Annotated in this window: 44 protein-coding genes, 1 tRNA gene and 1 pseudogene; 27 read left to right on the top strand and 19 right to left on the bottom strand. The window is 74.3% G+C overall.

The window, feature by feature from the left end; translation table 11 throughout:
* The 6 genes and pseudogenes from ACZ5D2_RS37060 to ACZ5D2_RS37035 form a co-directional block, all read left to right on the top strand.
* Positions 1 to 312: pseudogene (locus ACZ5D2_RS37060) on the top strand (sulfate adenylyltransferase subunit CysD); the annotation flags it as partial.
* Between the two features lies 1 nt (position 313).
* Positions 314 to 1,654 carry a sulfate adenylyltransferase subunit 1 gene (locus ACZ5D2_RS37055; protein ID WP_371676084.1) on the top strand — a complete coding sequence of 447 codons (1,341 nt, stop codon included), beginning with the start codon at positions 314 to 316 and terminating at the stop codon, positions 1,652 to 1,654.
* 215 nt (positions 1,655 to 1,869) lie between these two features.
* On the top strand, positions 1,870 to 3,003 hold the full coding sequence (locus ACZ5D2_RS37050) for an aliphatic sulfonate ABC transporter substrate-binding protein (protein WP_468935682.1): 1,134 nt from the start codon (positions 1,870 to 1,872) through the stop codon (positions 3,001 to 3,003).
* A 33-nt stretch (positions 3,004 to 3,036) separates the two neighbouring features.
* Positions 3,037 to 3,855, top strand: coding sequence for an ABC transporter ATP-binding protein (locus ACZ5D2_RS37045; protein ID WP_371676086.1), 819 nt, complete (start codon positions 3,037 to 3,039; stop codon positions 3,853 to 3,855).
* A complete protein-coding gene (locus ACZ5D2_RS37040) occupies positions 3,842 to 4,738 on the top strand; it encodes an ABC transporter permease (RefSeq protein ID WP_468935677.1) in 897 nt (298 codons plus the stop codon). The genes ACZ5D2_RS37045 and ACZ5D2_RS37040 overlap by 14 nt, the downstream gene beginning before the upstream one ends.
* Before the next feature lie 5 nt (positions 4,739 to 4,743).
* Positions 4,744 to 5,505 carry a sirohydrochlorin chelatase gene (locus tag ACZ5D2_RS37035; protein ID WP_371676088.1) on the top strand — a complete coding sequence of 254 codons (762 nt, stop codon included), beginning with the start codon at positions 4,744 to 4,746 and terminating at the stop codon, positions 5,503 to 5,505.
* Between the two features lie 13 nt (positions 5,506 to 5,518).
* Here ACZ5D2_RS37035 and ACZ5D2_RS37030 read toward each other — a convergent pair whose 3' ends face one another.
* Entirely contained in the window at positions 5,519 to 6,520 is a 1,002-nt protein-coding gene (locus tag ACZ5D2_RS37030) for a ketopantoate reductase family protein (RefSeq protein WP_371676089.1), read from the bottom strand.
* 44 nt (positions 6,521 to 6,564) lie between these two features.
* On the opposite strand from ACZ5D2_RS37030, the gene ACZ5D2_RS37025 reads away from it, so the two are divergent.
* Positions 6,565 to 7,416 (top strand): aldo/keto reductase, encoded by an 852-nt coding sequence (locus ACZ5D2_RS37025; protein WP_371676090.1) that lies wholly within the window; start codon positions 6,565 to 6,567, stop codon positions 7,414 to 7,416.
* A 4-nt stretch (positions 7,417 to 7,420) separates the two neighbouring features.
* Here ACZ5D2_RS37025 and ACZ5D2_RS37020 read toward each other — a convergent pair whose 3' ends face one another.
* Together ACZ5D2_RS37020 and ACZ5D2_RS37015 are read right to left on the bottom strand one after the other, a co-directional pair.
* A complete protein-coding gene (locus ACZ5D2_RS37020; RefSeq protein ID WP_371676091.1) occupies positions 7,421 to 7,828 on the bottom strand; it encodes a PPOX class F420-dependent oxidoreductase in 408 nt (135 codons plus the stop codon).
* Between the two features lie 151 nt (positions 7,829 to 7,979).
* On the bottom strand, positions 7,980 to 8,576 hold the full coding sequence (locus ACZ5D2_RS37015) for a TetR/AcrR family transcriptional regulator (protein ID WP_468935670.1): 597 nt from the start codon (positions 8,574 to 8,576) through the stop codon (positions 7,980 to 7,982).
* Between the two features lie 138 nt (positions 8,577 to 8,714).
* Between ACZ5D2_RS37015 and ACZ5D2_RS37010 the strand changes: the two genes are divergently transcribed.
* Complete coding sequence (locus ACZ5D2_RS37010; protein ID WP_468935667.1) at positions 8,715 to 9,671, top strand: NADP-dependent oxidoreductase; 957 nt, start codon at positions 8,715 to 8,717, stop codon at positions 9,669 to 9,671.
* Positions 9,672 to 9,710: 39 nt separating this feature from the next.
* On the opposite strand, the gene ACZ5D2_RS37005 is transcribed toward ACZ5D2_RS37010, so the two are convergent.
* Together ACZ5D2_RS37005 and mgt are read right to left on the bottom strand one after the other, a co-directional pair.
* Entirely contained in the window at positions 9,711 to 10,262 is a 552-nt protein-coding gene (locus ACZ5D2_RS37005; protein WP_371676094.1) for a DUF1697 domain-containing protein, read from the bottom strand.
* Positions 10,259 to 11,485, bottom strand: coding sequence for a macrolide-inactivating glycosyltransferase (gene mgt, locus ACZ5D2_RS37000; protein ID WP_371676095.1), 1,227 nt, complete (start codon positions 11,483 to 11,485; stop codon positions 10,259 to 10,261). The genes ACZ5D2_RS37005 and mgt overlap by 4 nt, the downstream gene beginning before the upstream one ends.
* Positions 11,486 to 11,664: 179 nt before the next feature.
* On the opposite strand from mgt, the gene ACZ5D2_RS36995 reads away from it, so the two are divergent.
* Both ACZ5D2_RS36995 and ACZ5D2_RS36990 read left to right on the top strand, forming a co-directional pair.
* Positions 11,665 to 12,516: a phosphotransferase enzyme family protein gene (locus ACZ5D2_RS36995; RefSeq protein WP_371676096.1), complete on the top strand. Its 852-nt coding sequence runs from the start codon at positions 11,665 to 11,667 to the stop codon at positions 12,514 to 12,516.
* Between the two features lie 21 nt (positions 12,517 to 12,537).
* Entirely contained in the window at positions 12,538 to 13,164 is a 627-nt protein-coding gene (locus tag ACZ5D2_RS36990) for a hypothetical protein (protein WP_371676097.1), read from the top strand.
* Positions 13,165 to 13,211: 47 nt separating this feature from the next.
* On the opposite strand, the gene ACZ5D2_RS36985 is transcribed toward ACZ5D2_RS36990, so the two are convergent.
* A complete protein-coding gene (locus tag ACZ5D2_RS36985) occupies positions 13,212 to 13,925 on the bottom strand; it encodes a 3'-5' exonuclease (RefSeq protein WP_371676098.1) in 714 nt (237 codons plus the stop codon).
* Positions 13,926 to 14,083: 158 nt separating this feature from the next.
* Positions 14,084 to 15,346 (bottom strand): SAV2148 family HEPN domain-containing protein, encoded by a 1,263-nt coding sequence (locus tag ACZ5D2_RS36980; RefSeq protein WP_468935660.1) that lies wholly within the window; start codon positions 15,344 to 15,346, stop codon positions 14,084 to 14,086.
* A gap of 294 nt (positions 15,347 to 15,640) precedes the next feature.
* Between ACZ5D2_RS36980 and glgX the strand changes: the two genes are divergently transcribed.
* Positions 15,641 to 17,755 carry a glycogen debranching protein GlgX gene (gene glgX, locus ACZ5D2_RS36975; RefSeq protein ID WP_371676100.1) on the top strand — a complete coding sequence of 705 codons (2,115 nt, stop codon included), beginning with the start codon at positions 15,641 to 15,643 and terminating at the stop codon, positions 17,753 to 17,755.
* Here glgX and ACZ5D2_RS36970 read toward each other — a convergent pair.
* The gene (locus ACZ5D2_RS36970; RefSeq protein WP_468935656.1) at positions 17,740 to 19,089 is read right to left on the bottom strand and encodes an MFS transporter; all 1,350 of its coding nucleotides are present in this window, start codon (positions 19,087 to 19,089) and stop codon (positions 17,740 to 17,742) included. The two genes, glgX and ACZ5D2_RS36970, sit on opposite strands and share 16 nt — an antisense overlap.
* Positions 19,090 to 19,177: 88 nt before the next feature.
* Here ACZ5D2_RS36970 and treY point away from each other — a divergent pair, with 88 nt between their 5' ends.
* From treY to ACZ5D2_RS36950, 4 genes are all read left to right on the top strand, one after another.
* Positions 19,178 to 21,448 carry a malto-oligosyltrehalose synthase gene (gene treY / locus ACZ5D2_RS36965; RefSeq protein ID WP_468935685.1) on the top strand — a complete coding sequence of 757 codons (2,271 nt, stop codon included), beginning with the start codon at positions 19,178 to 19,180 and terminating at the stop codon, positions 21,446 to 21,448.
* A 726-nt stretch (positions 21,449 to 22,174) separates the two neighbouring features.
* Complete coding sequence (locus ACZ5D2_RS36960; protein ID WP_468935653.1) at positions 22,175 to 22,612, top strand: hypothetical protein; 438 nt, start codon at positions 22,175 to 22,177, stop codon at positions 22,610 to 22,612.
* Between the two features lie 68 nt (positions 22,613 to 22,680).
* Positions 22,681 to 23,556 carry a hypothetical protein gene (locus ACZ5D2_RS36955; RefSeq protein WP_468935650.1) on the top strand — a complete coding sequence of 292 codons (876 nt, stop codon included), beginning with the start codon at positions 22,681 to 22,683 and terminating at the stop codon, positions 23,554 to 23,556.
* Between the two features lie 1,518 nt (positions 23,557 to 25,074).
* The gene (locus ACZ5D2_RS36950; RefSeq protein WP_371676104.1) at positions 25,075 to 26,316 is read left to right on the top strand and encodes a M14 family zinc carboxypeptidase; all 1,242 of its coding nucleotides are present in this window, start codon (positions 25,075 to 25,077) and stop codon (positions 26,314 to 26,316) included.
* A gap of 54 nt (positions 26,317 to 26,370) precedes the next feature.
* Here ACZ5D2_RS36950 and ACZ5D2_RS36945 read toward each other — a convergent pair whose 3' ends face one another.
* Positions 26,371 to 26,496 carry a hypothetical protein gene (locus ACZ5D2_RS36945; RefSeq protein WP_371676105.1) on the bottom strand — a complete coding sequence of 42 codons (126 nt, stop codon included), beginning with the start codon at positions 26,494 to 26,496 and terminating at the stop codon, positions 26,371 to 26,373.
* Positions 26,493 to 26,681, bottom strand: coding sequence for a hypothetical protein (locus ACZ5D2_RS36940; protein WP_371676106.1), 189 nt, complete (start codon positions 26,679 to 26,681; stop codon positions 26,493 to 26,495). Before ACZ5D2_RS36940 ends, ACZ5D2_RS36945 begins: the two co-directional genes overlap by 4 nt.
* 104 nt (positions 26,682 to 26,785) lie before the next feature.
* Here ACZ5D2_RS36940 and ACZ5D2_RS36935 point away from each other — a divergent pair, with 104 nt between their 5' ends.
* Together ACZ5D2_RS36935 and ACZ5D2_RS36930 are read left to right on the top strand one after the other, a co-directional pair.
* The gene (locus tag ACZ5D2_RS36935; RefSeq protein ID WP_371676107.1) at positions 26,786 to 27,616 is read left to right on the top strand and encodes a helix-turn-helix domain-containing protein; all 831 of its coding nucleotides are present in this window, start codon (positions 26,786 to 26,788) and stop codon (positions 27,614 to 27,616) included.
* Positions 27,613 to 27,819 (top strand): DUF397 domain-containing protein, encoded by a 207-nt coding sequence (locus ACZ5D2_RS36930; protein ID WP_371676108.1) that lies wholly within the window; start codon positions 27,613 to 27,615, stop codon positions 27,817 to 27,819. The genes ACZ5D2_RS36935 and ACZ5D2_RS36930 overlap by 4 nt, the downstream gene beginning before the upstream one ends.
* 60 nt (positions 27,820 to 27,879) lie before the next feature.
* On the opposite strand, the gene ACZ5D2_RS36925 is transcribed toward ACZ5D2_RS36930, so the two are convergent.
* Entirely contained in the window at positions 27,880 to 28,341 is a 462-nt protein-coding gene (locus tag ACZ5D2_RS36925) for a GNAT family N-acetyltransferase (RefSeq protein WP_371676109.1), read from the bottom strand.
* An 85-nt stretch (positions 28,342 to 28,426) separates the two neighbouring features.
* Positions 28,427 to 28,990: an FHA domain-containing protein gene (locus ACZ5D2_RS36920; RefSeq protein WP_371676110.1), complete on the bottom strand. Its 564-nt coding sequence runs from the start codon at positions 28,988 to 28,990 to the stop codon at positions 28,427 to 28,429.
* Positions 28,991 to 29,101: 111 nt separating this feature from the next.
* On the opposite strand from ACZ5D2_RS36920, the gene treZ reads away from it, so the two are divergent.
* Positions 29,102 to 30,853: a malto-oligosyltrehalose trehalohydrolase gene (gene treZ, locus ACZ5D2_RS36915; RefSeq protein ID WP_371676111.1), complete on the top strand. Its 1,752-nt coding sequence runs from the start codon at positions 29,102 to 29,104 to the stop codon at positions 30,851 to 30,853.
* Between the two features lie 12 nt (positions 30,854 to 30,865).
* Here treZ and ACZ5D2_RS36910 read toward each other — a convergent pair whose 3' ends face one another.
* Both ACZ5D2_RS36910 and ACZ5D2_RS36905 read right to left on the bottom strand, forming a co-directional pair.
* The gene (locus ACZ5D2_RS36910; protein WP_371676112.1) at positions 30,866 to 32,002 is read right to left on the bottom strand and encodes a M24 family metallopeptidase; all 1,137 of its coding nucleotides are present in this window, start codon (positions 32,000 to 32,002) and stop codon (positions 30,866 to 30,868) included.
* On the bottom strand, positions 31,992 to 32,843 hold the full coding sequence (locus ACZ5D2_RS36905) for a LysR family transcriptional regulator (RefSeq protein WP_371676113.1): 852 nt from the start codon (positions 32,841 to 32,843) through the stop codon (positions 31,992 to 31,994). Before ACZ5D2_RS36905 ends, ACZ5D2_RS36910 begins: the two co-directional genes overlap by 11 nt.
* Positions 32,844 to 32,930: 87 nt before the next feature.
* Here ACZ5D2_RS36905 and ACZ5D2_RS36900 point away from each other — a divergent pair, with 87 nt between their 5' ends.
* The 3 genes from ACZ5D2_RS36900 (at position 32,931) to ACZ5D2_RS36890 (ending at position 34,849) form a co-directional block, all read left to right on the top strand.
* Positions 32,931 to 33,755 carry a CTP synthase C-terminal region-related (seleno)protein gene (locus ACZ5D2_RS36900; RefSeq protein WP_371676114.1) on the top strand — a complete coding sequence of 275 codons (825 nt, stop codon included), beginning with the start codon at positions 32,931 to 32,933 and terminating at the stop codon, positions 33,753 to 33,755.
* A gap of 74 nt (positions 33,756 to 33,829) precedes the next feature.
* Positions 33,830 to 33,902: transfer RNA gene (locus tag ACZ5D2_RS36895), tRNA-His, on the top strand.
* Positions 33,903 to 34,057: 155 nt separating this feature from the next.
* On the top strand, positions 34,058 to 34,849 hold the full coding sequence (locus ACZ5D2_RS36890) for a DUF6193 family natural product biosynthesis protein (RefSeq protein ID WP_371676115.1): 792 nt from the start codon (positions 34,058 to 34,060) through the stop codon (positions 34,847 to 34,849).
* 10 nt (positions 34,850 to 34,859) lie between these two features.
* Here the strand turns inward: ACZ5D2_RS36890 and ACZ5D2_RS36885 are convergent, their stop codons facing one another.
* Positions 34,860 to 35,618: an alpha/beta fold hydrolase gene (locus ACZ5D2_RS36885; protein WP_371676116.1), complete on the bottom strand. Its 759-nt coding sequence runs from the start codon at positions 35,616 to 35,618 to the stop codon at positions 34,860 to 34,862.
* Between the two features lie 72 nt (positions 35,619 to 35,690).
* On the opposite strand from ACZ5D2_RS36885, the gene ACZ5D2_RS36880 reads away from it, so the two are divergent.
* Positions 35,691 to 36,386, top strand: a complete 696-nt coding sequence (locus ACZ5D2_RS36880) for a hypothetical protein (protein WP_371676117.1) — start codon at positions 35,691 to 35,693, stop codon at positions 36,384 to 36,386.
* Here the strand turns inward: ACZ5D2_RS36880 and ACZ5D2_RS36875 are convergent.
* Positions 36,373 to 38,433: a phosphocholine-specific phospholipase C gene (locus tag ACZ5D2_RS36875; RefSeq protein ID WP_371676118.1), complete on the bottom strand. Its 2,061-nt coding sequence runs from the start codon at positions 38,431 to 38,433 to the stop codon at positions 36,373 to 36,375. The two genes, ACZ5D2_RS36880 and ACZ5D2_RS36875, sit on opposite strands and share 14 nt — an antisense overlap.
* 427 nt (positions 38,434 to 38,860) lie before the next feature.
* On the opposite strand from ACZ5D2_RS36875, the gene ACZ5D2_RS36870 reads away from it, so the two are divergent.
* Positions 38,861 to 40,987 (top strand): GTPase-associated protein 1-related protein, encoded by a 2,127-nt coding sequence (locus ACZ5D2_RS36870; RefSeq protein WP_371676119.1) that lies wholly within the window; start codon positions 38,861 to 38,863, stop codon positions 40,985 to 40,987.
* Between the two features lie 7 nt (positions 40,988 to 40,994).
* On the opposite strand, the gene ACZ5D2_RS36865 is transcribed toward ACZ5D2_RS36870, so the two are convergent.
* Positions 40,995 to 41,330, bottom strand: coding sequence for a hypothetical protein (locus tag ACZ5D2_RS36865; protein WP_371676120.1), 336 nt, complete (start codon positions 41,328 to 41,330; stop codon positions 40,995 to 40,997).
* A 35-nt stretch (positions 41,331 to 41,365) separates the two neighbouring features.
* Positions 41,366 to 42,898, bottom strand: coding sequence for a hypothetical protein (locus ACZ5D2_RS36860; RefSeq protein WP_371676121.1), 1,533 nt, complete (start codon positions 42,896 to 42,898; stop codon positions 41,366 to 41,368).
* Positions 42,899 to 43,081: 183 nt separating this feature from the next.
* Between ACZ5D2_RS36860 and ACZ5D2_RS36855 the strand changes: the two genes are divergently transcribed.
* The 4 genes from ACZ5D2_RS36855 to ACZ5D2_RS36840 are packed head-to-tail and all read left to right on the top strand — an operon-like array spanning position 43,082 to position 47,197.
* Positions 43,082 to 44,104 carry a 3-oxoacyl-ACP synthase III family protein gene (locus ACZ5D2_RS36855; protein WP_266843296.1) on the top strand — a complete coding sequence of 341 codons (1,023 nt, stop codon included), beginning with the start codon at positions 43,082 to 43,084 and terminating at the stop codon, positions 44,102 to 44,104.
* Positions 44,101 to 44,844, top strand: a complete 744-nt coding sequence (locus ACZ5D2_RS36850; protein ID WP_371676122.1) for a glycosyltransferase family 2 protein — start codon at positions 44,101 to 44,103, stop codon at positions 44,842 to 44,844. The genes ACZ5D2_RS36855 and ACZ5D2_RS36850 overlap by 4 nt, the downstream gene beginning before the upstream one ends.
* Positions 44,844 to 46,352, top strand: a complete 1,509-nt coding sequence (locus tag ACZ5D2_RS36845; protein ID WP_371676123.1) for an AMP-binding protein — start codon at positions 44,844 to 44,846, stop codon at positions 46,350 to 46,352. The genes ACZ5D2_RS36850 and ACZ5D2_RS36845 overlap by 1 nt, the downstream gene beginning before the upstream one ends.
* Positions 46,349 to 47,197: a glycosyltransferase family 2 protein gene (locus ACZ5D2_RS36840; protein ID WP_371676124.1), complete on the top strand. Its 849-nt coding sequence runs from the start codon at positions 46,349 to 46,351 to the stop codon at positions 47,195 to 47,197. Before ACZ5D2_RS36845 ends, ACZ5D2_RS36840 begins: the two co-directional genes overlap by 4 nt.
* On the opposite strand, the gene ACZ5D2_RS36835 is transcribed toward ACZ5D2_RS36840, so the two are convergent.
* Positions 47,158 to 47,748 (bottom strand): hypothetical protein, encoded by a 591-nt coding sequence (locus tag ACZ5D2_RS36835; protein ID WP_468935632.1) that lies wholly within the window; start codon positions 47,746 to 47,748, stop codon positions 47,158 to 47,160. The genes ACZ5D2_RS36840 and ACZ5D2_RS36835 overlap by 40 nt on opposite strands.
* Positions 47,749 to 47,911 lie beyond the last annotated feature (163 nt).

The raw sequence follows: 47,911 nt of genomic DNA, 5'->3' as shown, positions 1-47,911 counted from the left end.
CGCGAGGACATCGAACTCCCTCAGATCTACTTCGCCCACGAACGCGAGGTCTTCCAGCGCAACGGCATGTGGCTGACGGCCGGCGAATGGGGCGGCCCCAAGGAGGGCGAGAGCACCGAGACCCGCCTGATCCGCTACCGCACCGTCGGTGACATGTCCTGCACAGGCGCCGTCGACTCCGACGCCACCACGCTGGACGCCGTGATCACCGAGATCGCCGCCTCCCGGCTCACCGAGCGGGGCGCGACCCGCGCCGACGACAAGCTGTCCGAGGCCGCGATGGAAGACCGCAAGCGCGAAGGGTACTTCTAACATGACCAGCACCACCGAGCAGTTCGCCGATCTGGCGGCGACCACCCTGCTGCGCTTCGCCACCGCCGGCTCCGTCGACGACGGCAAGTCCACGCTCGTCGGACGCCTGCTGCACGACTCCAAGTCGGTCCTGACCGACCAGTTGGAGGCGGTCGAGCGGGTCTCCGCGAGCCGCGGTCAGGACGCCCCCGACCTGGCACTGCTGACCGACGGCCTGCGGGCCGAGCGGGAACAGGGCATCACCATCGACGTGGCGTACCGCTACTTCGCCACCGCCCGGCGCCGGTTCATCCTCGCCGACACCCCGGGGCACGTGCAGTACACCCGGAACATGGTCACCGGCGCCTCCACCGCCGACCTGGCCGTGGTCCTCGTCGACGCCCGCAACGGCGTGATCGAGCAGACCCGCCGGCACGCCGCCGTCGCGGCCCTGCTGCGCGTCCCGCACGTGGTCCTGGCCGTCAACAAGATGGACCTGGTGGGCTACGAGGAGTCGGTCTTCGCGAAGATCGCCGAGGAGTTCACCGCGTACGCCTCCGACCTGGGCGTCCCGGAGATCACCGCGATCCCGATCTCGGCCCTGGCCGGGGACAACGTCGTCGAGCCCTCCGCGCACATGGACTGGTACGGCGGCCCGACGGTGCTGGAACACCTGGAGACCGTCCCGGTCAGCCACGACCTCACCGCCTGCCCGGCGCGTTTCCCGGTGCAGTACGTGATCCGCCCGCAGACCGCCGAGCACCCCGACTACCGGGGCTACGCGGGCCAGATCGCCTCGGGCGTCCTGCGCGTCGGCGAGGCCGTCACCGTCCTGCCGTCGGGCCGTACCAGCACGATCGAGGGGATCGACGCCCTCGGCGAGTCCGTGGACATCGCCTGGGCGCCGCAGTCGGTGACGGTCCGCCTCAAGGACGACATCGACATCTCGCGCGGCGATCTGATCGCGCCGTCCGCGAGCGCGCCGGCCACCACGCAGGATGTCGTCGCGACGGTCTGCCACGTGGCCGACCAGCCCCTGGCCGTGGGCGCGCGGGTGCTGCTCAAGCACACCACCCGCACGGTCAAGGCGATCGTCAAGGAGATCCCCTCGCGGCTGACCCTCGACGACCTCTCCCAGCACCCGGCCCCCGGCCAGCTGGTGGCCAACGACATCGGCCGCGTCGTCGTCCGCACCGCCGAGCCGCTCGCGCTCGACGCGTACGCCGACTCGCGCCGCACCGGGTCCTTCCTGCTGATCGACCCGGCCGACGGCACCACCCTGGCGGCGGGCATGGCGGGCGACTCCTTCGCCTCCCAGGCCAAGACGACCGTCCAGGCGGATGAAGAAGGGTGGGACTTCTAACCCATGCTCTCCGACATCTACTCCACCTTCGCGAAGGAGGGCGGCCGCGTGGGCAGCGGCGTCCTCGGCAGCGGCCAGGGAGGGGTGGCGCGATGTGCGCGATGACGTACGCGCACCGCATGCGCGCCCTCACCCCCCACGAGCCGTACCCGTCCCCGCTCCAGAAACGAAGACGTGCGTCATGACGCCATGACGCTACGAGAGGAAGTCCTCCCGTGCCTGCCACCGGTACCACCCGCACCGCCCTGCACCGCGGCATCGTCGCCGCCGCCGCCCTGCCGCTCCTGATCGGCGCCCTCGCCTCCTGCGGCTACGGCTCCGAGGCCGAGAAGGACGAGCCCAAGGACACCGCGGCCTCGAACGTCGCCGCCGGGGGCAAGAAGCTCTCCGCCTCCGAGGTCCGCATCGGGTACTTCCCGAACCTGACGCACGCCACCGCTCTGGTCGGCCTCCAGGAGGGCCTGATCGAGAAGGAACTGGGCGGCACCAAGATCAAGCCGCAGTCCTTCAACGCCGGTCCGTCCGAGATCGAAGCCCTCAACGGCGGCTCTCTCGACATCGGTTTCATCGGCCCCTCGCCGTCGATCAACGGCTACGTGAAGTCCAAGGGCCAGAACCTGCGGATCGTCTCCGGCTCCGCCTCCGGCGGCGTCAAGCTGGTCGTGAACCCGGACAAGATCAAGACCTTGGACGACCTCAAGGGCAAGAAGATCGCCACTCCTCAGAAGGGGAACACGCAGGACGTCGCGTTCCTCAACTGGATCTCCGAGAAGGGCTGGTCGGTCGACCCGGAGTCCGGCAAGGGCGACGTCTCCGTCGTCCGCACGGACAACAAGGTCACCCCGGACGCCTTCAAGCAGGGCTCGATCGACGGCGCCTGGGTGCCGGAGCCGACGGCCTCCAAGCTCGTCTCCGACGGTGGTTCCGTCCTCCTCGACGAGACGGCCCTGTGGCCCGACAAGAAGTTCGTGATCACGAACGTCATCGTGTCGCAGAAGTTCCTCAAGGAGCACGCGGACGTGGTGGAGGCCGTGCTCAAGGGCACGGTGAAGACCAACGAGTGGATCAACGCCAACCCGGACAAGGCCAAGGCCTCGGCGAACGCGAAGCTGGCGGCGGACAGCGGCAAGCCGCTCGACGCGAAGATCATCGACCCGGCGTGGAAGTCCATCCTCGTCACCGACGACCCGCTCGCGAGCACGCTGAAGACGGAGTCCGACTGGGCGGTGAAGGCCAAGCTCATCGAGCAGCCGGAGCTGGCCGGCATCTACGACCTGACGCTCCTGAACAAGGTCCTCAAGGCCGCGGGCAAGCCCGAGGTCTCCGACGCCGGTCTCGGCGCCAAGTAACTCCGTAGTCCAGCAACCCAGGAGGTGACGACCATGGCCACCACGCTCGCCAAGGCTGCCGAGGGCACCGTAGCGGAGCAGACGCACGCCGCCCGCATCGAGCACGTCTCGAAGTCCTTCTCCGGCCCGGCCGGATCGCAGCTCGTCCTGGACGACATCAGCCTCGATGTCGCTCCCGGAGAGTTCGTCACCATCCTGGGGGCCTCGGGGTGTGGCAAGTCCACCCTGCTCAACCTGGTCGCGGGACTCGACAAGCCGTCCGCGGGGTCCATCGAGACCCCCGGCGGCCGCCCAGCCCTGATGTTCCAGGAGCACGCCCTCTTCCCGTGGCTCACCGCGGGCAAGAACATCGAACTCGCCCTGCGCCTGCGCGGGGTGCCCAAGAACGACCGCAAGCCGGAGGCCGAACGGCTGCTGGAGCTGGTGCGGCTCGGCGGGGCGTACGGCAAGCGCGTCCACGAACTGTCCGGCGGCATGCGCCAGCGCGTGGCCCTGGCCCGCGCCCTCGCCCAGGACAGCCGCCTGCTGCTGATGGACGAGCCCTTCGCGGCCCTCGACGCCATCACCCGCGACGTCCTGCACGGCGAACTCACCCGCATCTGGGCCGAAGCGAACATCAGCGGCTCCGCCGCGGGGGGACTCTCCGTCCTCTTCGTCACGCACAACGTCCGCGAGGCCGTCCGCCTCGCCGAGCGCGTGGTCCTGCTCTCCTCCCGGCCCGGCCGGGTCGCGAAGGAATGGACCGTGGACATCCCGCAGCCGCGCCGCATCGAGGACGCGGACGTCGCGGAGCTGTCCGTCGAGATCACTGAACACCTGCGTGGGGAGATCCGCCGCCATGGCCAGCACTGACACCACCGCGAAGGCCACGGCCAAGCACGACGACCTGGCCGGACTGGAGGCGGGCCTCGACGCCCTCGACGCCGTCCAGACCCACCGCGCCCCCGTCCGCGAGATCCTCACCAAGAAGGCCCTGCCCCCGCTGCTGGCCGTCGGCCTCGTGCTGGTGGTCTGGCAGGTCCTGGTCTCGGCTAAGGTCACCGACGAGACCAAGCTGCCCGCCCCGGGCGCCGTGTGGGACAGCCTGAACGCGATGTGGCTCAAGGGCACCCTGCTCGACGTGATCTGGACCAGCGTCTCGCGCGGCCTGCTCGGCTTCCTGCTGGCCCTGGCCATCGGCACCCCGCTCGGCCTGCTCGTCGCCCGCGTCAGGTTCGTGCGCGCCGCGATCGGGCCCATCCTCCAGGGCCTGCAGTCCCTGCCCTCGGTCGCCTGGGTCCCCCCGGCGGTCCTCTGGTTCGGGCTCAACGACGCCATGATGTACACGGTGATCCTGCTGGGCGCCGTCCCCTCGATCGCCAACGGGCTCGTCTCCGGCATCGACCAGATCCCGCCGCTGTTCCTGCGGGCCGGACGCACCCTGGGCGCCACCGGTCTGCGCGGCGCCCGGCACGTGGTCATGCCCGCCGCGCTGCCCGGCTACCTCGCCGGCCTCAAGCAGGGCTGGGCCTTCTCCTGGCGCTCCCTGATGGCCGCCGAGATCATCGCCAGCTCCCCCGACCTGGGCCTGGGCCTGGGCCAGCTGCTGGAGAACGGCCGCAACAACATCGACCTGCCCGGGGTCTTCCTCGCGATCCTGCTGATCCTCGTGGTCGGCATCGCCATCGACCTGCTGATCTTCAGCCCGGTCGAGCGGTGGGTGCTGCGCAGCCGCGGACTGCTGGTCAAGAGCTGAGTCCCGTGTCCCGCGCCCTCCTCGTCATCGCCCACGGCAGCCGCGATCCGCGGCACGCGGCGACCGTGCACGCCCTCGTCGGGCGGGTCCGGTCGCTGCGGCCGGGGCTGCGGGTCGAGACGTCCTTCCTGGACTTCAACGGCCCGACCGTCTCGCAGGCCCTCGCTTCGCTGTACCTGTCCGGCGTGCGGGAGGTCGTGGCCCTGCCGCTGCTGCTGACGCGGGCCTTCCACGCGAAGGCGGACATCCCGGCGGTGCTGGCGGAGGCCGGCACCCGGCTGAGCGGTCTCTCGGTCCGGGTGGCCGACGTACTCGGCCCGTCCCCGCTGCTGGTCGCGGCCCTGGAGCGGCGCCTGGCGGAGGCCGGTCTCGGCCTCACCCCGGCGGAGCGCGCCACCACCGGTGTGGTGCTCGCGTCCGCCGGTTCATCGGACCCGGAGGCGATCGCAGTGATCGCTGAAATCGCGCGGGAGTGGCGGCACACCGGTTGGTGCGCCGTGCGGCCTGCGTTCGCCTCCGCTGCCCTTCCCCGTACGGAGGACGCCGTACGGGCCCTGCGCGCGGAGGGCGTCCGCCGGGTGGCGGTGGCCCCGTACGTCATCGCTCCCGGCCGCCTCCCGGACCGCATCGCGGCCGGCGCCGCCGCCTCCGGCGCGGACGTGCTGGCCGAGGTCCTGGGCGCCGCCCCGGAACTCGCCGGCCTCCTGCTGCGCCGCTACGACGCGGCCGCCGCCGGCCGGGCCCGGCGTACCGCCCTCACGGCCTGACCGGCCCGCCGCCTCAGACGCGGGCGGCCGCCTCGTCGGCCAGGGCCGTCAGGTCGGCGATCGACATGGCCCCCGGCGGCAGGCCCTCCCGGGCGAAGATGTTCGCCGCGTGCCGCAGCACGTCGTTGACGGGCGTCGCCACCCCGTGCAGCCGGCCCAGCAGCACGATCTCGCCGTTGAGGTAGTCGGCCTCCACCGACCCCGTCCCGCGCGCCAGGCTCTGCCAGGAGGAGCCGCCGCGCACGCCCGGGGGCTGGTTGACCTTGCCGTCGCGGGCCGCCGCCTGCTCCGCTTCCGTGGCGTGGGCGATGCCCGCCGCTTCCAGGGCGGCCTTTCCCTCGCGGATCGCGCGCAGCAGCAGTGCCGCCTTGGCCGGGTCCGGTTCGGGGCCGGTGGTCGCCTGGATCGCGTTGCCCAGGTTGCCGAGCAGCTTCGCGTACTTCCACCGCATGACGTCCTCGACGACCGGCGCCTCGAACCCCGCCTCCTCCAGGTCGGCGGCGACCGAGGCGATCCGCCGGTCGGTGCCCCCGGCCGCCTTGCCGAGGTGCAGTATCCCGGTCAGCGGGGCGCACAGCGCGGAGACGACGCCGGGCTCCAGGAAGGTGGCGGGCAGCCAGACGCAGACCCCGTACACGCGCGCGAAGCGGCGCAGGGCCAGGCGTTCGCTCTCCACGCCGTTCTGCGCGCACAGCAGCGGCAGCCGCTGGGCCGCCGTCCCGCCGCCCGCGACCTCCGCGTCGCCCCACGCGTCGAGGGCGGCGACGGCGTCCTGGGTCTTCACGGTGAGGAGGAGGACGTCGTCGGGGCGCAGTTCGCCCAGTTCCGCCGGTGCGGCGGCCACGGGGAGCCGGTGGACGCGCGCGCCGTCGGCGGTGGTGAGGCGGAGCCCGTCCGTCCGTAGTGCCTCGGCGTGCGCGCCGCGCGCGACGAGGACGGCCTCCCGGCCCGATTCCGCGAGCCGTCCGCCGATGGTCGCGCCGATCGCTCCGGCGCCGATGATGATGTAACGCATGCCCCGAGCCTGGCACACGGGCCGTGCGCGGTTACGGTCGGGCCATGACGGACACCGTGTTCTGCCTGGGCGGGGACCTGCCGCTGCGTCGTCTCGGACTCGGCACCGGGGGGCTGGTCGGCCCCGGTTACTGGGGGCCGCGCGGCAGTCGCGCGGATGCCGTGGCGCTGCTGCGCGCGGCGGTCGGGCAGGGGGTGCGGCTGATCGACACCGCCGACAACTACGGGCCGGAGCTGGCCGAGGAGCTGGTCGCCGAGGCCCTCCACCCGTACGGGGACGGGCTCGTGGTCGCCACGAAGGGCGGGGTGGTGCGCACCGGCCCGGACGAGTGGCACGTGGCGGGCCGGCCCGGGGAGTTGCGCCGGATGTGCGAGGCGAGCCTGCGGCGGCTGCGGGTGGAGCGGATCGACCTCTACCAGCTGCACCGTTTCGACCCGGCGGTGCCGATGGCCGAACAGCTGGGCGAGCTGGCGCGGTTGCGGGAGGAGGGGAAGATCCGGCACATCGGTCTGGACACGGTGAGCGCGCCGCAGCTGCGGGAGGCCCTGGAGTCGGTCCCGGTGGCGGCGGTGCAGAACCCGTACAACCTGCTGGACCGGTCCTCGGCGCAGGTGCTGGCGCTGTGCGAGGAGCGCGGGATCGCGTTCCTGCCGTACTACCCACTGGGCAGCGGCGCCCTGACCGGCGGGGGCGCGGCCGCCGTCACCGGGGTGGCGGCGGCGCACGGGGCGGTTCCGGGGCAGATCGCGCTGGCCTGGCTGCTGCACCACTCGCCGGTGCTCTGCCCGACCCCGGGCACCGGCTCCACCGACCACCTGGCGCAGAACCTGGCCGCGGCCTCGGTCCGGCTGGCGCCGGGGGAGGTCGCGCTGCTGGACGCGGTGGCCGGGGTGTGACGGCTCAGAGCGAGCCGACGACCTTTCTGGGGGTGATGCGGACCACGACCCGCTCGGCGTCGTCGGCCGACGCCGGGTTGAAGTCCGCGTAGTCCTTGCCCGTGTACTTGCGCGACAGCTCGTCGATCAGCTCCTGTCCGCCCTCCGTGGTCATGGTGGCGCTGCCGCGGATCTCGGCGTAGGTGTAGGGCGCGTTCGCGGGGTTGATCATGACGGTGACCCGCGGGTCCCTGCGGAGGTTCATCTCCTTGCGGCGGCCGACGGTCGTGGAGAACAGCAGCTCGTTGCCGTCCCGGGTGAGCCAGGTGACGGACAGCTGCGGGCTGCCGTCCGGCTGGACGGTGGCGACGGTCGCGAAGACGGGGGTGTCGTCGATGACCTTCCGCAGGTCGTCGGAGAGTGCGTCGGACACGGGGCGGGTTCCTTCCCTCGGCTTGCGGCTGTCGGCCGGCGGCTGGGTCCGGACCGACTGCCCGTCGCTGAAGATCAGCAGCGGACAGCCTGCAAAATCACCGCTTCCCCCGCAAGCGCATCGGGCCCGCCGCACCGAGTCCTTCGACGGTTCACCCGTGCGGCCGAGTCCCGGGGTGGGCGAGGCCGTCGAGGACCAGGGCGAGCAGGTGGGCGCGGCGGGCCGAGAGGGCGGGCGCCTGGCCGGTGATCCAGCTGAGGGCGTTGACCAGGGCGAACAGGTCGGTGCCGTCCACGTCGGGGCGGATCCGGCCGGCGTCCTGGGCCGCCCGGAGCAGGCGGCCGCCCGCCTCCCGCATGCCCAGGCACGAGGCGTGCAGCGCGGACTCCGGGTCCGCGAGGGTGGCCGCCAGCGAGGCCGGCAGTCCCCGGAAGGTGCCGGCCCACACGATGAACTCGCCGAGCCAGTCGGCGAGCGCCCCCTCGGGCGGCAGGTCCGCGTCCGCCAGGGCGTCGGCCCGCGCGGCGAGGCCGCCGAAGCCGGTGCGCAGGAGGGCCTCCAGGAGCGTGTCGCGGGTCGGGAAGTGCCGGTAGAGCGTGCCGAGTCCGACGTCCGCGCGGCGGGCGACGTCGCGGAGCGAGGCGTCGGTGCCCTGCTCGCCTATGACCTCGCGGGCCGCTTCGAGGATGCGTTCCCGGTTGCGCCGGGCGTCGGCGCGCTGCCCCGGCGGTGCGGGCTCATCTGGCATGGGGATTCCTGACGTTGACAAACGGAGCACTGCTCCGCCTACGATTCGGAGCAGCGCTCCGGATTCTATCGGGACGGGGTGCTCTCTTTGGCGTGCACGGACACGGAAGGTCGGGGGAAGACCATGGGAACGACGACGATGCAGGCTGTACGCGTACACGCGTTCGGCGGCCCGGAGCAGCTGGCGTACGAGGAGGTGCCGCGGCCGGCGGCGGGACCGGGCGAGGTGCTGGTCCGCGTCCACGCCGCCGGGGTCAACCCGGTGGACCGGTACGCGCGACAGGGCTTCACGGTGCTGCCGGAGGCGCTCCGGCCGCAGTGGCCGCTGCCGTACACCCCGGGCTCCGACGTGTCCGGCGTGATCGTGGAGACGGGCGCCGGGGTCACCTGCTGGCGGGCCGGGGACGAGGTGTTCGGCCTGGTCCGCTTCCCCGGCCGGGCCTCGGCGTACGCCGAGTACGTGGTCTCCCCCGCCGGGAACCTCGCCCGCAAGCCGGCCGCGCTGGGGCACACGGAGGCGGCCGCCCTGCCGATGGCGGGGCTGACGGCGTACCAGTACCTCTTCGAGCACGTGAAGGTGCGCGGGGGCGACACGGTACTGGTCAACGGTGCGGCGGGCGGGGTGGGCCACCTCGCCGTGCAGCTGGCCCGGACCGCGGGCGCCGCCCGGGTCGTCGCGGTGGCGTCGGGGCGCCACGAGGCCTTCCTCCTGGGTCTGGGGGCCGACCGGTTCGTGGACTACACGCGCACGGCCGCCGGGGAGGCCGTACGCGGGGTGGACGTGCTGATCGACGCCGTGGGCGGCCCGGAAGGCCACCGCCTCCTGCCGGCCATGCGGCCCGGCGGGCGCATCGGCGCGGTCTTCCCCGGGGAGTACCACGCGGAGCGCGCGGCCGGGCAGGGCGTCACGGCCGGCGCCTGGCAGGTGCGCCCCAGCGGGGAGCAGCTGGCCGAACTGGCCCGGCTGGCGGACCGCGGCGCGCTGCGGGTGGCCGTCGAGGAGGTCTTCCCGCTGGCCGGGGCCGCGCGGGCGCACGCCCGCGCCGAGCGGGGCCACCTCCAGGGCAAGATCGTCCTCGCCGTGGCTCCCGCGTAGGGAGGCCGGACGGCGGCGCGCACCGGAGGACGCCCGCGGTCAGGGGCGGGTCAGTTCGACCAGCTTGGCGACGGTGTTCCAGTTGCGGGTGGTCACGTCCAGGCCCTTGACCACGGCCGGGCGGGCGAGCACCTCGGCCAGCTTGGAACGGCCCAGGCCGTCCGGTGCGTAGAGGTAGAGGACCCGGTCCCCGAGCCGGTACTCCTCGGGGAGGTACGCGGCGCCGTCCAGCGCGGCGAAGCGCTCCGGGCCGGGCTGCGCCGAGAAGAAGGTCGCGTGGAGCTGCCTGCCCTCCAGCTCGGCGGCCGGGAAGGGGCAGGCGCCGGCGACGGCGGCCAGGTACTCCCCGTCGACGACCAGGCAGGGCACGCGGAAGCCGAAGTGGCCCTCGATCGCGGCCTCCAGCCCCCGGGCGAGGGCGTCCGGGTCGCCCTCGCCGCTGCTGAAGACGGCGTTGCCGCTCTGCAGGTAGGTCTGCACGTCACCGTGGCCGAGTCCCTCCAGGACCGCGCGCAGCTCGGCCATCGGGACCTTCTTGTTCCCGCCGACGTTGATGCCGCGCAGCAGCGCCGCGTACTTCTTCTTCGTCATGGGCGCACCCTAAGCCCCGCCTCTGACAGTGCCCCGTCGACGAGGTCGGCGGCCTGCCGCGTCCCGCCCTCGGCGGCCATCGCGGCCCGGATGGCCTCGGCGCGCACGGCGACCTCGGGGTCGGCCAGCAGGCCGAGGACGGCCGCGCGCAGGGCGATGGCGTCGGCCCGCTCCATCGGGAGGTGGCGGGCCACGCCGAGGGAGGCCAGCATGTCGGCGTTGCCGAACTGGTCGACGGCCTGGGGGACCGCGACCATGGGGGTGGCGGTGGCGAGGCCCTCCTGGCTGCCGCCCGCGCCCGCGTGGGTGACGAAGGCGTCGGCCTGGCGCAGGATGTCCAGCTGGGGAACCCAGCGGTGGACTTCGACGTTGGCCGGCACCTCCCCCAGTTCGGCCTCGTCCGTGAACTTCCCGATCTGGAGGACCACGTACCAGTCGGGGAGGTCGCCGAAGGCCTCGATGCAGGCCCGGTAGAAGGCGGGCTGCTTGGTGAAGGTGGAGCCGAGGGAGACCAGGAGCAGCTTCCTGCCCCGCGCGGCCTCAGGGCGCCGCCAGGTGCCCTGAGTGGCGGCGCGGTCGCCCTGGCAGGCCCCGACGAAGGTGTACACGTCGGGGTCGACCCGGTCGGCGTGGGGCTGGAGGGCGCGCGGGATGAGGACGATGCTGCGGGGCGGGCGGCCGACGAACCGGTCCGGGTCCTCCTCGATGCCGTTTTCCCGCAGCCAGGCGCCGAAGCGCGCGTAGTAGTCCCTTCCGCGCTCGGAGGCGCGCAGTTGGGCGGTCATCGGGGCCGCGACCTCCTCCTCGTAGCCGTCCCAGGCCACGAGGTTCGGGGAGAGGGAGATCGCGGGGACGCCCCAGCGGTGGGCCAGGACGATCGCCGCGTAGGCGGTGATGTCGTGCAGGACGAGGTCCGGCTCGTCCCCCTCGAAGGCGGCGACGAGCTGTGGGAGCGCCTGGACCGCGTCGTTCAGGAAGGGCTCGATCTGGTCGATGAGCTCGGTCCCCCAGGCGTCGGGGTCATCCTCGGTGGGCAGGGTGGAGTTCCAGATCACCGGGGTGGCGCCGGTCTCGGCGACCTTGTCGGCGAAGGAGGCGGGAACGGCGTAGCTGACCCGGTGACCCCGGGCGACGAGTTCTCGGATCACCTCGATGCTCGGGTTCACGTGGCCCGCGGCGGCGATGGAGAACATGGCGATGTGGGCGGGCTTGGCTGAGGTCATGTCCCGACCATAGCGAGACGAAACGTCTCGCTCAACCGGGATCCCGCGGACCACCCCACCGGGTGGCGGCGGCCCGTCGAAGGGCCGTGACGGGAATGCGAGACTGGCCCCCGGTCATGGTCCGCGGGTGATCCGGATCCCCACGGTCCGGCGCGGCACGAGAGGACGGAACGAACGGCATGGACGAGGCGCGGGCCAGGGACGTACTGACGGAGGCCGGCCTCACCGGAGCCGCTGAACTGCTCGCCTTCGGGGAGAACGCGGTCTTCGCCGTCGACGGCCTCGTGGTGAAGGTGGGCCGCGAAGCGGGGCTGCTCCCCCGGGCCGAACGGGAGCTGGCGGTGGCCGACTGGCTCGCCGGAGCCGGCGTCCCGGCGGTGCGCGCGGCCGAGCCCGCGCCCCGGCTGGTGGCCGGCCACCCGGTGACCCTGTGGCACCGGCTCCCCGACGCGGTCCGGCCAGCGGGCCCCGAGGACCTCGCGGCCCTGCTGCGCCCGCTGCACGCCCTGCCCGCGCCGCCCTTCGCCCTGCCCCCGCGCGACCTGCTGGACGGCGTGGAACGCTGGCTGCGGCTCGCCGGCGGCGCCATCGACCCCGGGGACGCGGCGTACCTGCGGGCCCGGCGCGACGGTTACGCGGCCGAGGTGGCCGCGCTCACCCCGCACCTGACTCCCGGTCCGATCCACGGCGACGCCCTGCCCCGCAACGTCCACGTGGGCCCCGACGGACCTGTGCTGGTGGACCTGGAGACCGTCTCGGCCGACCTGCGCGAGCACGACCTGGTCGTGATGGCGCTCTCCCGGGACCGGTACGGGCTGCCCGCGGACGCGTACCGGGCCTTCACGGACGCCTACGGATGGGACGTACGGGAGTGGGAGGGGTGCGCGGTGCTGCGCGGCGCCCGCGAGACGGCGAGCTGCGCCTGGGTCTCCCAGCACGCCCCGTCCAACCCCAAGGCCCTGGCCGAGTTCCGCCGCAGGGTGGCCTCGCTGCGCGAGGGGGACGCGGAAACGCGCTGGCATCCCTTCTAGCCCTGCCGTATCAACTCACTCGTGAAACTGCACCTCACCGTCCACGACGCGCGCTCGGGCCGGGAGTCCTTCAGGGTGGTCCGCCCGGCGAACCCCCCGGCCCACGCGGAACTCTTCGACGACTCCTGGTACCTGAACGCCTACCTCGACCAGGAGGCCGCCCGGCTGATGGCCGGGCTGTGGACCCTGGCCGCCTCCTCACCGCGCACCCTGTTCCACCTGCCCCTGCGCACGGCCGGGGGCAGGACGCCCGGGGACCGTGCCCTCGACCTGGTCCTGCTGCACCACTCGCTCCGGTTCGCCCCCGCGCACTGGAAGCGGCTGCGCGCACGGCTCGGACCGGGCCGGCCCCGCACGGTGGACCTGCGCCTCCCGCGGCAGCGGGAGGAGACGGACGGGACGCACCCCCGGCACGCCGACGACCGCGACCGCTTCCACCAGCACATCCACGCCGAGACCCTGTTCCTGACCGGCAGCGCCCCGCTGTTCCGCCACAACGCCGAGCTCTTCCGCGACGTGGCCCGCAGCGGCCCGGCGCACCCCCGCACCACCGCCCGGCACGGCCACTACTGCCGCGAGGTCGACTGCGGCATCCACTTCCGCGGCCTCCATATCCAGTACCTCGACCCCGCCGACGACCGGGACTGAAGAAGGACGCCCCCCCCGGGGGGGGGGACTCCTCGCGGACGGCCCGGTCAGCCGCGCCGCGGGATCAGCGGCCAGGCCGGCTCGACGACCGCCGCCGGGTCCGTGGTGCGCCGCAGGTAGGCCTGGAGGGAGACGGACTGCTCGGCCGCCGCCCGGACCTGGAGGGCCTGCAGGTCGGCCAGGGGCATCAGCCCGACGGGCCGGTGCGTCTCCCCCAGCCGCCGCACCACCCGGGCCGCGGCCACCGCGTCCGCCCTGGCGTTGTGCGCGTCGTCGAGGGCGACCCCGTAGTGGGCGCACAGGGCGTGCAGGGCCCGCTTGCCCTTGCGGTACTTGTCCACGTGCTTGTCGATCACCAGCGGATCGATGACGGGCGACGGTACACCGCCCAGCCGCTCGCTGAGCGACGCGACCCCGTACCTCCGGCACTCGCGGTCGAGCAGGGAGAGGTCGTAGCGCGCGTTCATCACCACCAGCGGACGCCCCGCGCCCAGCCCGTCGGCCACGGCCCGCACGATCTCCTCGACGGCCTCGGCGGCCGGCACCCCGTGCGCACGTGCGTGCTCCGTCGAGATGCCGTGGATCGCGGACGCCTGCTCGGGTATCCGCACCCCCGGGTCGAGCAGCCAGGTCCGCTCCCCCGAGACGGCCCCGTCCGGCCCCAGCCGCACCACCGCCGCCGTCACGATGCGGTCGGTCTCGACGTCGGTCCCCGTCGTCTCCAGGTCGAAGGCCACCAGCGGCCCGCTGATCCAGCTCATCACCCGGCCGCCGTTCCGGCGCCGGCCTCGAACCGTGTTCCCCCGTGCCACGCCTCCATGACGCGCCCCTCCCCCGTGTATCGGTCAACGCGTTTCAGCCTGCCACGGGGCACTGACACACCGGAGGGCGGGGCCGCCGCCGGGTCGGCGGGACGCCGTCAGGACACCGGCCGGGAGTCCTCCCAGACCGATTCGAACTCCTCCCGGTAGGTCGGGAAGAGCCCGTGTTCGGAATCCTTCCGCCCGCCCCGCCCGCCCCCGCGCAGGACCAGCACCGGTGCCTCCATGCCCCGGGCCCGCCGCAGGTACGACTGGACCACCGCGATCCCCGAGGACTCGCCCTCCACCAGGTAGGCGGTGAAGCGCGGGGTCTCGTCGAAGACGTGGATGTCGAAGCGCGACGGGTCCTTCAGGCCGGCCCGCACCCGGCGCACGTGCAGGATGTTCATCTCCACCGACCGGCTCAGCTCGCCCTTGCGCAGCCCGAGCTCCCGCTCGCGCCGCTTGACCGCGCTGCTCGCCGGGTTCAGGAACAGCAGCCGCACCCGGCAGCCCGCCTCCGTGAGCCGGACCAGCCGGCGGCCCGAGAAGTTCTGCACCAGCAGGTTCAGGCCTATCCCGATGGCGTCGAGCCGCCGCGCGCCCCCGAACAGGTCCTCCGCCGGAAGCATCCGCTGGAGCCGCACCCGGTCCGGGTGGACCGAGATGACGTCCGCGTACCGGTCGCCGACCAGGTCCTCCACCGCGTCGATCGGCAGCCGGTCCGCCGTCGGGCTGCCCGCCCCGGCCCCCAGCACCTCCAGGAGGCGCGCCGAGGCGCGCTCCGCCTGCTCCAGCACCGGCCGTGACAGCGCCCGGTTGCGGGAGACCACGTTGCGGGTGACCTCCAGCTCGTCCAGGGCCAGCTCGATCTCGCGCCGGTCGTCGAAGTACGGCTCGAAGCAGGGCCAGTGCTGGACCATCAGCTCCCGCAGCTGCGGCAGCGTCAGGAAGCTCAGCACGTTGTCGTCGGCGGAGTCGAGGAGGTAGCCCTTGCGTCGGCTGACCTCGCGGACCGCCACCGCCCGCTGCACCCATTCCTGCCCGGCCGGCCCGGCGGCGGCGACCACCCAGTCGTCCCCGCCGTGCACCGGCTCGTAGACGGGCCGCAGCACGGCGCCCACCACCGACCTCAACCGCTGTTCGATGAGGTTCAGCCAGATGTACGCGCGGCCCGCGCGCTGGGCCCGCGTACGGACCTCGCTCCACGCGTCAGCGCCCCAGTCCAGCTCGGCGCCGGCCCGTACGTCGTCCCCGGCCGTCGGCGGGGCCAGCGACACCGCCCCGGCCGCGAACGTCCCGGCCGCGCCCCCCGGTGCATCCGCCGGGCCACCCTCGTGACCGCCGTCACCAGGGGGCAGCTCCAGACCTCCCGAGCTCACCCGTGCACCGCCTTCTGCGTCTGGACGCCCGTCTCCAGTGATCACGGAAGGGTACTCCGCGCGCGCGACCCGACGCAGCCCGAAGGACGCCGGGACGGTTCCACGCCCCGCTCTCCGGGCCCCCGTTGACTCATTATGTGATGCCCGGACAGTCGGCTGACCCGCATATCAGCTCTCCGGGTCACCCGTCAGGAGCATCGCAAGTCCACGCGTGCGGCCCCTCTTTCGGGGAAGATCTGGCATTGACGTGATCGACGCCGGATCAGCCGGACCAAGATGGGAAGAGCGTTGTCTATGCAGGTCTGGCCGGGACAGGCGTATCCACTGGGTGCCACCTATGACGGCGCCGGCACCAACTTCGCGGTCTACTCCGAGGCCGCACGGCGCATCGAACTGTGCCTGCTGCACGACGACGGCTCGGAGACCGCCGTCGAGCTGCGCGAGACGGACGCCTTCGTGCGGCACGCCTACCTGCCCGGGGTGATGCCCGGCCAGCGGTACGGGTTCCGGGTGCACGGACCGTACGAGCCCGAGCGCGGCCTGCGCTGCAACGCGGCGAAGCTGCTGCTCGACCCGTACGCGCGGGCCATCAGCGGCAGGATCGGCTGGGGCGAGCAGGTCTACGGCTACCACTTCGGCCGGCCCGACTCACGCAACGACCTCGACTCGGCCCCGCACACCATGAGTTCGGTCGTGGTGAACCCGTACTTCGACTGGGCCAACGACCGCCCGCCGCGCCATGAGTACCACCACACCGTCCTCTACGAGGCGCACGTCAAGGGCCTGACCATGCGTCACCCGGACCTGCCGGAGGAGCTGCGGGGCACCTACGGGGCCCTCGCGCACCCGGCGGTCATCGGGCACCTGACCAAGCTCGGCGTGACGGCGCTGGAGCTGATGCCGGTGCACCAGTTCGTCAACGACCACCGCCTGGTCAACGACGGGCTGAGCAACTACTGGGGCTACAACACCATCGGCTTCTTCGCCCCGCACAACGGCTACGCCTCGGGCGACCGGGGCCAGCAGGTGCTGGAGTTCAAGTCGGCGGTCCGGGCGCTGCACGAGGCCGGGATCGAGGTGATCCTGGACGTGGTCTACAACCACACCGCCGAGGGCAACCACCTGGGCCCGACGCTGTCCTTCCGGGGTCTGGACAACGCCTCGTACTACCGGCTGGCCGAGGACCCCCGGCACTACACGGACACCACCGGCACCGGGAACTCGCTGCTGATGCGGTCCCCGCACGTACTCCAACTGATCATGGACTCGCTGCGGTACTGGGTCACCGAGATGCACGTGGACGGCTTCCGCTTCGACCTCGCGGCCACCCTGGCCCGGCAGTTCCACGAGGTCGACCGGCTGTCCTCGTTCTTCGACCTGGTGCAGCAGGACCCGGTGGTCAGCCAGGTGAAACTGATCGCCGAGCCCTGGGACCTGGGCGAGGGCGGCTACCAGGTGGGCAACTTCCCGCCGCTGTGGACCGAGTGGAACGGCAAGTACCGCGACACCGTACGGGACCTGTGGCGCGGGCAGCCGCGCACGCTCGCGGAGTTCGCGGGCCGGCTGACGGGCTCCTCGGACCTCTACCAGGACGACGGGCGGCGCCCGCTGGCCTCGATCAACTTCACCACCTGCCACGATGGCTTCACCCTGAACGACCTGGTCTCGTACGACGAGAAGCACAACGAGGCCAACCGCGAGGGCAATCGGGACGGCGAGACGCACAACCGGTCCTGGAACTGCGGGATCGAGGGGCCGACCGAGGACCCGGAGATCCTGGAGCTGCGCGCACGGCAGATGCGCAACCTCACCGCCACCCTGATGCTGTCCCAGGGCGTGCCGATGCTCAGCCACGGCGACGAGTTCGCGCGCTCGCAGGACGGCAACAACAACGCCTACTGCCAGGACAACGAGCTGTCCTGGGTGACCTGGCCCGAGCCGGGCAAACCGCCGCCCGCGCTGCTGGAGTTCACCCGGCGGATGGTCTGGCTGCGCCGGGACCACCCGGTGTTCCGGCGGCGCCGGTTCTTCCACGGGCGGCCGGTGGAGGGCACGCACGACGAACTCTCCGACATCGCCTGGTTCACCCCGCACGGTGAGGAGATGCGGGCCCGGGACTGGCAGGCGCAGCACGCACGGGCGCTGACCGTGTTCCTCAACGGCGAGGCGATCTCCGAGCCGGGCTCGCGCGGGGAGCGGATCACGGACGATTCGTTCCTGCTGATGTTCAACGCGGGCGCCGATCCGCAGGACTTCACCATCCCGGCGGGCCACGGGGCACGGTGGCGGCTGGTCGTGGACACGGCGCGCGCGGAGGTGCTGCCACCCGATACCGGGCCGCAGTTCGCGGCCGGGGACCGGGTGGCCCTGACGGGACGGTGCCTGGTCGTGCTTCAGCGCCCGGCGTAGGTGCCGCCCGCGCCGGGGGCGGCTGCTCCGGGGGCGGTCGGCGCGGCGGCTCCGGCGGTGGTGTCGCGGGGGCCGGACACGTCGGAGGGCGAGGTGCTCTGCTGGGCCGGGATGAAGGGCCCGGCCGCTTCCGGACGGGCCGAGGGCACCGTGGTGACCAGCGCGAGCGCCAGGCACAGCGCGGCCGCCCCCACGGCCACGGCGAAGGCCCCGGCGGGGCCGTAGGCCTCGGCGAGCCGTCCCGAGACGGCCAGCGCGGCGGCCTGTCCGGCCACCAGGGAGCTCGCCGCGAAGGCCATCGACTCGGCGAGCCGGGCCGGCTCGACCATGCGTTCGGTCAGCGCGAAGGCGGTGATCAGGTGCGGGGCGTAGGCGGCGCCGAGAACGGTGACGACCACGTACAGCGGCAAGAGGCCGTCGGTGAACAGCAGGGGCGTCGAGAGCACCAGGGCGGCGCCGGTGGCCGCCCTCCAGCGCATCCGCAGCCCGAAGCGGGCGGGCAGCGCGCCGAGCGCGAGGCCCGTGACGGCACTGACGACGCCCATCATGGCGTAGACGACCCCGGCCTGGCCGGGTACCCCCAACTGCGCGGTGAGCGAGGCGATGCCGGCCTGGCAGGCGCCGAACATGGCGCCCTGGAGGGCGAGGGAGCCGCGGACGGCGTGGACCACCCCGGGCCGGCGGACCCGCGCCCGCGCTCCCCGCTCCCGCGCGGGCGACCCGGCCGTGACGGCGGCGGTCGGGTGCAGGGCGTACGCGGCCCCGAACACGGCGACCAGCGTGGCCGCGCCGCCGAGGGCGACGGCCGGGTGGGCGACGAGCGCGGCGAGCCCGACGAGGGCCGGGCCGAAGACGAAGGAGATCTCGTCGAGGGTGCCCTCCAGCGAGTGGACGGCGCCCACGACGCTCTCGTCGGACCTCGCCCGGTGCGCGAGCGCGACGGAGCGGGTCCGGGCGAGCGGCCCGATCAGCGGGACGGAGGCGCCGGTGACGGCGCCGATCGCGGCGAGCGGGACGGTCGCGAGGCAGCCGAGGGCCCCGGCGACGAGGCCGGCGGTGGCCACCGCGTTGACCGCGGCGGCACAGAGGACGACGGGCCGCTGCCCGTGGCGGTCGGCGAGCCGGCCGAGGACGGGTCCGAAGACCACCTGGCCGGCCGAGAGGGTGCCACCGACGATGCCGGCGGTGGCGAGGGAGCCGCTGGTCTCGGCGACCAGCAGGACGCTCCCGAACTGGGACATCGCGACGGGCAGACGGGCGAAGAAGGAGAGGAGCGGGAGCAGGGGCCCGGTCAGGGCGATGACTTTTCGATAGGTCTTGACGGTTCCAACCACTTGATCGACCTTAACGCGACGCAGTCACCCGGATGCATTGGGTCATGGCACGGAATCGCGTGGGCTGGGTACGTACGTTCTCATGACCATGCAGTATTCAAGCAGTCAATCGGAATCTGACGTTCCGAAACCCGTCACTCCCGCGTCGACCTACCGTCTCCAACTGGGCCCCGCGTTCCCGTTCGCCGCGGCCGGAGCGGCCGTACCGTACCTCGCCTCGCTGGGCGTGTCACACCTGCACCTCTCCCCCGCGCTGGAGGCGGTGCCGGGGTCGGCGCACGGGTACGACGTCACCGACCACACCCGGGTACGGGCCGAGCTGGGCGGGGAGGAGGGCCTGCGGGCGCTGGCCGCGACGGCCCGGGCGCACGGGCTGGGGCTGGTCCTGGACATCGTGCCGAACCACATGGCGGTCCCGGACCCGCTGCGCCTGAACCGGCCGCTGTGGGAGGTGCTGAGGGAAGGGCCGCGCTCCCCGTACGCGCGCTGGTTCGACATCGACTGGGAGGCGGGGGGCGGACGGCTGCTGCTGCCGGTGCTCGGGGAGCCGCCGCGGGCCGACGGCTTCCGCGTCGACGCGGGCGGGGAGGTGCTGCGGTACGGGGAGGGTGACACCGAACGGGAGTTCCCCCTGCGGGCCGGCACGGCCGGGCTGCCCCTGCCGGAGCTGCTGGCCGCGCAGTGGTACCGGGTCGCCTGCTGGCGGGAGGCCCGTACCGCGTTGAACTACCGCCGCTTCTTCACCATTTCGGACCTGATCGGGGTGCGGGTCGAGGACCCCGGGGTCTTCTCCGCCACCCACTCCAAGGTGCTGGAGCTGGTGCGCGACGGGGTGCTCCAGGGGCTGCGCGTCGACCACGTGGACGGACTGGCGGACCCCGAGGGGTACCTGCGGCGGCTGCGGGCGGCGGTGGGCGGGGACTGCTGGGTGGTGGTGGAGAAGATCCTGGCCCGCCAGGAGCGGCTGCCTCCCGGCTGGCCGGTGGCGGGCACGACCGGCTACGACGCCCTGCACCGCGTCGACGGACTGTTCGCCGACCCGGCGGGCACGGCGGAACTCGCCCGCGCCTACGCCGGCACCACCGGCCTGCCCTCCTGGGAGGCGACCGCCGCCGAGGCGGCGCGGGAGGTGCTGACCGGCGACCTGGCCGCCGAGCTGGCCTTGCTGGAACGCCGGGCGGGACCGGAACTCGCCCCCGCGGTGCGCGAGTTGCTGATCGGCTACCCGGTGTACCGGCCCTACCCGGGCGGGGAGGTGGCCGAGGTGGCGGCGGTGGCGGTGTCCGGCCTGGACGGGGTACGCGAACTCGTGCTGCGGGACCCGGCCTTCGGGGCCCGCTTCGCCCAGACCTCCGCCGCCCTGCGGGCCAAGTCCCTGGAGGACCGCGCCTTCTACCGCTGGGCCCCGCTCCTGTCGGCCACCGAGGTCGGCGGCGAGCCGGGCGCTCCGGCGGTGTCGGTCGCGGAGTTCCACGCGTACTGCGCGGAGCTGGAACGGGACTGGCCCGCCACGGGGACGGTGCTGTCCACGCACGACACGAAGCGCAGCGCGGACGTACGGGCCCGGATCGCGGCCCTGTCACAGGCTCCGGGGGAGATGGGGGGTGCGGATGCGGGTGCGGGCAGCTCCGGGGACCCGCAGCTGGGGTGGGTGGCCCGGCAGAGCGCGCTCGGCCTCGGAGACGTCCCCGACCGGGGGCCCCGGCTGGAGGCGGCCCTGCTGAAGGCCGCCCGGGAGTCGGGGCTGCGGACGTCCTGGACCGACCCCGACGAGGAGTACGAGGCCGGCATCGCGGACCTGGTACCCGGGGAGGCGGCGGGGCTTCCCGGGCACCTGACGGAGGCGGCCCGCGCCAACGTCCTGGGCATGACCCTGCTGCACCTGGCGATGCCGGGGGTGCCGGAGGTCTACCAGGGCTCCGAGACCGAGTACCGGGCGCTGGTGGACCCGGACAACCGCCACCCGGCGGCGTTCCCGCGCGGGGCCCTGGCCGCCCTCGACGCGGGCACCGCCCCGCACGGCCTCGCGGCGGAGAAGCTCGCGCTGACGGCGGCCCTGCTCCGGCTGCGCCGCGACCGGCCCGCGCTGTTCTCCGGCTACACCCCCCTGACGGCCTCCGGCCCGGCGGCCGACCACTGCGTGGCCTTCGCCCGCTCGGCCGACCTCGTCGCGGTGGCCACCCGGCTCTCCCACCGCCTGGCGGAATCGGGCGGCTGGAGCGGCACCACCCTGATCCTGCCCCCGGGCCGGTGGCGCCCTGTCCACGGGACTCCGACCGGGGGCACTCACGAGGGACGGGTGGAGCTGGCGAAGCTCCTGACCGGCCTGCCGGCCACGGCCCTGGTCCGGGTGGGATAGGGGCGGGGGCGGGGCCGGGTGGCGGGGTCCTGCTCAATCCGGATCAGAGTGGGTTTGGGGGTTTCCCGTCAGTCTCATCGTCTCTCCGCGTCGGGCCGGGCCGTCAAGGGCGCTCCTTCGTCGCGTCGCTTCGCGATGGCCTTCGGCCACCCTTGACAGCCCGACCCGCCACGGAAATCCGAAGACCGACGGGAACCCCCCAAAAGAACGGTCCACGGGGAAGCGAGGGAGGGGCGGGCACCTCAGCGATGTGCGACCCGCCTTCGGCCAAGCCGCCGATCCGGCCCCCTATGCGTCTCGGCCCGAAGCCCGGGCCGAGCCGGACCGCCCGACACGACGACCAGAGCGCCCGGCAGGGCACAGGCGCGTCAGATCGCTACGCGCTTCGCACGGCTTGGCGTCCGCGGACCGTCTCGGGCCGCCCTGGAAGACGTTCAAGGCCGTGGCGGAATCCGTATCTTCCCAACGGTCCGCACCATGGAGAGTTCCCCATCTCATCCTGTCTGCATCCACGCAAGAGCGGAATTCCAGTCGACCCGATCGCCGGGTGGCCGAATTCACCGATCCCGGCGGCCGGATTTCCCGGATCCGCTTCGTGTCGCGTTTTTACAATGCTTTTCGCTGATCCCTCTCGGCATCCTGGAGCCGCCCGAAATCCCGCTCCGGCCCGCCGCGTCCCGGTGGCCGGTTTCCGGATTTCATCCGTTTCTCGGAAAGGAGACGCGCATGCGTCTTCGCAAGACCGTCACCGCGCTCACCATGGCCGCCGCTGCGGCGGGAACCGCCCTGGTGGGCGCTCCGGCGGCCCAGGCGGCGGCGCCGTCGCCCAACTGCCTCGGCTACACCGCGTTCTGCTTCTTCTACAACTCCAACCAGCAGGGCTCGGTCGCCGGCTGGGACATGAACCAGGGCTGGCGGGGCACGACCGACACGATCTACCTGGGGGGCTTCCTCACGACCGGCGCCGGACAAGGGGTGCCCGTGAAGAACAACGCGGCCTCCGCCACGTTCCAGAGCCCCGGACACTGCGGCGGCTTCGTCCGTGTGTACGCCACGGAGGGCTGGAACGGGGGCTCCTTCGACGACGTGCCCGCCTGCACCTCGATCAATCTCAGCTCAAGGACCAAGAACCACAACCGTGCGATCCAGGGCATCGGCTTCTGACCTGCCACGTCCGGCCGAGTCGGGTCGCACTTCCCGGCTCGGCCGGTTCCGGCAAGAAAGGCCCGGCCGTGACCTCCAGACAACACCGCGCAGGAGCGGCGACCGCGCTCCTGCTGCTCGCGATGACCACCGGATGCTCGCCGTCGGCCCCTCCCGCGGCGTCCGTTCCGCACGCGTCACCTTCCCGCCTCGCCGCGGGCGAGGCGCCCCGGCTGCCCCTGGACGGCCTGTTCTGGTCCGACCAGGAGTACACCTTCCTGCACAAGGCGCTGGACATCCTGACCCGCCAGTGCATGGACCGGTCGAAGGTGCCCATGCCCGCCGGAACGGCCGCGCCCGTATCCCGTGGTCCCCGCGCGGCACACCGCTACGGAACCCTCGCCCGGGAGGAGGCCGAACGGTACGGCTACCACAGCCCGCCCTCCCCGGCACTGCCACCGCCACCCGCCCTGACACCCGAGCAGCGCACGGCCCTCGCCGGGACGCAGAACGGCCGGCCGGGCCCCGCGGGCACCCCGGCGGAGGGCTGCAACGGCTGGGCGGCCCTGCAGATCACCGGAACCACCAGCTACCCGGTCGACGCCGAGTTGCTGCGCACCCTGGACTCCGAGTCCTTCGACGTGAGCCGCCGGGACCCCCGGACCGCCCGCGCGATCGACGCCTGGGCCGCCTGCATGGAAGCCTCGGGCGCCACCCACGCGACCGGCCCGGACGAGAAGCCCCCGGCGCTGCGCGGCACACAGGCCGACGCCGAGGAGATCCGCACCGCCCTCGCCGACGTCGCGTGCAAGGAGAAGACCCAACTCGTCGGAACCTGGGCCGGCGTGGAAACGGCGTACCAGCAGGACCTGCTGCGTCAGCACGGTACCGAGGTCAAGGACATCGAGCGCGGACGCCAGAACCAGCTCGCCAAGGCCGCAGACACGATCAAGAGGGCTGAATGACCGGCCCGAGACGGTCCGCGGACGCCAAGCCGTGCGAAGCGCGTAGCGATCTGACGCGCCTGTGCCCTGCCGGGCGCTCTGGTCGTCGTGTCGGGCGGTCCGGCTCGGCCCGGGCTTCGGGCCGAGACGCATAGGGGGCCGGATCGGCGGCTTGGCCGAAGGCGGGTCGCACATCGCTGAGGTGCCCGCCCCTCCCTCGCTTCCCCGTGGACCATTCTTTTGGGGGGTTCCCGTCGGTCTTCGGATTTCCGTGGCGGGTCGGGCTGTCAAGGGTGGCCGAAGGCCATCGCGAAGCGACGCGACGAAGGAGCGCCCTTGACGGCCCGGCCCGACGCGGAGAGACGATGAGACTGACGGGAAACCCCCAAACCCACTCTGATCCGGATTGAGCAGGACCCCGCCACCCATCCACCGAGCAGCGGCATCGTCGTGCCGCGCGGTGAAGGCGGGTTCCGTGAGCGGCACGAACACGTGAAGGCGGTCGGGAGCCCGGACCTCGTGCAGACCCTCCGGCGCGAGAAGCTCTTCGACCGCCCCGGCCATCGCGGTCGCCCCGGGCCCGTCCGGGTGGCCGTGGGGACGGAATGCCGTCGTACGGGAGTGTCCTCGCCCCGCCCCACGCGCCCGGCTCGATCATGCCGTGCCATGGCACCTGGTGAACTCCGCCGGAAACGGGCCCCGCGGCGCCGTTGGATCCTCGGGCTGGCGACGGCGGCGCTGCCGGCCTCGGCCCCCTCGTACGCCGCCGCGGCGGAGCCGTTCCCGAGCGGGGCTCCCTCGGCGACGGCGGCACGGGCGCCGTCTGCCCCCAGGACGGGTGGCTCATCCCCCACGGCCATCCGGCCCGCCCGGCCCATCCGGCCCATCCCGCCCATCCCGCCCATCCGGCCGCTCCGGCCGCTCCGGCCCTCCACGGCGGCCCCTGGTGTCCCCCGCGCCACTGCGGCCCCTGGTGCCCCCCGATGCCCTGCCCCGGCGGCTCGCCCGACTGCGGCGGGCCCGGCCTGCCCGGCACCGGGGCGGTCAGGGTGCTCAAGGAGGACGAGAACACGGGCGCCCCGCTCTCCGGCGCCGTCTTCCAGCTGTGGGAGGAGACCAACGGGATCCCGGGCCTCCAGACGCCGGCCTCGACCCGGACACCGCGATCGGGGCCCCCTGCACCACCGGGCCCGACGGCCTGTGCTCCCGCACCGTGGAGTTCGGCATGTACTACTGGGAGGAGACACAGGCTCCGCCCGGGTACGAAATTCCGATCAACCCGGTGTTCGGCCCGCTCGTACTGCAGCCGGAAGACGCCGCCGACGGCGTGACGTTCACTGCCGAGAACAGGCCGGAATCCGAAGCGCCCGAAGCCCGTCAGCCCCTCCGCCCCTCCGCACGGGCCGCACCACCGGCGATTGACCGATCCGCTCGAACACGGCCGCGACCGGACTCCACCAGTTCCACGGCAAGGCTTTGGCCAGCGCTTTTGGTGCAGATTCGGGACTGAGCGAGCGGTAGGGGGCGCGCGGGACGGGCATGGCATCCCTTGTGACCCTCCTCCGTGACATGCGCTACCCCACCCCGCAGGAACTCGCCCTGGCCGCCCGGGCGCTGGTGGCCGAACATCCCGACCGCGCCGGGCTCCGGCAGACCGGTGTCTCCCGTGCCGGGCGGCCACTGTGGCTGCTCTCCGTCGACGGGCGGGCCGGCGGCGGTCCGCGCCGGGTGCTCGTCGTCGCCGGGGCCCATGCCAACGAACCCGTCGGCGGGGCGACCGCCCTGGAGCTCGCGCGGCGGGTGGTCCGGGACGGCGGTGGCGGGGCGGACTGGCACTTCCTGCTCTGCGCCGATCCGGACGGCGCCGAGCTGCACCGCACACCGCGCCCCCGCTCGCTGCTGGACTACCACCACAACTTCTTCCGGCCGCCCGGTCCCGAACAGCCGGAGTGGGCCCCGTCGTTACTCGCCCCGGACCGGCTCCCGCCCGAGACCCTCACGCTGACGGCCCTCCTCGACGAACTGCGCCCCGTCCTGCAGGTCTCCCTGCACGGAACGGACCTCGGCGGATCCTGGGTGCAGCTCACCCGGGACGTCCCCGGCCTCGCCGAGCCGTTCGCGAAGTCGGCCGCCGAGCTGCGGATCCCGGTGGAGACCGGGGCTTCCGACGCGGCCGGCTGGGTCTCCCCCGGGCCCGGCATCTTCGTGATGCCGGAGACGGGGGCCGGGCCCGCCGGGGCGTTCCACCCGGAGGACACTCGGCTCAGCACCTGGTGCCACCCGGGTACGACGGCGATCGTCGAAGTCCCCATGTGGGCCTCGGACCTGGTGGACGACCCGGCCCCGCACCCGGACCCGCGCGGCGCCCTGCGGATGCTGGCCGGCCGGCTCACCGAGGACTCCGGGCGGGTGGCCGGCCTGCGCTCCGGAGCCCGGGGCACCGATCCCGGGTCCGCCGCGCTGCTGCGCGCCGTGGACTGGACGCTCGGGCTGATCCCCCGGATCACGGCCGAGTGGACGGGGTCCGGAGCCCCGGCCGAGGCCACGGCGGCTGCGGTCGGCAGCATCGACGCGTTCGGACGCAGACTGTCGCTGCGCGCCGCCGCGATGCTGCTCCGGGTGCTGCGGACCCAGGGGCATCCGGCGGCGCCGGGCCTGGACCGGCTGATGACGGGGTGGTGCGAGGAGTTCGCGGCCCGCTTCCAGGCCCGCTGGGTACCGGTGTCCACACAGGTGGAGCACCAGGTCCGGACGGTCCTCGCCACGTACGAGCGGCTCTAGACCGGGCCGGGGACCAGGTCGGCCCCGCCCGTCACGAGCGGGGCCCGTCGGCGGTCACGCGGCCCAGCCCCGGGCGACGACGACCGCCACACAGGCGATCCACGCGACCGCCCCGAGGGTCACGGCCACCGCCGCCCACCTGCCCCTGCGCGCCCGGTCCCGGTACCCGCCGTCGCTCACCGGGCCGCCCCGGACGTGTGCGGGTGGTTCGCCAGCTCGGCGTTCTGCACCGTGACGGCGGACAGGTTCCCGACCGCCCAGGCGAGCCGCCTGGTCTCCGCCAGCGCTTCACAGACCCCGCACCCGGGGGTCGGGACCGGCTCCAACGGGTCCTGCGGGTGCGGGCGTGCGTTCGCGTCGTACACCGCCGCTCCTCTCCGTAGTCGTTCCGCTACCAAGGAGCATCAGCGTGGCCTAGAGTCGAAATCTCTTCAACTTACCGGCTCTGACAGACAAGTTGGGTGTGCACATGGTGTACCGAAAGGAACTGGACCCCGATCGTTCGCCGGGCGCCGCGTTCGGAGCACGTCTACGCAGGATGCGGGACGAACACGGCTGGACACAGGCCGAGCTGGCCGAGCGGGTGGGCTGCTCCGGGGCTCATGTCTCTGCGGTGGAAACTGGTCGGCGTACGCCAACTCGCCAATTTGCAGCAAGCATTGACAGAGCTCTCGGCACCGGGGACAGGTTCGAGCGGCAGAGTCAGGCGGTACGGCACACCGCACTGCTGGAAGGGTTTCCCGAGTACGTCAGGCAGGAGGCGCAGGCGGCGGAGATCCGGCTCTACGAAGTGGGCGTCGTCCCAGGGCTGCTCCAGACACCCGACTACGCGGCAACGCTGGAAGCCGATGCCGTACGGCGGCAGGCGATCACGCCCGAGCAGGCGGCGGAGCGCGTCGCGCTGGTGGCGGAGCGGCAGGCCACGTTGTCGCGGTCACCGTCGCCCCTGATCTTCGCGGTGCTGGACGAGGGGTGCATTCTGCGGCCCATGGGCGACCGGGTAACCATGGAGGCACAGTTCGAGAGGCTGCTGGAGTTCGCCGAGCTGCCGAACACGGTGCTCCAGATCGCCCCCTTCACCATGGGGGCGCGCAGGCCGTTCAGCCTGCCCATCACCGTGCTGACGCTGCCCAACAGGGCCCTGATCTCCTACGCCGAGTCGGCGCAGCGCGGCCACCTGGAGCGAGAAAGCACTTCCGTTCTCCCCGTGCTGACGGCCTACCATCAGTTGCAGGCCGAAGCGCTCTCCCAAGCGGCATCAGTGGCCATGATCCAGAAGGTACGAAAGGGCACTCCGTGACGACCGAACCCCACTGGTACAAGTCCTCATACAGCGGCAACGGCGGCCAGTGCATCGAGGTCGCGACCAACCTCGCCGACTCCCTCGGGACGGTCCCCGTCCGCGACTCCAAGACTCCCGGCGGCCCCGTGCTGAACGTGGCCGCCGGAGCGTTCGCCGCGTTCGTGGACGGCGTCAAGGCCGGAGCCCACCGGGCCCTCTGACCGCCCCCGGCCCCGCCGCTCCCCGCCGGAGCGCCGGGGCCGACCCGGGGCGGCGGGGCGTCAGCCCGCCGGCCAGGCGTAGCGGCGCTTGGGGTGGGACGCCGCGCCGAGGCGGTCGTAGAACTTGATCGCCCCTTCGTTCCAGTCGGGGGTCTGCCATTCGACGTGGGCGAGGCCCCGCTCGCGTGCGAGGTCCGCCACCGCGGCCATCAGGGCGGCGCCGAGGCCGTGGCCCCGGGCGTCCTCGGCGAGGTAGAGGCAGTCCATGTGGAGGTAGGAGCGGGCGTCCCAGAAGGCGAACTCCTCCGAACAGGCCGCGTATCCGGCGACCTCGCCGTCCGGGGCCTCGGCCAGCAGCACCCACAGCCGGGCGTCCTGCGCGAAGAGCTGGGGGCCGAGGCGGTCGGCGAGGCCGGGCGGGCGCGGCGCGGACCGCTCGTACGCGACGTGCTCGTGGATGAGTTCGACCAGGCGCGGCAGGTCCTGGGGGCGGGCGGGACGCACGGTGGGTGTGGGATTCATGGGCGCCATCCTCCGGCCTGCCCCGCGCTGGGGACCACCCGGGCCACCGGAGCCCCCGGGGCCCCCGGGCCCACCCCTCGGCCCCTCACTCCGACGAGAGCCGGAACAGCATCCGTCCGAAGCCGATCTGGTCGCCGTCGCGGACCATGGTCAAGCCCGTGACGCGGCGGCCGTTGACGGTGGTGCCGTTGGTGGAGCCGAGGTCCTTGAGGATCCAGGTCCCGTCGCGCAGGCTCAGCTCGGCGTGTGCGCGCGACACCGTCTCGTGGCTGAGCCGCAGCCCGTTGCCCGGGTCGCGGCCGATCCGCAGCGGGCCCGCGCCCGGGTGCGGGAACAGCAGCCGGGGCAGCCGTTCGGTCTGCCAGGCGCGCCGTACGCCGGCGGACACAGCCGACGCCCGGCCCACCCAGCCGAACAGCCGACTGGTCCAGGGGCCTTCGTCGCGCCCGCGCGCGTGCAGGTCGGCGGTGAGGACGGCGAGGTCCTCGGCGCGCCGGGCGACGAGGGCGAGTTCCATGCGGCGCAGGAAGGTGTCGTGCGACAGCTTCCCGAGGGCCGCGCCTTCCCTGAGCTGGCCCAGCGCCAGGTCCCGCTCCTTGTCGGACAGGCGGGGGGCGGGGAAGGCGGGGAACTCGAAACTCGACGTCACAGGGTGATTGTCGGCCCGTCGGGTGCGGAGTGTCCAGAACTCCCGCGGTGGGCCCGGGATGATGGGCACGATTACGCATGCTGGACACCGCCGGAGACGAGGGGACCGTCCGTGCAGTTCGAGGTGTGGGCACCGCTGACAGGTCGGGTCGCCATGCGACTGAACGACGCCGACTACGAGATGACGCCCGATCCGGGCCCGGACCGCGCGGGCTGGTGGACCGTGGAGGCGCCGGCGGTGGACGGCGACCGGTACGGGTTCCGGCTGGGCGACGACCCGGCGGTCCGTCCGGATCCGCGGGGGCGGCGGCTGCCGGACGGCCCCGACGGTCTGTCGGCGGTGGTCGACTTCGGACCGCTCACCCCGGAGGGCCCCGCTCCGCGCACCCCGTTGCAGGACGCCGTCCTGTACGAGCTGCACATCGGCACGTTCACCCCGGAAGGCACCTTCGACGCGGCCGCCGCCCGCCTCGGGCACCTCTGCGCGCTCGGGGTCACGCACGTGGAGCTGATGCCGGTCTGCCCCTTCCCGGGACGGCACGGCTGGGGATACGACGGGGTCGCACCGTGGGCGGTGCACGAGCCGTACGGGGGGCCGGCGGGCTTGGCCCGGTTCGTGGCGGCGGCGCACGCGGCGGGGCTGGGGGTGGTGCTGGACGTGGTCCACAACCACCTGGGCCCCTCCGGGAACCACCTCCCGGCCTTCGGCCCCTATTTCACCGACACCCACCACACCCCCTGGGGCGCGGCGGTGAACCTGGACGCGCCCGGCTCCGACGAGGTCCGCGCGTACCTGACCGGCAGTGCGCTGGCGTGGCTGCGGGACTACCGGATCGACGGGCTGCGGCTGGACGCGGTGCACGCGCTGGCCGACGGGCGGGCGCTGACCTTCCTGGAGGAGCTGGCGGCGGCGGTGGACGGGCTGGCGGTGGAGACGGCCCGGCCGCTGTTCCTGATCGCGGAGTCCGACCAGTGCGACCCCCGGCTGACCACGCCCCGTACGGCGGGCGGGCCGGGCCTGCACGCGCAGTGGAATGACGACTTCCACCACGCGCTGCACTGCTCCCTGACCGGCGAATCGCAGGCGTACTACGCGGACTTCGCCGAGGCTCCGCTCGCTGCCCTCGCCAAGACGCTGACCCGGGCGTTCTTCCACGACGGCACCTGGTCCTCCTTCCGGGGCCGTACCCACGGCCGGCCGGTCGACCGGCGGCGCACGCCCGCGCACCGGTTCCTCGGCTACGCGCAGACCCACGACCAGATCGGCAACCGGGCGCTGGGCGACCGCCTCTCCTCCTCCCTCTCCCCCGGGCTGCTGGCCTGCGCGGCGACGCTCACGCTGACCGGGCCGTTCGTGCCGATGCTGTTCATGGGCGAGGAGTGGGGGGCCGGAACCCCCTGGCAGTACTTCACCGACCACCCGGACCCGGAGCTCGCGGAGGCGGTGCGCACGGGCCGGCGCCGGGAGTTCGCGGCGCACGGCTGGAAGGCGGAGGAGGTCCCGGACCCGCAGGACCCGGCGACCCGGGAGCGGTCCTGCCTGGACTGGTCGGAGCCCGAGGAGGCTCCGCACGCCCGGCTGCTGGACTGGTACCGGACCCTGGTCGCGCTGCGCCGCGCGCAGCCGGACCTGCGCGACCCGGACCTGGCCGCGGTCCGGGTCGCCTACGACGAGGAGCGCCGCTGGGTGACCTTCCGGCGGGGCGACGTCCGCGTGGCGGTGAACCTGTCGCCGGAGCCGGTGACGATCGCGCTGGGCCGCAACGGGGTGCGGGTGCTGGCCGCCTGGGAGCCGCTGGAACACCCCGGGCCGGACGGGCGGATCCACCTGCCGGGTGAGTCGGCGGTGGTGCTGGGGCCGTAGGGGCCGTAGGGGCTACTCGACGATCGCGAGTTCGCGCGGGGCGTTGTTCAGGCGGCGGCCCCCGTCGGCGGTCACCGTGACGATGTCCTCGATGCGGACCCCGAACCGGCCGGGCAGGTAGATGCCCGGCTCCACGGAGAAGCACATGCCGGGCAGCAGGGGCTGCTCCTCGCCCTCGATCATGTACGGCGGCTCGTGGGTGGTGACGCCGATCCCGTGGCCGGTGCGGTGGATGAACCGCTCGCCGTAGCCGAACTCGGTGATCACCGCGCGGGCGGCCCGGTCCACGTCCTGGCAGGCCGCTCCGGGGCGGACGGCGGCGAACCCGGCCTGCTGGGCCTCGCGGACGATGTCGTGGACGCGCTGCTCCTCCGGAGTGGGCTCGCCGACGTGGACGGTGCGGGAGATGTCGGAGCCGTAGCCGTGCTTGAGGCCGCCGAAGTCGAGGACGACCATGTCGCCGCGTTCGATGACGCGTTCGCCCGCCTCGTGGTGCGGGTTGGCTCCGTTGGGGCCGGAGCCGACGACGGTGAAGTCCACCTGGGAGTGGCCGTGGACGCGGAGCAGGTCGGCCAGGTCGGCGGCCACGTCGCTCTCGCGGCGGCCGGCGAAGGGGACGTGCAGGATCTGCGCGTAGGTGGCGTCGGCGGCCTCTCCGGCGGCGGCGAGGCGGGCCAGTTCCCGCTCGTCCTTGACGGCGCGCAGCATCGGCAGGGCGTCGGTGAGGGGGGTGTAGGAGGTGGTGGGCAGCTCCCCCTGCAGGCCGAGGAGGTGCAGGGCCCAGGTGTTGTCGCTGACGCCGAAGCGGCCGGTGACGTCGAGCAGGGGTGCGGTGATCCCGTACGGGTTCTTGCCGTCGGTCCAGTCGCGCAGGGTCAGGGCGCCCGCGCCGGGTGCCTTGGCCGCGTCGGGGGCCTCCAGGGCGGGGACGACGAGGACGGGGTCCTGGCCGGCGGCGAGGACGAGCAGGGTGAGCCGCTCGGTGTCGACGGGCCGGTAGCCGGTCAGGTGGGTGAGGTCCGGCCCGGGGGCGATGAGCAGCCCGGCCAGTCCGGCGTCGGCGGCGCTCTGCGCGGCGGCCGCCATCCGGGCGGCGTAGTCGGCGGTGGTGAAGGGGGCGGTGTCGGTGTGGACCGGGTCAGGAGTCATACGGGGATCCTGCCGCGAGGCGGGCGGCGAGCGCAGCGGCCGCGCCGGACAAAGTGGCGGGCGCGAGCAGTTCCGTACGGTGCACCAGGCGCGGGGCGGCGATCGGTACGCAGACCCCCGCGCCGGCGGCTTCGGCGACCCGGCGGGGCAGCAGGACGAGGCCGTGTCCGGCGGCGGCCAGGGCGCACAGGGCGCGCAGGTCGGTGCCCTCGTAGCGCAGGGCGCGCCGGGCCGTGGCGAGCGGCAGGCCGATGTCGGGGGCGTCGAGCCAGCGGGCGTCGGCGAGGTCGTCGAGGCGGACGGCGTCGCGGCCGGCGAAGGGGTGCCCGGCGGGGAGCAGCACGGCCAGCTCCTCCTCGTCCACCCCGGTGACCCGCAGCGGCGCCACGTCGGGCAGCCGGAGCGGATCGCTGGGGGCGGCCGGGCCGTCGACGAGGCCGAGGTCGCAGTCCCCGGCGGCGACGGCGGCGGGCACCGCGTCGGGGGGCAGGATCCGCAGGGTGACGCCGGTGGCGGGCAGGGCGCCGAGCAGCCGGGGGCCGACGGCGAGCGGGGAGGCGGCGAGGGTGATCCGGCCGGGCGGTGCGGCGGCCAGGCGCAGGACGTCGGCGCGGGCGGCGTCGAGCCTCAGCAGCAGCGGCCCGGCGTGTTCCAGCAGCCGCGCTCCGGCGGGGGTGGGGGCGACGGGGCGACGGGTGAGCAGCTCGGTCCGCAGGTCGGCCTCCAGCGCGGCGATGTGCTGCGAGACGGCGGACTGGGTGTAGCCGAGTTCGCGGGCGGCGGCGGAGAAGGAGGAGAGGCGGGCCACGGCGACGAAGGTGCGGAGCAGGTGCGGGTCCATGCCCCCAGGATGTCATCAGCATCGCTTATCGAGGATGCAGGAACAATCGTTGGCGCTGAAGTGGGATCGGCCCGCAGGATGATCCACATGACCACCACCGAGACCACCGCCACCGCCACCGCCACCGCCGCCCCGCTCTCCCCCGTCGCCCGGATCGCCCTCGTCGGCGACCGCTCCCCGCACGTGAAGTCCCATACCCGGATCCCGCTCCTGCTCCAGGCGCTGGAGGCGCGCGACGGGCTCGTCCTCGACGCCTGCTGGATCCCGACCGCGGAGGCGGAGGCCGAGGCGGCCGCCGGGACGCTGGCCCGCTTCGACGCCGTGTGGGTGCTGCCGGGCAGCCCGTACGCCAGCGAGGCCGGGGCGCTGGCCGCGATCCGCGTGGCCCGGGAGGAGGGCATCCCCTTCCTCGGCACCTGCGGCGGCTTCCAGCACGCCCTGCTGGAGTACGCCCGTGACGTCTGCGGGCTGCGGGACGTCGCGCACGCCGAGAACGACCCCGGGGCGGCGGACCCGCTGATCGCGCCGCTGGCCTGTTCGCTGGTGGGGCACGAGGGGCTGGTCCTGGCGGAGCCGGGCTCGCTCGCCGAGTCCTCGCTGGGCGCCGAACGGTCCATGGAGCGCTACCACTGCAACTACGGCCCGGCCCCCCGGCACCTGCCCGCGCTGACCGGACACGGGCTGCGGCTGACGGGCCACGACGAGGACGGGCAGGTGCGGATCGTGGAGCTGCCCGGTCACCCCTTCTTCCTCGCCACCCTCTTCCAGCCGGAGCTCTCCGGGGACGGCAGCAGGCCGCACCCGGTGATCCGGGCGCTGGCCGCGGCCGCGGTGGCCCGCGCCGCCCTGCGCACGGACAGCGTCACGGCCAGGCTCGCCACCACCCTGGCCGGCACCCGGGCCGCCGGATAACCGGTCGCGGGAGCACCCGTCCGATCGGCTATGCTGTGCATGCACAACGAACGGGCGGTACGCCGCCCTTCGTGGTGGGTGTAGCTCAGCTGGTAGAGCACCTGGTTGTGGTCCAGGTGGCCGCGGGTTCAAGTCCCGTCACTCACCCTGTTCGGTCCCGATGGGGGCCACGAGGTTCTCCTCGTGGCCCCCATCGGCGTATCCGCCCGCGTATTCGCCCACGGGAACGCACGACGCCCCCACCGCCCGGGGCGCGGACGACAACGCGCCCCGGACGGCGCCCCGGTGGCAGACTCGGGATCATGCCCGAGGACACCGCCGAAGCGCTTCCGCACGATGATCACCTGCGTGCGTACGCGGCCCACTACCCCGAGGTCGTCGGGGCGGGGTCGCTGCGCGGCGCGTTGCAGGCGGAGGCCGACCGCGCCGGGTACGGGCTCGACGTCGGGGTCCCGCCGATCCCGGTCGCGCGCCTGGCGGCGGCGCGGGTGTCGGCCGGCGACCGGGTGGCGTACGTCACGATGGACGTCCGGCGGCGTGAGTTCCGCGTCCACTGCCGGCCCGCCGGGAACGGTGACGGCCCGGCGGTCCTGGGCGGCACCGGGGACCTGTCCGCGGTGGTCGAGGCGCTGCACTCCTGGATGCGGGGGGCCCGGCCGGCGGAGCTCACCGCCCGCCGGCCCTTCCTCGCGGCCCGGGATGCCTCAGCGGCCGGAGCCGTCGGAGCCGTCGAGGGTCCGGGTGCGGTGGCGGCCCGGTGGGAGTGGGTGCGCGAGTCCGCCGCCACGTTCCCGTACCCCGGGCGCCACGAGCTCGTCGAGGCCGCCTTCCGCGAACCCCGGCTGCGGGTCCTGTCCCCCGGTCTGAGCATGCAGTGGCTCCGCTTCAGCCGTCGCGCGACCCCGCCGATCTGTGTCGGGCTGCCCATGGTCATGCCGCTCCAGGACGGACGCCGCTACCGGGTCCGGACGTCCGGCGGAGCGCTGCGGGAGGTCACCGGCGCCGCCGAGGCCGTCGCGGCCGTCCTGGAGGGCCTGCCCGAGGAGATCACGGCCCCGCCGGGCGGGCCCGGGGACCGGCCGTCGGGGCCGTGACGTCCCGCGCTCACCGGGCGCGCAGGAAGGCCTCCACCTCCGTGGCGAAGGCCACCGGGGTCTCGTGCGGCGGGTAGTGGCCGGAGCCGGGGATCGTGACGATCCTGCAGTTCGGGTACCAGGCCTGCCAGGTCGCGCGCATCACCTCGGCGGTGAGGGCGAGGTCGTACTCCCCGACGAGGACCAGCACGGGCACGGTGTTGCCCTTGACGGCGGCGGACAGGTCGGCCGGCTGCCAGCTCGCGAGGTACGCCGCGAAGGCCTCGGGGCGGGAGACCGCGAGGGAGTGCGCCACCATCCCGTCCAGCCAGTGGCGGCTCGCGCGGTTGCCGGTGACCAGGTCGAGGATGATCCGGCGCTTCTCGGGGTCCTCGGCGGCGCCGTGGAAGAGGGCGTGCGTCCGGTCGTCCATCGCGTAGGGGGCGGCCGGGACCGGTGCGAGCCCGATCAGCTTCTCGATCCGCTCGGGGGCACGGACCAGCACCTGCTGGGCGGCCTTGCCGCCCATGGAGTGGCCGAGCAGGGAGAAGGTGTCCCAGCCGAGCTGGTCGGCGAGTTCGAGTACGTCGTCGGCGATCTCGGGGAGGCTGTAGCGGCCGGTGACGTCCCGGCGCTCGCCGTAGCCCCGGTAGTCGAGGAAGGCGTACGAGAACCCCTCCGGGTCCAGGTGGTCCAGTACGGAACCCCAGTTCGCGGAGGTTCCGAACCAGTCGTGCAGCACGATGACGCGTACGGGCCCGGTGCCGATCCTGCGGTGGGCGATGGCCATGCGTTCTCCCTCGGTGACGGGGTGGACGGAACCGACGCCGTACGTCCTGCCCAGCGGGCCTAGCATCACACCGTGACACCGACATCCGGCCGGGAGCCGCTGGTCATGGGGGACTTCTCGCGGCCCGACGGGGCCCGGCACCCCCACCACCCGCGTACGTACGAGATCCGCGACCCGGACGAGATCCGGGCCGTCACCGCCGCCCGGCCGCACGCCGTCGAAGACCGGATCTTCGCCTGCATGTGCGGGGAGCCCTGGGAGGACCCTCACCTCACCGAGGAGGCCGTCCGGCTGCGCGACCCGCTGTCCCCCGACGGGATCCCGGCCCGGCACCGCGCCCGGTGGGCCGGGGCGGCGCCCGGGGTCCTGCGGGAGTACGCCCGTGCGCTGGCCCGGGGCGAGGAGGACCCGGAGCGGCCGCGGAGCGTGCCGCTCGCGGTGGTGTTCGGCTGGCTGGGCGCCGTACGGGACGAACCCCGCGACGCGGCGTGGCTGCTGGCGGAGCGGGGCCCGGAGCGGCTGCTGGCCGGCGCACCCACGGCGGATCTGGCCTGGGCGGTGCGGGAGACGGACCGGGCGGGACTGGACGGGGCCGTTCGGTTCTTCGCGAGCGAGGAGTTCACCACCCGCCACCCCAAACAGCGCCGCGTTGCGGACACTGCCCGGGACCTGCTGCTGCGGTACGCCCGCAGCCATCGCCCCGGCGACCTCGCGGTGCTGGAGCGGCGGCTGCTGCGTACTCCGGAGGACCGGGTCAGACGGTCTTGATCGCCGGGTCGGAGACACCCGGGGCGCCCGTTTCCACGTGGCCGGCGAAGCGGCGCAGGAAGGTCGCGTCGGTGTCGGAGACGACGCCGACGTCGTACCAGCGGCCCGTCGCGCGCAGGTCGACGGTGGTGGAGACGGTGGCGCCGGGGTTGACCTTGAAGGTCTGGGGGGCGCCGTCGTAGGCGTTGGTCACGGTGAGGTTGACCGCCGCGGTGCCCCCGTTGGTCAGGGTGAGGGCGAGGTTGCCGGCGGCGTCCACGTGGCGGGCCGTGACCTCGGGGCCGGCCTTCTTCGCCGGGCCCTTCCAGGTGCGCAGGAAGCCGTTGGGGCCCCAGACCGTGAGGTCGATCTTGTTACCGGTGGAGCTGCTGGTGCTCCAGGTGTCGGAGAGGGTCTTGCCCGCCTCGACCGTGTAGGGCCAGGGGCCGTCCGTACGGTTGCCCGAGGTGCTGTGGAAGTGGGCGCCGAGGGAGGGGCCGGAGGAGAAGGTCAGGGTGAACTTGCCCGTGGACACAGTGGCCTTGCCGTCCACGTACGGGCTGTAGCCGAGTGCGCGGGTCGGCTTGGAGCCGGCCTCCTGCTTCGGCAGGGTGCCCGTCGCCGGCGGGACCGGGTGGTAGGACGGGTGGGCGTTGTGGTCCGGCGGTACGTAGCCGGCCGTGGACGGGAGCGCCGCCGGGGAGGCGTCCGCCCGGCTGAAGTCGAACGCCGAGGTCAGGTCACCGCAGACCGCGCGGCGCCACGGCGAGATGTTGGGCTCCTGCACCCCGAAGCGCTTCTCCATGAAGCGGATCACCGAGGTGTGGTCGAAGGTCTCGGAGCAGACGTAGCCGCCCTTGCTCCACGGGGAGACGACGATCATCGGGACCCGGGGGCCGAGCCCGTAGGGTCCGGCCGCGTAGCCGGCGCTCCCGGCGTAGAGGTCGCGGGTGACGTCGGCCGTGGACAGGCCCCAGGCCGAGGACGCCGGCGGGTACGGCGGCACGACGTGGTCGAAGAAGCCGTCGTTCTCGTCGTAGGTGATGAAGAAGGCCGTCTTCGCCCATACCGCCGGATTGGCGGTCAGCGCGTCCAGGACCTGGGAGATGTACCAGGCGCCGAAGTTGACCGGCCAGTTCGGGTGCTCGCTGAAGGCCTCGGGCGCGGCGATCCAGGAGACCTGGGGCAGGGTGCCGCCCACGACGTCGGCGCGCAGCCTGTCGAAGTAGCCCTCGCCCGCCTTGGCGTTGGTACCCGTACGCGCCTTCTCGTACAGGGCGCTGCCCGGCTGGGCGTTGCGGTAGCTGTTGAAGTAGAGGAGGGAGTTGTCGCCGTAGTTGCCGCGGAAGGCGTCGCCGATCCATCCCCAGCCGCCGGCCGCGTTCAGGCCGTCGCCCACGTCCTGGTAGATCTTCCAGGAGACCCCGGCCGCCTCCAGGCGCTCGGGGTACGTCTTCCAGCCGTAGCCCGCTTCCTGGTTGCCGAGGACCGGTCCGCCGCCGGTGCCGTCGTTGCCCGTGTGCCCCGTCCACATGTAGTAGCGGTTGGGGTCGGTGGCGCCGATGAAGGAGCAGTGGTAGGCGTCGCAGACCGTGAAGGCGTCGGCGAGGGCGTAGTGGAACGGGATGTCGTTCCGGGTCATGTACGCCATGGTCGTGGCCGTCTTGGCCGGGACCCACTTGTCGTACTTGCCGCTGTTGTACGCCTGGTGTCCGCCGGCCCAGTCGTGGTTGAGGCCCTCGACGAACTGCATGCCCAGGTCGTTGACCTGCGGGTTGAAGGGGAGGATGTCCTTCGTGCCGTTGGACTGGTAGAAGACCGACTTGCCGTTGTCCTGGAGGACGGGCCGCGGGTCGCCGAAGCCGCGGACGCCCTTCATCGAGCCGAAGTACTGGTCGAAGGACCGGTTCTCCTGCATCAGCACGACGATGTGCTCGATGTCCTGGATGGTTCCGGTGGTGCCCTGCGCGGGGATGGCGGCGGCCCGCGCGATGCTCTCGTTGAGCATCGTGGCGGCGGCGGTTCCGCCCGCGATCTGGAGGAACCGGCGTCGGTTGAGTTCAGCCATGGGTGACGACCTCTGGGGGTGAGGGGAGGGGAGTCGAGGGGCGCCCCAAGGACAGCGGCCCCGGGGTACCGCACGGAGATCCCCGGCTGACGCGGGGCGGTACAGCGGGCGAACGGAAAACCCCGCGCAACGCCGCGCGGTGGCCGCGCGGTGGCTGCGCGGTGGCGCTGCGGTGGCTGCGCGGAAAGCCTGCCGCGCGTGCCGTTCGTCTGGTGGAATGACCTCCTCGACACTGCACGGGGGGCGCAGAGCGTATGGCGGGGACCGAGTACGGCCGTTCCGCCGGTCCGTCGTGCGCCGCGCCGCCGGCACCGGGGCCCGGGCCGGGAGTGGCACGGTACGGGGAACCACGGGCCGCGCAACAGACCCGGGAACCACAGGAGTTCGCGATGTCGGGTGCGCCCGCGGTCCGGGCGGGGGCGGGCGCGTGAACCTTCCGCAGCTCCACTACGGCTGGGCCCCGCCCGGACCCGACGGCTCCGGGACGCGCTTCACGGCGGTCACCGACGGCGTTCCGACGGCCCTGTTGCGCGAGGCGGAGCGGCTCGTGGCGTACGAGGCGCCGGAGCCGGGCGGGGCCGTTCCGGAGGCGCTGAGCCTGAGCCTGCTCTCCGACGGCAGCCGGCTGCTGGCCCGCTCGGCGTACACCGGCGGCGACGGGACGGGCTTCCACGCGCACGCCGTGCACCTGCCGCAGCGCGCCGGTTCCGGCCCGGTCCGCGGGGCCCTGCCGATCACCTCCTGGGGGTCGCCGCAGTGGGCGGCGCGGACCCCGCCCGGCGGACCGCCGCCGCCGCTCGGCGCCGTGCCCGTCCCGGGGCGGCACGACGGCGCCGCGCTGGCGGAGTTCGTGGCCGCGCGGGAGGCGTGGCTGGCCCCGTTCTTCGCCGACGTGCGACGGCTCGTGGAGGAGCCGGGCGCGCCGCGGATCGTGCTGGTGGAGCCGGACAGCGCGGCCGTGGCCCGCTGGGTCATGCTCGCGTGCAGCGTGCTGCCGCACCAGCGCGGGCAGTGGCTGACCTTCACCACGTACACCGCCCGGCCGGGGCTCGCCCCGCAGGGCCTCGTGGGCGTCCTGTCCGGGGAGGGGACGGCCGCCGCCCTGGCCGCCCTGGAGGAGGGGTGCCGGATCCACGAGCCGGGGCGCGGGCCCGCGCCGGCGGCCGGCGGGGCCGCCGGGGACGTCTTCGACGTCTGGGCGGGGACGGCGGCGCGGATCTGGCTGGCGCGGCGGCCGGAGCTGTTCGCGCAGGTGCGGCAGCTGCCCGGGGGACCGTACGAGGCCGGCCCGCTGGCCGCGCTCGCGCTCGGGGCCGGGATCCGGCTGGACGCGGCGGGCCGGGCCGCGGCCGAGGCGTGGACGGCCGCGCACCCGGACCCGTCTCCGGCCCGGCTGCGGGTGGCGCTCACCGACCCGGACCGGGAACCGGACGCGCTGGCCGGGCTCCTGCGGGAGGCCGCGCGGCAGGGAACGGACACCACCGGGGAGCTGCCCGAGGTGGCGCGCAGGGTGGCGTTCGCGCTGTTCACCGATCCGGAGCGGGCGTACGGGGAGGAGACGCGGGCCGGGCTCGACGAGCTGCCGGTCCTGCGGGCCCTCGTACTCGACCGGCTGGACGCGCTCGCGGCGGGCGATCCGGCCGCCGGGAGGGCGCTGTTCGCGCGGACGGGGCTGCGGCTGGGGGCGGCGGAGGCCCTGCCGCACCTGCGGATGTGCGCGGCGGTGGAGGCGGTCGTACGGGAGGCCCCGGACCGGCCCGTGGCGCTGGACTCGCTGCTGCGGGTCTCCGGGGTCTCCCCGTACGCGGAGCCGCTGGTCCTGCGGACCGCGGTGCGGCTCGTGTGGGGCGGGCGCCGGCCCGGCCCGGACGAGGCCGGGCTGGTCCTGGCCACCATGGGAGAGGCGGTCCACCACGCCGCCGGAACCTGGGACCTCCTCGCCCCGGCGGCCTCCCCCGCCCCGGACCTCCCGGTCCCCTCCCTGGCGGCCCGGGCGGCTGTGGACGCGGACCCGGCCGACGGCCGGAACGGGCCCGGCCCCGCCGCCCCGCGCTCGGCGGCGGACGGGACGGCTGACGGGACGGCGGATCAGGCGCCGGGCCGGGCTCCGGACGGTGTGCGGGCGCGTACGGCCGGCCCGGACTCCGGCCGTGCGGGCGTCGCCGCGCGACTGCTCGGCGAGGAGCGGGCGGAGGGGGCCGTACGGGTGCTGTTCGAGAGCGAGGACGCCGCGTTGCTGGCCGCCTACCGGGAGGCGGCGCGCGGCGCGGAGGTGCGGGAGCGGCTGCGGGGTTCGCCGCGCTACCTCGCGGACTGCTTCGCCGTCTGGTCCGCCCACCCGCAGGCCGGGCCGCTGTGGCGGCAGGCCCGTACCGATCTGCTGGAGGAGGTGCTCAGGCCGGTCGTACGGGAACTGCCGTCCGAGCACCTCGCGGAGGCCGAGCGGGAGCTGGCCCGGCTCGGCCGCAGCCGGGCGGAGGAGTTCCGGGCCTGGCTGCGTCCGGGGCCGGGGGCCCGGCTGCGGGGGCTGTTCAGCCGTCGATCGGCCGGGTGACGGCCCCTCAGCCGCCGAGCAGCGCGGTGATCTCCCGGGCCAGGGCCAGGGCCCCGCTGCCCGCGCCCAGCCCCACCGTGATGGTTTGCAGGCAGCGGCGGATCAGCCCCGGCTCGGGGGCGCGGCGTTCCTCCCCGGCCCGTTCCAGTTCGCCGTGCAGGGTCCGGGCCGCGTCGACGCGGTCGCCGGCCGCGCCCTCGTCGCGGAGCCACCGGGCGAGTTCCGCGGCCAGGCGCAGGGTGCGGGCGGGGTCGTCCTGGTGCTGCGGCCCGATGTTGACCACACCGTGGTCGCCGTAGTTGCCGGGGCCTTCGACGTTCCCGTGGAAGTGGTAGGTGCCCATGGGATCACTCCTCTGCGGCGGGCGGCGGGAGGGGTTCACGGACCGGCCGGCGCGGGGGACGGGGACGGGGACGGACCGCCGGGTGCCTGGCCCGGTCCCTGCCCCTGGGCCGTACCGGTTCCGGGGAGGTTGACGGTGCCGTGGCCGCCGAAGTTGAAGCCCTGGCCGGTGATGGTCCCGTGGAAGGTGTAGCTGTGATGGTTGATGACCTGCTGCGCCTGCTCGAAGGAGGCGGTGTCGATGTGGTGGGCCTTCAGGAACTGCTCGGTCGCCGTGAGGACGCCCTGCCGCAGCCTCTGGAGGAAGTCCACGGCGTCGTTGGTGTCCGAGAACTCCATCAGCCTCAGGCTGACCGCCGCCCGCGCCCGGATGCTGCCGTCGGCGCCGTAGTCGAACTCCTCGTGCCGCTTCCCGATGGCCCACCGGTCCCGCCACAGCCGCCAGCGGCGCAGCGCCCGCCCCCGGCCCCGGCGCCACAGCCGGGCGGGCACCTTGAACAGGGCGGGAAGGAACTCCCCGGTGGCGAGGCGCCACAGGGACCACCAGTGGCCGAAGGGGTCCTGCCGCAGCCTGCGCACGTCGAGGAACTCGTCCCGTAGCGGCGGCACCACCTGGGTGGTCACCTCCCAGCTCAGCCGGGGGTGCTGGACGCGGGCGCGCAGGTGCATGGAGACGATCACCCGGCCGCCCTGCCCGACCCCCTCCAGGCAGAGGTAGGTACGCATCCCGAGGCCCGGGCGGGTCAGTCCGGCCTCCACCATCCCCTCCGGGATGGACGTGCGGGGCGCGCTCAGCCGGTCGGGCAGCAGTTCCTTTCCTGCGTGCGGGGTCATGGCGCCGCGCACGTACAGCCGGTTGCGGGCCCGGAGGCCTTCGAGGCCCGCGATGTTCCCCATCTCCCGGGCCACGAAGGCGTGCAGGTCGACGACGTCGAAGCCGACGATGGTCAGTTCGCCGCCGCCGGCGGGGTCCTTGGCGGGGGTGCTGATGTCGATGGGCTGCCAGACCCGGTCCTCCACCATCTCGCCGCTGCCGACGAAGGGGTTCGTCCGCTCGGCGGGCTCGTGGTACGGCAGGACGTTGGTGCGGGCCTGCTCGTGCAGCCGGGATTCCAGCTCCGGGTCGAGCGGCGGCGCGAGCCGGTCGGGTGGCGGACCGTTCACGTCGATCACCCGGTAGACCATCGTCCGGGCCCGGTGCTCGGTGACCAGGACCAGCGTCCAGGCGGCGGCGAGCACGCCCAGGACGCCGAGCAGCTCCGGGCCGACGGGCTGGTCGAGCCTGGCCCGGTGGACCAGCAGGGCCGCCGTGACCGCCCAGGCCGTGAGCAGCACGGCCAGCAGGCCGTCGCGGAGGTTCGCGCGGCGTACCGCGACCCGCGCGTGCCGGGCCACCGCCACGAGGTCGACCCCGAGCGAGGGGCCGAGCGCCGTCAGCCGGTCCTCGGTGAGTTCGTCCGCGGTCGCGCGGGCGAACTGCTCGTTGCGGTGCACGGCCGCGCTCAGCCAGCGGTCCGTCCACTCCTCGCCCTGCTGGATGAGCCCGGGTAACCCACGATCTACCGCCATTTCGTCCTCCCCCGTGGTCGTCGGTCCACGATACGAACAACCACCCTCGTCCGTAACGGTATTGACGGACAGTCATTTCGTGCCGTCCGAGGCGGAGGGCGGACGTCCTACTCAGCGGGCACCACGTGTACTTGAGCATCCGTACTCAGGCCGGGGGCCGGTCCGGCCCGTCATCGTGAGGGCATGTTCATTCAGCAGCCTGACCCGCGGCCGCGCGCCGGGATAACCGCCGTCGGCGCCCTGTTGCCCGAGGACGTCCTGTCCTCCGACGACCTCCAGCGGGAGGTGACCCGGCGCAGTGGCATCGCGCTCCCGCCGAGGACGTTGACCCAGGCGACCGGGATCCTGACGCGGCGGATCGCGGCCGAGGGGGTGTTCGCCTCCACGCTCGCCGTGGGCGCGGCCCGCCGGGCGCTGGACTCCGCCGGACTCACCCCGCTCGACGTGGACCTGCTGGTCTTCGCCTCCGCCTCCCGGGACATGGTCGAGCCGGCCACCGCGCACATCGTGCAGGCCGCCCTCGGGTCCCGGGCGCACGCCGTGGACGTCACCAACGCCTGCAACAGCTTCGTCAACGGCATCGACCTCGCCCGGAGCATGGTCCTGGCCGGGCGGGCGCGCCGGGCGCTGGTGGTCACCGGGGAGACCCCGAGCCGTGCGGTGCGCACCGACCCGGCCGACTTCGCCGAGTTCCGCAGCGGGTTCGCCGGTTACACCTTCGGTGACGCGGGGGCGGCCGTGGTGGTGGAGGCGGTGGAACGCGGCGGGATCCTGGACGTGGACACCGAGACGCACTCGGAGCACTGGGAGGTCGGAGGGATCCCGGGCGGCGGGTCGCGGCACCCGCGCGGGGACGCGTACACGTACTTCCGGGGGGACGGGCGGGAGCTGCGCGGGGTCTTCGAGAAGGTGGGCACGGCGGTCATCGACCGCACGCTGCACCGGACGGGGCTGGACTGGGACGGCTTCGCGAAGGTGCTGGTGCATCAGGTGACGGTGCCGTACCTGGAGCGGTTCGCGGAGCTGACCGGGGTGCCCGGGGAGAAGCTGGTGGTGACGGTGCCGGAGCTGGGCAACGTGGCCAGCGCGAGCATCGGGGTGCAGCTGGACCGGGTCTTCGGCGGCCTCGCCGCCGGGGAGCGGGTGCTGTTCGTGGGCCTGGGGGGCGGCGTCAGCATCATGACGATGGTCTGGGAGAAGTCGTGAGCGCGCCGATGTGGGTGGTGGTGCCCGCGTACGAGGAGGAGGCACGGCTCGCCTCGACGCTGGCGGCGCTGGCGGCGCAGCGGGACCGGGAGTTCACCCTGCTGGTGGTCGACAACGCCTCCACGGACGGTACGGCCGCCATCGCGCGGGAGTTCGCGCGGCGGGCGCCGTTCCCGGTGGAGGTGATAGAGGAGCCGCAGAAGGGGGTCGGCTCGGCCGTGGACACCGGGTTCCGGTACGCGATCGCGCGCGGCGCGACCCTGCTGGCCCGGACGGACGCCGACTGCCTGCCCCGGCCCGGCTGGACGGGCGCCGCGCGGGCGGCGCTGCTGGAGCGCCCGGGGCTGGTGTGCGGGCGGGTCACGGCGCGCCGCGACGAGCACGGGCCGCTGGGCCGGGCCGGTTTCGCGGGTCTGGTCGCGGTGGCCGCGCTGTTCGGGCGGCTGCGGCCGCAGCACTCCCGGCGGGGCGGGTTCAAGGCGCCGTACCGGATGCACGCGGGGAACAACATGGCCATCACCGCGGACCTGTACCTGGCCGTCGGCGGGATGCCCCGGCGGCCCTCGCCCACGGACCGGCTCTTCCTGAACGCGGTGCGCCGCCACACCGACCGGATCACCCGCTGCCGGGGGATGGTCGTCGAGAACTCGACGCGCCGGCTGCGGGCGTACGGGCTCGCCGGGACCGCCCGCTGGTACCTCGACCAGGGCAGCGGCACGCACGGAACGGACCCGCGCTGATGCTGGACCGACTGGAGCACGCCCTGCGCGCCCGGCCCGAGCGGCCCGCCGTGCTGTCCGCTACCCGTACGGGAGCCACCCGGGTGAGCGCCACCCGCGGTGAACTCGTCGAGCTGGCGGACGCGTACGCCGCCGCCCTGCACGCGCGCGGGCTGCGGCCCGGGGACACCGTGGGGGTGGCGGTGCGGCCGGGACCGCGCGCGCTGGCGGTGCTGCTGGCGCTGTGGCGGCTGGGGCTGCGCGGGGCCGTGCTCGACCCGGGGGCCGGGGCCGAGGTGCTGCGGGCCCGCCTCGCGCTGGCCCGGCCGGCGCTGGTGCTCGCGGACGCCGCCGCGCAGGCGGTCGCCGGATGGGCCCGAACGCTGGCCCGGCGGGCCCGGCTCGAACTGCCGGAGCTGGCCGGGCTGGGGCCGGTGGCCACGGTCGGCCCCCGGCTGCCGGGCTGTGCGCCCGCGCTGGAGACGGGGGCGCCGCGCACCGGCGTGCCGGTGTACGGGGGCACCGACGCCGCCGACGCGGTGATCGTCTTCACCTCCGGGACCACCTCGCGGCCCCGGGCCGTGGTGCACAGCCGGGCCGGGCTGGCCGCCGGGATGGAGACGGTGGCGTCCCTGTTCACGGCGGACCCGGCGGCGGGTGGGCACGGCGCGGAACCGGTGCTGGGCGGCACCTTCTTCGTGCTGGTGCCCTCCCTGACGCGCGGGGCGCCCGTCGCCCTGCCGGCCCGCTCCCCCGCCGTGCTGGCCCGCCAGCTGCGCCGGCTGCGGCCCCGGGACACGTATCTGACCCCGCCGCAGCTGCGGGACGCGCTGGGGGCGGGCGCCCGGTTCGGCGGCCGGGTGTGGACGGGGTCGGCTCCGGCGAGCGCCGCGCTGCTGGACCGGGTCCGGACGGCGGGCGCGGACGAGGCCTGGGGGGTGTACGCGCTGACCGAGCTGTTCCCGGCGGCCGCGGTGGAGTCCCGGGAGAAGGCGGCCTTCGCCGGGGCGGGCGACCTGGTCGGCGCCCCGCTGCCCGGGGTCCGGGCGGTGGCCGACGGGGACGGGCAGCTGCTGCTGGCCGGGCCCGCGGCCCGGGACCGCTACCTCGGGGAGGAGCCCGACCCGTGGGTGCGTACGGGCGACCGGGGGCGGCTGGACGGAGCCGGCCGGATCGTGCTGGAGGGCCGGTGCAAGGACATGGTGCTGCGCAGGGCGGAGAACATCTACCCGGGCCTGTACGAGCCGGGGCTGCACGTGCCCGGGGTCGAGCTGGGCGTGCTCGTCGGGGTCCCGGCGGGCGACGGGGACGAGCGGCTGGTCGCGGTGGTGCAGCCGCAGCGCGGGATCCCCGAACCGGCCCTGCGGGCCGCGCTGTCGGATCCGCTGCGCCGGATGGGCACGGCCCGGCCGGACGCGCTGCTGTTCGCGCGGATCCCGCTGTCGGGGCGTTCGCGCAAGCCCGACCGGGCGGCGGCGTCCGAGCTCGCGGCGGGACTCCTCGCGGCGGGGCGCGGGGGCGGGGCATGAGCGGAGCCCGCCGGCGGGGCGGCGCGGCGCACGGGTCGGGCGGGCACGAGTGGGGCGGCCACGCGGCACCGGGGCGGGAGCCGGGCACGCCCGACCTGTGGGTGGTCGTGCCCGCCTACAACGAGGCCGCCTCGCTGCCGGGCACGCTGGCCGCGCTCGCCGCGCAGCGGGACAGGGCGTTCGCGCTGGTGGTGGTCGACAACGCCTCCACCGACACGACGGCCGAGGCGGTACGGGAGTTCGCGCGCTCGGCGCCCTTCCCCGTCGAGCTGGTCACCGAGCCCGAGCCGGGGGCCGGGACCGCCGCCGACACCGGATTCCGGTACGCGGTACGGGCCGGGGCGCGCCTGTTGCTGCGTACGGACGCGGACTGTCTGCCGGCCCGGGACTGGACGGCCGTCGCCCGGACGGAGTTCGGGCGCGGCGCCGAGCTGCTGTGCGGGCGGAGCGTGCCGCGCCCCGACGAGCGGCCCACCTTCGCCGAGGCGCGGTTGCTGCCCGCGCTGGTCCGGCTGTCCGCGCTGTACGGGCGCTACCGGGCCGCGCACCGCGGTACCCGGTTCCGGGCCCCGTACGTGCTGTGCCACGGCCACAACCTCGGCATCACCGCCGCGCTGTACGTGCGCTGCGGCGGGGCCCCGCGGGAGCGGCTGGAGGAGGGGTCGGAGGACGTCACCCTGCTCAACCGGGCGCGGGAGCACAGCGGGCGCGTGGTGCGCGTCGAGCACCTGGTGGTGCGGAGCAGCCTGCGACGGCTGCGTTCCTGGGGTGCCCGGCGCACCCTGCTCTGGTACTGGGACCGGCGCTACCGGCCCGTCGACACGGAAGAGGTCCACGTCCGGTGAGTGCTGTGAAGGCCGACGCCCACGCCCACGCCCACGCCTACGCCCACGCCAAGGCCCGGCGCCGGGACCGCAAGGTCTACCTGCGCGGCCATCCCCTGCTGTTCGGGCTGCTCGCGGCCACGCGCGGGCGGGCGGTGCGCCGGCTCGGCGGGACGCTGCTGGTGCACGACGCGGACGCGTACCGGGAGACGCTGACCCGGCTGCCGCTGGACCGGACGGCGGCCGGCACCACGGGCGGCGCCGCGCGCTCGGCCCTGGGCGGCGGGGCCGGGGGCGTGCTGTTCGACCAGGAGGGTGGCGGGCACCGGGCGGACCGGCGGGCCCTCGCGGAGCGGCTCGGCACGGCCGGGGTGGCGCGGCTGCGCCGGGAGTGGGAGCCGTCGCTGGTACGGGGGCTCGCGCCGCTGTCCCGGGGCGGCGAGGTGGACGTGGTGGCGCTGGCGCGGGAGCTGGCCGGGGCGGTGGTGTGCGGGCTGCTGGAGGTGCGGGCCGAGCCGCGCGTGCTCGCGGAGGCCGCCGCGCGGGCCGCGGCGGCGTCGGTGCGCAGCCATCTGCCGGGTCCGCGGCGGCCCGGGGCGCGGGGGGGGGGGGGGGGGGGGGGGGGGGGGGGGGGGGGGGTGGGGGGGGGGGGGGGGGGGGGGGGGGGGGAGGGGGGGGGGGGGGGGGGGGGGGGGGGGGGGGGGGGGGGGGGGGGGGGGGGGGGGGGGGGGGGGG

This window comes from Streptomyces sp. NPDC031479, assembly GCF_055581065.1.
The sequence above is the reverse complement of the archived record's forward strand: the minus strand, read 5'-3'. Positions and strand labels throughout refer to the sequence as shown.

Coding starts and splice junctions, on each gene's coding strand:
- ACZ5D2_RS37055 (WP_371676084.1), top strand. CDS start 314: ATGACCAGCACCACCGAGCAGTTCGCCGATCTGGCGGCGACCACCCTG.
- ACZ5D2_RS37045 (WP_371676086.1), top strand. CDS start 3,037: ATGGCCACCACGCTCGCCAAGGCTGCCGAGGGCACCGTAGCGGAGCAG.
- ACZ5D2_RS37040 (WP_468935677.1), top strand. CDS start 3,842: ATGGCCAGCACTGACACCACCGCGAAGGCCACGGCCAAGCACGACGAC.
- ACZ5D2_RS37030 (WP_371676089.1), bottom strand. CDS start 6,520: ATGCGTTACATCATCATCGGCGCCGGAGCGATCGGCGCGACCATCGGC.
- ACZ5D2_RS37025 (WP_371676090.1), top strand. CDS start 6,565: ATGACGGACACCGTGTTCTGCCTGGGCGGGGACCTGCCGCTGCGTCGT.
- ACZ5D2_RS37015 (WP_468935670.1), bottom strand. CDS start 8,576: ATGCCAGATGAGCCCGCACCGCCGGGGCAGCGCGCCGACGCCCGGCGC.
- ACZ5D2_RS37010 (WP_468935667.1), top strand. CDS start 8,715: ATGCAGGCTGTACGCGTACACGCGTTCGGCGGCCCGGAGCAGCTGGCG.
- ACZ5D2_RS37005 (WP_371676094.1), bottom strand. CDS start 10,262: ATGACGAAGAAGAAGTACGCGGCGCTGCTGCGCGGCATCAACGTCGGC.
- mgt (WP_371676095.1), bottom strand. CDS start 11,485: ATGACCTCAGCCAAGCCCGCCCACATCGCCATGTTCTCCATCGCCGCC.
- ACZ5D2_RS36995 (WP_371676096.1), top strand. CDS start 11,665: ATGGACGAGGCGCGGGCCAGGGACGTACTGACGGAGGCCGGCCTCACC.
- ACZ5D2_RS36985 (WP_371676098.1), bottom strand. CDS start 13,925: ATGAGCTGGATCAGCGGGCCGCTGGTGGCCTTCGACCTGGAGACGACG.
- glgX (WP_371676100.1), top strand. CDS start 15,641: ATGCAGGTCTGGCCGGGACAGGCGTATCCACTGGGTGCCACCTATGAC.
- treY (WP_468935685.1), top strand. CDS start 19,178: ATGCAGTATTCAAGCAGTCAATCGGAATCTGACGTTCCGAAACCCGTC.
- ACZ5D2_RS36960 (WP_468935653.1), top strand. CDS start 22,175: ATGCGTCTTCGCAAGACCGTCACCGCGCTCACCATGGCCGCCGCTGCG.
- ACZ5D2_RS36950 (WP_371676104.1), top strand. CDS start 25,075: ATGGCATCCCTTGTGACCCTCCTCCGTGACATGCGCTACCCCACCCCG.
- ACZ5D2_RS36935 (WP_371676107.1), top strand. CDS start 26,786: ATGGTGTACCGAAAGGAACTGGACCCCGATCGTTCGCCGGGCGCCGCG.
- ACZ5D2_RS36925 (WP_371676109.1), bottom strand. CDS start 28,341: ATGAATCCCACACCCACCGTGCGTCCCGCCCGCCCCCAGGACCTGCCG.
- ACZ5D2_RS36910 (WP_371676112.1), bottom strand. CDS start 32,002: ATGACTCCTGACCCGGTCCACACCGACACCGCCCCCTTCACCACCGCC.
- ACZ5D2_RS36905 (WP_371676113.1), bottom strand. CDS start 32,843: ATGGACCCGCACCTGCTCCGCACCTTCGTCGCCGTGGCCCGCCTCTCC.
- ACZ5D2_RS36900 (WP_371676114.1), top strand. CDS start 32,931: ATGACCACCACCGAGACCACCGCCACCGCCACCGCCACCGCCGCCCCG.
- ACZ5D2_RS36890 (WP_371676115.1), top strand. CDS start 34,058: ATGCCCGAGGACACCGCCGAAGCGCTTCCGCACGATGATCACCTGCGT.
- ACZ5D2_RS36885 (WP_371676116.1), bottom strand. CDS start 35,618: ATGGCCATCGCCCACCGCAGGATCGGCACCGGGCCCGTACGCGTCATC.
- ACZ5D2_RS36875 (WP_371676118.1), bottom strand. CDS start 38,433: ATGGCTGAACTCAACCGACGCCGGTTCCTCCAGATCGCGGGCGGAACC.
- ACZ5D2_RS36865 (WP_371676120.1), bottom strand. CDS start 41,330: ATGGGCACCTACCACTTCCACGGGAACGTCGAAGGCCCCGGCAACTAC.
- ACZ5D2_RS36860 (WP_371676121.1), bottom strand. CDS start 42,898: ATGGCGGTAGATCGTGGGTTACCCGGGCTCATCCAGCAGGGCGAGGAG.
- ACZ5D2_RS36855 (WP_266843296.1), top strand. CDS start 43,082: ATGTTCATTCAGCAGCCTGACCCGCGGCCGCGCGCCGGGATAACCGCC.
- ACZ5D2_RS36845 (WP_371676123.1), top strand. CDS start 44,844: ATGCTGGACCGACTGGAGCACGCCCTGCGCGCCCGGCCCGAGCGGCCC.
- ACZ5D2_RS36840 (WP_371676124.1), top strand. CDS start 46,349: ATGAGCGGAGCCCGCCGGCGGGGCGGCGCGGCGCACGGGTCGGGCGGG.
- ACZ5D2_RS36835 (WP_468935632.1), bottom strand. CDS start 47,748: ATGGCTGCGCACCGACGCCGCCGCGGCCCGCGCGGCGGCCTCCGCGAG.